Below are 49,201 nucleotides of genomic sequence, written 5' to 3'. Positions count from 1 at the left end.
GGACCGTCGCCCCAACCCGCACCATCCTGTCCCTGTCCCCACAACCAGAACGGTACCTGATCCGGCTCCTGTGAGGGCAGATGCTTAGTATGGGGCAGGGAGTTCTCAGACGGATAGGGAGCGCAAAATCCCAGCTCCGAAGATACCTGCGTAGGCAGGTATCCATCTCCTGAAGCTACCTCATGTGCATGGGTAGAAGTCCCGAGATGGACCCCTGCCTACGCAGGGGTCATCGGGGGGGGGAGGAGTGGTCTCTATCCCACAAACCGTATCCCCGGCGTATGCCGGGGTCTCCTGCTGTCAGGACACGGAGCCAGCCGGACGACACTCTGACATGCGCCGGAGAGGCGGGGGAGGGGACGAGCGAAGCGCGCAGCAGCTTCCGCTTCACATGAGTCCGAGCGTGGCATGGAAAGCACATACGCGGCAAGTTTGTGCGAGTGAATGTCAAATGCAGGTTGTTTTGGGGCGTGGCATCCTCTTAAAGACCCGCAACTCATTCTCAATATCAACAGGTATCCCTCATGCCGTTTTCCCGTCTTTCCGTCCTGCTGGCCTCCAGCGCGCTCGTATCCCTGTCATCTTATGCTGACAATGCCACCGCGCCGGGTGAGCAGAACCCGTACCGGATGTTGTCGACGATTGTCGTGACAGGCTCGACGGATGCGGTGGACGAAGTGGCCGGGTCGGTCTCCTTCCTGACGGATGCTGACCTGTCGGCGCAGGCCCAGAGCGATATCCAGCGCGTCTTGCGCGTCGTGCCGGGCGTGAACATCCAGGAAGAAGACGGCTATGGCCTGCGGCCGAATATCGGCCTGCGCGGGTCGGGTTCGGATCGCTCGTCCCGTATCGTGCTGATGGAAGATGGCGTGCCGATCTCGCCGGCGCCCTACGCCTCGCCGTCCGCCTATTATTTCCCGACCACAGCGCGAATGAGCGCCGTGGAAGTGACCAAGGGGCCCGCCGCGATCCTGTATGGTCCGCGCACGACGGGCGGCGCACTGAACCTGTTCTCGACGCCAGTGCCGGAAGAGACGTCCGGATTTGCGCAGGCATTCTTTGGCACCAATGATCGCCAGCGGGTCCATGCCTGGACGGGCGGACGTGCGGAGGTCGGCGCAGGCTGGAAACTGGGCGGCCTGATCGAAGTGTTCACCGACGAGACCGACGGGTTCAAGGAGCTGGACAATGGCGGGCCGACGGGCTTCGACGCTGATGATCTGATGCTGAAAGTCGGGGCCTACAAGGATGACGGCCCGATGCCGCAAAGCGTCGAGCTGAAATACCAGACGCGCGAAGAGACCTCCAACGAGACCTATTTCGGCCTGACGCTGGAAGATTTCGAGGCCAACCCCTATCGCCGCTATGATGCGAGCGCGGATGATGAATTCCGGGGCGAGAACGAGCTGTTCCAGCTGACCCACAAGATTGAATTCTCGCCAACGCTGAACCTGACGACAATTGCCTATCATCATGATTTTGCCCGCAACTGGTACAAGCTGCAGGGTATCAGCGCCGATGGTACGGGCGCGAGCGGCGATACGGGGATTTCCTCCGTGCTGGCCGACCCGGTGACCTATTCGGCCGAGTACAGCCTGGCGACTGGCGCTACCAGCCTCGACGATTCCATCGTCTACCGCGCCAACCGCCGCGCCTATTACAGCGAAGGCCTGCAAACCACGCTGAACTGGCAGACCGCGTTTGGCGGCCTCGATCATGATGTCACTGTCGGTATCCGCGTGCATGAGGACGAGGAAGACCGGTTCCAGGAAGAGGATGCGTACCGGCTTGAGGGCGAACGCCTGATCCTGACCAGCGCGGGCGCGGCGGGCAGCAATGCCAACCGCATCTCCAGCGGTGAAGCGGTTGCCCTGTTCCTGCAGGACCGGGTCAGCATCGGCAAGCTGACCGTGACCGGCGGCGCGCGCTTTGAGGATTATGAGCTGACGCGCGAGGACTATTCAACGGCAGACCCGACCCGTGCGGCGGGGCCGACGCGCGTGCGGACCCTGGATGACCAGGTCGTTGTGCCGGGTCTAAGTGCACTTTACGAACTCAACGAGGATGTGACCTTGCTGGCCGGTGTGCATCGCGGCTTTGCGATTGCCAGCCCCGGCGCAACCGAGGCCGATGCCGAAGAGAGCGTGAACTGGGAAGCCGGCGGACGCTTCTCGAAAGAGGGCGTCGATGTCGAGGCGATTGCCTTCTTCAATGACTATTCAAACCTGCTCGGCACCTGCACCGCCTCGTCCGGTGGCAATTGCACGATCGGCGACCAGTTCGATGGCGGCGATGTGGACGTGATGGGCCTTGAGCTGACGGCGAGCTGGGATGCGGCGGCGCTGTTCGACACCTCGCTCTCACTGCCGGTCGGCCTCGTCTATACGTGGACAGATGCCGAATTCCAGTCTGGCTTCGAGAGCAGTTATGAGCCGTGGGGCGATGTCGAGGCGGGCGACGAGCTGCCCTATGTCTCGGACCAGCAGATCACCCTGATGGCGGGCATCGAAGCCAGCCGCTGGGGCATGGATTTCTCTGCTAATCACGTCTCCGAAGCGCGTGCGCGGGCGGGGCAGGGCGCCATTCCGGCAGGCGAGCGGATCGATGCACGCTGGCTGGTCGATGCGGCGGCCTGGGTCGACCTGACCGAGACGCTGCGCCTGCGCGTGAAAGCGGAAAACCTGTTCGACGAAACCTATGTCGCCTCTATCGACCCCGCGGGCCTGCGCCCCGGCAAGCCGCAGGAGATTCTGGTCGGGCTTGAGGTGAGATTCTAAGCACCGGCGCTTTTGCGCCAAACCTCACCTGAGGGCCTTTCATTTCGGGGGAAAATGAGCCATAAGCCGCCCCTTGTGGTGGGATATCGGGTCCTGACCCGGCTGGACGACATCCCGGCCGTGGCCTGAGGCCTCAGATACTCACCCAAAACCCCCGCCAATTCAGGCGCTTAGACGAAACCCGCCGCAAGGCGATTACAAGAAAGATACACGATGTCGATTACCGCTGAGAAGAAGCAGGAACTGATCGAAAAATTCGCCACAAAGCCTGGCGATACCGGTTCCCCAGAAGTGCAGGTCGCGATCCTGACCGAACGGATCAACAACCTGACCGACCACTTCAAGACGAACAAGAAAGACAACCACTCCCGCCGGGGCCTGCTGGCCATGGTCGCAACCCGCCGGAAGCTGCTTGACTACACCAAGCGCAAGGATGAGGCGCGCTACGCCAAACTCATCGAAGCCCTCGGCATTCGCCGCTAGGCACAAAATCAAGCCCGCCGGGCAATAGGGCCGCGGCGGGCTTTTCGTATGTGAAAAAGAAAGACATTTTGATGTTTGACAAGAAATCTGTGTCGCTGGAATGGGCCGGCCGCACGCTGACGATCGAAACGGGCCAGGTGGCCCGCCAAGCCGATGGCGCCGTCATGGTGACCTATGGCGATACAAAAGTGCTCGCGACCGCATGTTTTGCGAAAAGCGCGAAGCCGGGCCAGGACTTCTTCCCCCTGACCGTCAACTACATGGAAAAATACTACGCATCGGGCCGCATCCCAGGTGGCTTCTTCAAGCGTGAAGGCCGCCCGACCGAGAAAGAGACGCTGACGTCTCGCCTGATCGACCGCCCGATCCGCCCGCTTTTCGTCAAAGGCTTCAAGAACGAAGTCCAGGTCGTGCTGACCGCGATGTCCTATGATCTCGAAAACGATCCGGACGTGATCGGCATGATCGGTGCCTCTGCGGCGCTTGTCCTGTCCGGCGCGCCCTTCATGGGCCCGATCGGCGCAGCGCGCGTTGGCTACAAGGATGGTGAGTACATCATCAACCCGACGATCGAAGAACTCGAAGAGTCCGAACTGGACCTCGTCATGGCCGGCACCGCCGACGCCGTGATGATGGTGGAATCGGAAGCTTATGAACTGTCCGAAGAAGTCATGCTCGGCGCTGTCATGGCGGGTCATGAATCGATCCAGCCTGTGATCGATGCGATCATCGACCTGGCCGAACAGGCCGCCAAGGAACCGTTCGACTTCGAAGCCGAAGATCACTCGGCCGAACTGGAAAAAATCCAGAAACTGGTCGGCGCAGATCTTTCCGCCGCCTACTCGATGACCGAGAAGCTGGAGCGTCAGGCCGCTGTGGGCGAAGCCCGCGAAAAGGCCAAGGCTGCGCTCGTCGGCACCGAAGAAGAGCCGGGCGAAATGTCTGGCGAGACGTTCAAGTCTGCCTTCAAGGAAGCCGAAGCAAGCGTTGTTCGCGGCGACATCCTGAAAACCGGCAAGCGCATCGATGGCCGTTCGCTGGATCAGGTTCGCCCGATCGAGGCAATCGCCAGCTTCCTGCCGCGCACGCACGGTTCCTCGCTGTTCACCCGTGGTGAAACGCAGGCGATCTGTGTGGCCACGCTCGGCACCAGCGATGATGAGCAGTTCATCGACGGCCTTGATGGCACGTCGAAGTCCAAATTCATGCTGCACTACAACTTCCCGCCATATTCGGTGGGCGAGACCGGTCGCATGGGCGGTACCAACCGCCGCGAGACCGGCCACGGCAAGCTCGCCTGGCGCGCGCTGCAGGCTGTCCTGCCAAAGCATGAAGAGTTTCCGTACACGATCCGCCTCGTCTCCGAGATCACCGAGTCCAACGGCTCGTCCTCGATGGCAACGGTTTGCGGTTGTTCCCTCGCCATGATGGATGCCGGCGTGCCGGTGACCCGTCCTGTGTCGGGCATCGCAATGGGCCTGATCAAGGAAGCTGACGGCGTGGCGGTTCTCTCCGACATTCTCGGCGACGAAGATCATCTCGGCGACATGGATTTCAAAGTGGCCGGTACCGAAAAAGGCCTGACGTCCCTGCAAATGGACATCAAGATCGCCGGTATCACCAAGGAAATCATGCACACGGCTCTGGAGCAGGCCAAGGGTGGGCGCATGCACATCCTGGGTGAGATGGGCAAAGCGCTGGATACGTCCCGCGACAGCCTGTCGGAAAACGCTCCACAGATGGAAATCGTCAAAGTGCCAACCGACAAGATCCGTGACGTGATCGGGTCTGGCGGCAAGGTCATCCGCGGCATCGTGGAAGAGTCCGGCGCCAAGGTGAACATTGATGATGATGGTACGGTGCAGGTCTCTGCGCTGGACAAGGAATCCATCAACAAGGCGCTGAAGATGATCAAGGAGATCGTCGCAGAGCCGGAAATCGGCGAGATCTACGAAGGCAAGGTCGTTGGCCTGAAAGACTTCGGTATCTTCGTGAACTTCTTTGGTCCGAAGGACGGCCTTGTGCACGTGTCGCAAATGGCGAACGAGCGCGTGAACCATCCGAAAGACCTCGTCAAAGAAGGCGACACGGTCTGGGTCAAGCTGATGGGCTTCGATGATCGCGGCAAAGTGCGCCTGTCCATGAAAGTGGTCGACCAGACCACCGGCAAGGAACTTGCCAAGGATGAGGGCGGCGAAGAGGAATAGGATTTCCTTTTCCTGCAACAGGATACGAAAGGCCGCTCTCCGGAGCGGCCTTTTTTATTTTTGATCATACTTGGATGTTCTGCGCAGGCCTTTCCAGAACAACAGTCCGATCATCCAGAATTCGCCAATTGTTGGTGGAATCGTGAGTAATCCGATCCATGCGCCTGCGTGCGGTGCGAGCACTGCGATAAACACGCTCGCGACATAGCCAATACCGCCAAGGATAAGTATCCAGCCTAGCGGGCGAGGGCCGAAGCGCCCCTTCAGGACGATCCAACCCATTGGGATCAACCAGAGCCCAAAGAAGATGGCGCCTGCGGCCCAGAAGTGGTGACTGGTCAGAACAAACAGATGGCTGATTGCCGGATCGGCGCTGCTGTGTCCCAAGGCTGTGTCGAGCGCCGCGCGTAACATCACCGAGCTGGCGAGCGTCGCGATCGCATTGACCATGCCGAAGAGTGCCACAACGCTCGCGGCATGCCGGTCGATGTGACTGAACAGTTTGGCGAACCATACCGCCGTCAACGCCTGGAAGATGGCGGACCCAAGCTCCAGCGCGATCCCGACGCGGGCAAGGCCTTCCTGCCCGGTCAGATTGGCGAGCGTTTGAACAGGATCATCTTCTGCAAAAAGCTGAGGGCGAACCGCCATGAAAACGGCGCCGCCGGTCAAACCGAGGCCCAGGTAAAACAGACCAGTGAGGCATGCATCGCGTCGAAGGGAGGGGGGCAAGGCGGACATATTTGTTTAAACCTTACAATGTAAGTCTACGCCATGTGCTACCATGCAGTGCAAGAGTCTTGCAAGTGCCATCGCCACAAAGGCAAATGGATCCCGAAAGGAGACATGGCTGGCAATGAGTACACGGAAGCCTTTGACGCACACGCGCGTGCTTGATGCCGCGATGACATTGGTTGATCGCGAAGGCCTGCAAAGTCTGAGCATGCGGCGCCTCGGCAAAGAGTTGGGCGTCGAAGCGATGTCCCTGTATCACCATCTTCCAGGCAAGGAAGGCCTGCTTGATGGACTCGCCGAGGCGCTGGCAAATGAGATCACGTCCGCCGTTGACGAGCGTCCGGCATCATGCATGGCAGACTGGAAATCGGACCTGCGCAGCAGATGTCTGGCCGCTCGCACGGTGGTGATGCGTCACCCATGGACGCCTGCGCTTTTTGCGGCGCGGCAGTCCATACCACCGTCCATGTACCTCTATGTGGATCAGGTGATTGCATTGTTTGTGGACAATGGCTTCAGCTATCAAACGGCCCATCGTGCATTGCACGCGCTCGGAAGTCTGTTGTTTGGCTTTGCGCAGGAATTGTTCAGTCCGCCGGTGTCGGGTGGAAACCTGGACACACAAAAGACGCAGGCGGAGTTTGAGGAGATGGCAGAAAATCTGCCCTACCTCTCGGCCATGGTAGCTTCCGAGATGCATCAATCCGACGAGCCGGCCATGGGGTGGTGCGACAGCCAGACAGAGTTCGAATTCACCCTTGATCTGTTGCTGGATGGACTTGAGCGACTCCGTGACTAGGGTCGCACAAACTACCCATCTTCCGTCAGCGCCTTGCGTACAGCCGCAATTGTTCGCGCGACGTCCCCTTCATTCGTCCGCCAGCTGACGACGCTAACGCGCATAACGCGTTGACCCTGCCATGTCGTGCCGGAGAAAAAAGCTTTACCTTTTTCGTTCACCCGGCGAATGATCTCGTCGGTGAACGCATCATTCTCTTCCGCACTCGCACCTTCGTGTTCAAACCGCACAAGGCCCTGATTGAGTATCGGGTCATTCAGGGCGCGAGCGTTCGGCAGGGCGCCGATCCCATTCACAATTTCGGCGCAATACGCACATGAGCGGTCAACAAGGTCGGCGACGCCCTGACGGCCAAGTTCCTGAAGTGCGGCGTAAACAGGCACGGAGCGTGCCCGGCGGGAGAGTTCGAGGTTCCAATCCGTTGGATCACGCACGTCCTGACTGGGGGAGAGATAAGCCGCACTGAGTGACAGGGCGGCGCGGTGCGCCTCAGAATCGCGGACAATGGCAAAGCCGCAATCATAAGGTACGTTCAGCCACTTGTGACCGTCGGTTGCCCAGCTGTCAGCGAAGTCGATGCCGTCTGTGAGGTGTTTGAGGCGGTCGCTCGTGCGGGCGAACAGGCCGAACGCGCCGTCGACATGCACCCATGCGCCAGCGGCCTGGGCCATCGGAATCAATGTACGGAAATCATCGAATGTACCGACATTCAGGTCTGCCGCGTTCAGGCATACAACTTTTGGCCCCTCCCATTCGGCAAGATGGCGGGCAAGGTCATCTGCGCGCATGTCGCCCATGGGGTTGATGGCGACATCTGTCATGGATGCCTGTCCAAGACCGAGGTGGCGAATAGCGCTGTCGAGGGAGCGGTGCCTGTTTTCACTGGTCAGGATGCGGATACGCGGTGCGCCGAACAAGCCGTCGTTTTCTGCATTCCATCCGGCCTTTTGCAACACGCCATGCCGTGCCGCTGCCAGCGCAGTGACGTGCGCCATCTGGCACCCGGTGGTGAACGCGAAGGAGGATGTCTGCGGCAGGTCGAACAGTTGCTTCAGCCACTCACCAGCAATCTCTTCAATCATGCTTGCAGCGGGTGCAACGGTGAACATACCCGCATTCTGGTCCCAGGCCGACACCAGCCAGTCGGCAGCAAGTGCCGAAGGAAGTGATCCTGCCATCACCCAACCAAAGAATCGTCCCCCGGCATTGGCATGCAGGCCGGGCTCGGCGTGCGTGGCAAGGTCGTCGATAATGGCGGCGGCGTCTCGCCCGGTTTCCGGTAGCGGGCCAGACAGGGCGGCGCGAAGGTCGCGCGCGGTGGCCGTGGCGCCTACGGGGCGATCAGGCAGGCTGTCCAGCCAGCGGCGGGCATGGAATGTGGCGCGGTCGAGTGGATCAGTCATGGCGAATTTCCCCAGCGTGCATCTAACGGGACTGTGCGTGGCAAAGGAAGTGCGGCGGCGGCCTTTTTTCGTTGAAGCCAGCCGGGGTTTGCCGTTACACCCAAAGCCATGATGACAAAGCGCAAGCAATTCCTCGTCGCCATGTCCGGTGGCTCCGGATCTGGCAAGTCAACGCTGGCCGAAGCCCTGCTGGAACATTTGCCTGAGGGGCAGGCGGTCCTGTTTGGTGAGGATGCGTATTACTATCCGATGAGCCATTATGGCGAGCCCGGGAACAAGGAAGAATGGACGGCACTTGTCGCGGGCATCAACTATGATGCACCTCGCTCGAAAGAAGCCGACCGGCTGGTCAAGGATTTGCGCGCGCTGAAAGCCGGCGAGACGATCCAGCAGCCAATCTATGATTATGAGCGCCATGACCGCAGCGAGAAGACACGCGAGATCAAGTCTGCACCGATCCTGATCCTGGAGGGCATCCATGCGCTGTCTTTCCCGAAAATCAGTTCCCTGATTGATCTGTCGGTCTATGTGGACACGCCAGACGACCTGCGCCTCGCACGGCGAATTCGCCGCGACGTGACCGAGCGCGGTCGCTCGCTGGAAAGTGTACTTCAGCAATATCTCGGTACGGTTCGCGCGGCGCATTACCAATGGACCTATCCGGCCAAATTCGAGGCCGACCTCGTGATTGCCGATGAAGGCCTGCCGGCCTATGGCAATGTGCGCCCGACCGAAGAAGCCATCGAACGCATGATCGCACCGGTGCTGGCGCGTCTGCAGAATTGCGGCGCGATCTGACCCGTTTCCGGTTCGGGGCCAGTCTGGTATGACCAGCCTGCATCGGAACAGGAGACCGTCATGACCCATAGGCTTTCATTTCTTGTTGCAGGGCTGGCGGCGCCATTTGTCCTGTCTGCCTGTATCTATGTTGATGAAGGCTCCGAACCTGTCCGCAAAGTGGTGGTCGAGCGCGAAGTCATTGTTGAAACGGGTCCGGCACAGGATGATCGGCTGAACGCAACGCTCTGGGCGCAGCAGGCGGTAGAGTACAAGGCCACGACTGACGGCATCTATGCGCTGGCGGCGATGCGATTGGACGAGGCGCTGGCTGATCCGGAATGGACCGCCGCGCCGGACCTGCAGGGCGAGGCCTATCAGGATCTTCCCCCGGCAATCATCCTTGATGCCGATGAGACCGTATTGGACAATACGCCCTATGCGGCGGCGGATGTGCTGGCGGGTGAGCCTTTCAGCCCCGACCGCTGGAATGCCTGGGCCAGCGCGGGTGTGGCAAAAGCCGTGCCGGGCGCGGTGGACTTCACCCGCGCGGCTGCGGCCAAGGGTGTGAAAGTATTCTACGTCACCAATCGCGACGCAGTGACGGAAGAGGGGACCGCACGGAATCTGCGGGCACTCGGTTTCCCAATGGGCGGCAATGTTGACACGTTGCTGACCAAGGGCGAGCAGGACGATTGGGGCTCGGCCAAGGCAACGCGCTGGGCCGTGGTGGCAAAGGATTATCGGATCCTGCTCATGCTGGGCGACAATCTGGGCGACTTCACCGATTCCTATAAAGGCAGCCCGGCAGAACGGCAGGCCGTATATGAGGCGAATGCAGACAAATGGGGCCGGGAATGGATTGCCCTGCCGAATCCGGGTTATGGCAGCTGGGAGAGCGCGCCATTCGGTCATGATTACAGTCTGCCTGAAGACCAGCGGTTGCAGATGAAACGCGACCAGCTGCAGCCATGGCCTGAACGGCCGTAACACTTCTGTTCATGTTGGCGCGGATATAGTGCGCAAGACATGATCCTGCGCACTCTTTTCGTCGGCCTTGCGGCGCTTGCCGCTGGCCTGCCCGCCTTTGCCTGTGACCTTGCCCTCACGGGGCGGGGCGTCGCAGTGGCCGATTATGTCGAGCAGGTGCGGCCCTGCTTCGGGAACGTGCCGGAGGGCTATGCCTTCGACGCGCGCATGGAAGGCGAGTTCCTGAGGCTGACCAATATCGCCCGCAAGGAGGCGGGATTGCCGCCGCTGGTCAATCGCGCGGCGCTGCGCAATACGGCGCGCTTTCACAGTCTCGACATGGCGTATAATGATTTCTTCGGCCATGTCGGACCGGACGGACGCAAACCGCAGGACCGCATCGCGGCCTTCGACCGGCGGGCAATCATTCAGTATTCAGCTGAAAATGTTGCCATGATCGAGATTGTCCGGGGGCGCTGGAATCTGGAACGGCAGGCCGTGAAACGTCTGCACCAGAACCTCATGGACAGCCCCGGCCATCGCGCAAACATTCTCAGCGAACAGGCCACGCATGTATCGATGGGCGTGGTGCGGACCGAGACGGGTGTCTGGGTGACGCAGAACTTCCTGAACCTTTCGGGCAGCCTTGCGCGGGACGTGCCCGTGCGGATGCGTACCGGGGACCGGTTGCGGCAGATGCCCGTGCTCAACGGCTGGAAGTTCCGCGAGTTCGCGGCCGAATTGCCAAGCGGCGACGTGTTGCCAATGGGGCAGGGTATTCCGGTGGGTATATCGGGCGATATCCACATTGCCGCCGAAGGCCGCAAACCGGGAGAGAAGCCGCGCAGCTATTACACAATCCACCTGCCCGGTCCCGCTGTGACCGTGGGCGGCTAGAACCCTACCGAATTCTGTAGGGTTGAATTATCGTTCTATTTCTGGATTCATGTCCGGAGGCAGGAGGGTTAACCATGGTTGATGTGTTTGTGAAAAAGGAATTCTCGTCGGATGTGGATACCGGCGATATGCAAACGGAGAAAAAGCAAGTCGTCCGCGATTACATCGCGAAAGGGCAGACATGTGACTGTCCACCGCATGATTTTGAGGAACTTCCAAAAAAAGGGGCTATTGCCCACGAACTCCGGGAGGGGCACTTCCTCCATCAGTTCGAGGCATCTAAATCGAAGCATCGCCGAAATGGCAGGAAGCTCGTGCAAACCAGCTTTATCTGTAAGCCCGGACAGCCACGAAAACGCATAGATGTGATTGACCACAGCAAGTAGTTGCATGAACCTCACGTCCGAGTATTTCGCAAGTCTGTTCCGGGATCTGACCAATCGCACCTACACATTTTCTGCGATCGTTTTTGTAGCGGAACTGTCAGGAAACCATTCCACGCCCGTATCCATATTCGATTTGGAAGTGGAGGGCCTAACGCTTGGGATTATTCAAGCGGGGGCATTTCTTGCAATCGCCCAAGCTGTTTTCAGCTTGATATTTGCGCTGTTCGTAATGGACAAGGCGGGGATGGAGAAGGCCTTTCAAGAGGCGACGTCATCTCAAGATGGTGAGGGTCTTTTCAAAAACCCGGTCTATGCGCGCCTCAGGGAAAGTGTGCAGCGCAAGGCGGCATCCGCAAAGTTGCTGTACAATATTTTCCACCTGCTCCTTCCCATGTGTGTAGGTATTCTTGCCATGCTGTGGAGCTTTCCGGATCTATGCAAGACTGTAGAAAGCTTTCCAGGCGCAGAATTCCGTTTGTGCGAAGATTAAACCGGTCCGGGATTCACAAAACTCCCAAATCGTGATTCTCTTCGATAGACATCGGAGTGATTCGAATGCCTGCCAAAACCGCAAGCCGCCGAACAGTTGTCTTTACCGAGAGCGACGGGCGCAAAATTGAAGCTGTCCGATACACCAACCCTGACGGAAGCGCTGGGGGATGGGTGGCTCCTGATTTTCAGGCCGTGAACGTTACACTGGGCCCAGACGTCATCGTGTATCCGGGCGTTTCGATTTCCAGCGGTGCCATCATCACCGGAAAATGCATGATCGTTCCACACTGAGCTGGCGTTCGCTCGCTAGAACACGCGCATGATCTGATCCAGTGGCTTTTTCACCAGAGCGTGTTTGGGCACCATGGCATCGTCGGCTGGATAGCCCGCAACCAGGATCAGGAAGGGTTTTTCCGTTTCCGGACGATCACAGATCCGGTTCAGGAACTTCATCGGGTTGGGCGTGTGGACAAGGGTGGCGAGGCCGGCCTGATGACAGGCGGTCATCAGCATACCCGTGGCGATGCCGACGCTTTCGTTGATGTAGTAGTTCTTGCGGGTTTCTCCCGCTTGCACGCCGCCGCGGCGCTGGGCGAAGATACAGATCAGCCAGGGGGCGATTTCCATATAGGGCTTGCCGGCATCGGTGCCGATCGGCGCGAGCGCATCGAGCCAGTCTTCCCCGGCGCGCCCTGAATAGAACTCACGCTCTTCAGCTTCGGCAGCCTGACGAATTTCGCGCTTTTTCTCCGCGCTGTTCACACAGGCAAAAAACCAGGGCTGGTGATTGGCGCCGGATGGGGCCGACCCGGCGGCGGCGACACAGGCCTCAATGATTTCGCGTGGGACGGGCTTGTCGGAGAAGGCGCGGACGGAACGGCGCGTCGCCAGAGAGTCGTGAAAGGCGCGGGCGCGGTTTCGCATCTCGTCTTCGGGATAAGACGGGAAGCCGCTGAGCGGGACATGGGTCTCGGTACTGGTTTTCATGATGCCCGTGTTAGCAGGATGACGGGCGGACGCAATTCACATCAGCGGGACCGGCGGGCGGCATCAGCGCCGCGCCTTTCGGCCCGCTTCATCCATTTTGAGAGCGTCGCCTCCTTGGCCGTCTTCACCGGTCCGACCTGCAGGATGCGTGCGGGATGTATGCCGACAAATTTCATGACGGGCTTCTGCACCTGTAACTTGGCGGCGCGACCATTGGATAGCCGGTCAAACCAGACCGGCGCGTCGGACGTCATCAGCACATCGCCCCGTCGTCCGGCCAGCAGGCGATCCCAGAAGGGGTCCTTCTCGTGATATTTCATGGCGAAGCCCGGCAGGAAACTGCGGTCGATCACGCCTTTCATCTTGGCGGGCATCCCGCCCCACCATTGCGGATAGGCCCAACAGACATGATTGGCCCAGAGCAAGTTCTCCCGCCACGCTTCAAGGCATGGCTCAAGGGTCTTGCGGGCGTGATAGCCTTCGGTGAGATCCGGGTCGAAGACCATGTCCGACAGGTTCATACGTCGGACTTCGGCACCGTTTGCTTCTGCGCCACGCTGGTAGGCGTCCGCCATGCCGTGGCTGAGCGATGTAGCGCGTGGATGGCCGACCCAGAGAAAGATGCGTGCTGGCATGAGAGCCCCCCAAATACGATTGAACAATACGTTTATTGTTCAATACGGATCTGATGGCAAGCCCAAACGGTGTGGGGTGCAATTCGCCAGCATGGGGTTCGCCCTGCGTGTCAGCCGCGTTTCAGACGGGCAACGGCATCGGAGACGGGTGTTTCGCCATTTGTGAGTTCGATGATCTCATTGGTGATTTCCGGCACGTCGATCAGTTCCGCGAGCGTGGCGGCGACATTGCCGCGCGCGACGTCTCCATAGGTGATCGCGCGGCCCGCCATCACTTTGCCATCGCCGTCATCATCTTTCAGCGTGCCAGGGCGCAGGATGACATAGTCGATCCCGCTCTGGGCGAGGGCCGCATCGGCGCGGCGCTTCATGGCCATATAGTGTTCGAAGTCGTCACTCGTGTCGCGGTCGCGGCCGCGGCCAGCATCCATGATGACTGAGACGAGATAGATGCGGTTCACGCCTGTGGCGCGCGCCGCCTCGATCAGCTTTTCCGGGCCCTCTCCATCAATCGCGGTTGTCTTGTCCCGGCCGCTGCCGGCGGCGCCTGCGGAGAAGACGGCCGTATCACAGCCCTTCATGGCGCTGGCGAGGTCGTCTGCGGTCATGTCGATGATATTGCCGAGAACGGGCTCGACGCCCTGCTTGTGCAGATCATCTGCCTGTTCAGGTTTGCGGTGCAGGCCTTTGACCGTGTGGCCGGCCTCGACGAGTTTCGGGCTCAGGCGGCTGCCGACGCCGCCCGTGGCGCCGATGAGGAAGATATTGGACATGGAAGTCTCCTGTCAGAATGGGTTCGCCAGACCAACAGGACAGACGGGCAGGAGTTCCGGGCGATCACAGCAAGGTGAGGACGCTTAGTCCTCCGGCAAATCCGGCACGCCGACGACGTGGAAACCAGCGTCGACATGGTGGACTTCACCGGCGACGGAGTGGCCGAGTTCGGAGAGCAGGTAGAGCGCCGCGCCGGCGACGCCTTCCATGCGCGTGTCTTCCTTCAGCAGAGACCAGTCGCGGCCCGTGCCCATAAGGCTCTTGCCGCCGCGAATACCGGCCAGGGAGAGCGTACGCATCGCGCCAGCGGAAATCGCGTTGACGCGGATGCCCTGCGGCCCGAGGTCGCGCGCCGCATAGCGGGTTGCGGCTTCGAGCGCGGCCTTGGCGACGCCCATGACATTGTAGGAGGGCACAGTGCGCTCAGCGCCGAGATAGGTCATGCAGATCATCGCGCCACCATCCGGCATGATTTCGCTGGCGCGGCGGGCACAGTCGATGAAGCTGTAGACCGAAATGTCCATCGCGCGGCGGAAGCCTTCGCGGGTCGTGTTGGCGACCATCGAGCCCTGCAACTCGTCCTTGCCGGCAAAGGCGATGGAGTGGACGAGGAAATCGATCTTGCCCCATTTGGCTTTGATGGTGTCGAACGCGGCATCCATGGACGCATCATCGGTGACGTCGGCCGGGATCATCGTGTCCATGCCGATGGATTCGACCAGCGGGCGCACGCGGCGCTCCAAACTGTCACCCTGATAGGTGAACGCGATCTCGGCGCCCTGGGCGGCCAGCTGGCGGGCAATGCCCCAGGCGATGGAGTTCTGGTTGGCGACGCCCATCACGATGCCGCGCTTGCCTTTCATCAGGTCGCCTGCCGGCGGGGTCCAGTCATCAGCCATCGCGGCATCTCCCTTGTTCAAATATCATCGTGTCATCAGGGCTAGGCAGCCCGCTTGCCCACGTCAAGCAGGCGCAGCGCTAGAGGACGTTCTTCAGGCCGACCTTCATGTCGAGCGCGGTGTAGACATGCTCATCATCGACATAGACGCGGCCATCGGCAATGCCGAGATTGAGCTTGCCGCGGCGCACGCGCTTGATGTCGATGACATAGCGGACGAGCTTCTTGTCGGGCGTGATCTCGCCGGTGAATTTCACTTCGCCGACGCCGAGCGCACGGCCCTTTCCGGGGCTGCCGGACCAGCCGAGCCAGTAGCCGACGGCCTGCCACATGGCGTCGAGGCCAAGACAGCCGGGCATGACCGGGTCACCGGGGAAGTGGCATTCGAAGAACCAGAGGTCTGGCGTGATGTCGAGTTCGCCGATCACGCTGCCCTTGCCGAACTGGCCGCCATCCATGGTGATCTCTGTGATCCGGTCCATCATCAGCATGGGCGGGATCGGCAATTGCGCATTGCCCGGGCCAAAATAGCCGCCCGCACCTGACTTCAGCAGGTCTTCCTTGGAGTAGGAGGATTGGGGCGTGTGGTAATCGTGCGGTCCGGACATGGCGGTTCCCTTGTTCAATCAGCGCAAGAGGCTTTACGAGCCTGTGCCGCGCGGCTTGTCAACAGGGAGAGGGTGTCCAGACTGCCCTTGCTTACAGGGTGGCTTCGCTGGTCGTTACGCCCCAGAGGGCGGCAGCCGGGACGAAGCCTTTATAGTTTCCGGCTTCGATGCGGCACCAATTGTCCGCGCATTTGCCGAGCTCCACCAAGACGGTCGCCTCTATGCGGGCGACCTCTGCGCTTTCCGGATCCGGCGCGTGATGCAGGATCGTGTCGGTCTGCACCATGGCCTTGGCTTCCGGTTCCAGCATGCGGGCATGGACCCAGACTTCTGAGCCGGACGGATCCCGTACACGGCGCCAGTTCTGGCTCTCCTTGATGATCAGCAGGGGCAAGCCCTGGCGTTCGTAGCGCCAGAGGATCGGATGATCGCGGCTGGGGCCGGCCCGACCATTCACGGCATTGTATTTCAGGGTCTCGAAGCGCGGGACTTCCTTTCCGGAAAATTTGCTCACGCGCACATAGGTCGGACCCTCAGCCAGTGCCGAAGCGCAAGCAAAGACGAGCCCGGTTAAAATAATGGCTGCCCACTTCATGTGCAGTCTTTTCCCATGTCTGCGAGGGGATAGAATTCCATAGCCGAATGAATCTTGTGTAAAATATGAAGCGTTGGCGTGGTCTAATCCCTCTGCTAAGGCCCGAATGAGAATATTTGCAAAAAGAGTTCCTATGTCCGCGAAGAAGTTGAAAGTCGTTGTCACCCGAAAACTCCCGGCGCCGGTCGAATTGCGCCTCAAGGAATTGTTCGATGCGAGGCTGAACAATGATGATCACCCCTTTACGCAGGAGGAACTGGTCGAGGCGATGCAGACCGCCGACGTGCTGGTACCCACGGTAACTGACAAACTGGACGGCCGGATCATGGCCCGGGCAGGGGACCAGTTGCGCCTGATTGCCCAGTTCGGCGCGGGTGTGGACAATATTGACGTGCAGAGTGCCGTACAGCGCGGCATCACCGTGACCAACACGCCCGGCGTGCTGACCGATGATACGGCGGATGTCGCCATGGCACTGATCCTGTCAGTGCCGCGCCGCCTGTTCGAAGGTGCGCAGATCATGAATACGGGCGGCTTTGACGGCTGGACGCCGACCTGGATGATGGGCCGCCGACTCGCCGGCAAACGGCTGGGCATCATCGGCATGGGGCGTATCGGTCAAGCGGTTGCTCGACGCGCGAAGGCCTTTGGCTTGCAGATCCATTATCACAACCGCAAACCGGTCAGCCCGCGCATCGAGGAATTGCTGGAGGCGACTTATTGGGACAGCCTCGACCAGATGCTCGCGCGCATGGATATCGTCTCGGTGAACTGCCCGCACACGCCCGCAACATTTCATCTGATGAATGCCCGCCGGATCGAGCTCATGAAGCCGGAATCCTATATCGTGAATACGGCCCGCGGCGAGGTGATCGACGAAGCCGCGCTGGCCCGCGCGCTGAAGGCGGGCAAGATTGCCGGGGCGGGGCTCGACGTGTTCGAGCGGGAGCCGACGGTGAATGAAGAATTGTTCGGCCTGCCGAATGTTGTTCTGCTGCCGCATATGGGCTCGGCCACGATCGAGGGCCGTACCGAGATGGGCGAGAAGGTCATCATCAACATCAAGACCTTCGCGGACGGCCACCGCCCACCAGACCGCGTAATCCCCGCAATTTTGTAGGGCGGGCTTCAGTCCAGCGCGCCGATATAGGGCAGGCCGCGATATTTGCCGGCATCGTCCATGCCATAGCCGACCAGGTAGCGGCCCGGCGCATCGATGGCGCAATAGTCGACGCCGTCTGCGCCGCGTGGGGCCCAGGGCTTTTGGGTCAGAGCGCAGGTGATGACTTCCCGCGCACCCTTGGACAGCAAATGAGCCTTGGCAAAGGCCAGCGTGCGGCCCGTATCGTAGACATCATCCAGAATGATGACGCCCTTGTCCTTCACGGACCGGGCAAGGTCTGCACGCACGACCACGCGACCCGAGCTTTCGCGCGCGTCGCGATAGGACTCCAGCCAGATCACGTCGAGGGTGGGGTGGATATCGCGCCGGGCGAGGGCCTTCATCAGATCCGCCGTGAAGGGTGTGGCCCCGATCAGGATCGAGACAATCGTCCACTCCCCCGTCAGGCGCGGGGCCAGCGTGTCCGCCAGCTTGTCGATCTGGGCCAACAGTTCGTCTTCAGGCACGATTACTTCGATTTTGGGCAGGTCGGTCATTCGGCAGGCGTTTCCGTTTCGGTGGCCATGAGGTCTTCAGTGGTAGGATCCGGGATATCGTCCCGCGGGGGCATATCGGAGAGATCGACGAATTTGAGTTCGATCTCGAAGCTTTCCATCGGCGCCTGTTCGACGACAACCTGAAACGTTCCCGATTCGCCTGCCGCCAGTTGGTCCGGCCGGATGCGGCCGTATTTGGTGGCAACCACGGCGCCGATTTCGTCTTTCAGGTCGACGCGCACCGCTGGCGTGTCGACGGTAGAGCGCGAAATGTTGAGGGCATTGCCTGCCACAGTGACGACTGGAACCGTGTCATTGAAGGTGCGGCTGCGCTGGATATCTTCGAAGTCGAGCCCGAACCGATTCACATTGAACCCGATCTGTTTGTAGATGCTGCCAGCCTGCGGCCAGAGCTTCACGACTTCATTGCGGTACATGATGGCCCCAACGCCGAGGGAGAAGAACAGGCCTGCGGTGACCAGCCAGGAGAGCAGGGCGGCCGTACGGCTCTTGCGACGGCGTTGTTCGCGGACTTTTTCGCGATAAATCTCGTGGGCCGCGGCGGGGGTACGCCGGACCGTTTCGTCCAGATGTTTCGGTTCAACAAACCAGGATCCGCCACAGGCCGCGCACTTAACAGTGCGACCGCTTTCACCGATTGTTGAGTCATCGGCGAAATACTGGGTTTCACAATTGGGACAGGTGAGGATCATGTCTTGGTGTTTCCCGCAATTCGCCCCAATAATCCATTCGCCCGCGCACAGGACAGGAGCCTATGACTCTTTCCCGCCACGACCTGTTTGACGATGTTGCCGTACGCCTCGATGGTGTTTCGCTGCGCTATGACTCGTCAGAGGATATCCTTAGCGGGATTGATCTGGTCCTGAAACCCGGATCATTCAGCTTTCTGACGGGTGCCTCCGGCGCAGGCAAGACCAGCTTGCTGAAGCTGCTTTATCTCGCACTGAAACCGACACGGGGCGAAGTCTCCTTGTTTGGCCGCCCGACGAGCCGTTTGACGCGAGATCAGCTGTCGGCATTGCGTCGCCGGGTTGGCGTTGTCTTCCAGGAGTTTCGCCTGCTGGACCATTTGACCGCATATGAGAATGTTGCGCTGCCGCTGCGGGTGTTGGGCCGGAAAGAGTCGACCTATCGCAGCGATGTCGAGGAATTGCTGGCCTGGGTCGGGCTTGGCGAGCGGATGCATGCGCGGCCAACCACACTTTCGGGCGGCGAACAGCAGCGCGTCGCCATCGCCCGCGCCGTGGTGACCCAGCCGGACATCCTGATTGCGGACGAGCCGACGGGCAATGTCGACCCGGAGATGGGCTCGCGCCTGATGCGGCTGTTCCTTGAGCTGAACAAGCGCCGGGCTACGACAGTGATTATCGCGACCCACGATCTGGAACTGGTGCGGCAGGTCGAGGCGCCGGTGTTTCGCCTGCAGCACGGCCTGCTGGTACAGGATGTGGAATATGGGCCGGCCGCACGACGGCGGACAGACCTTTCGAAGGCGGTGGAATAGGCATGGCGAAGGAAACTCCTCTCCTGCCGCTTGAGGACGCGCGCGAAATGGCCCTGTTCTTTGTGGTTGGGGCACTGTGTTTTCTTGCGGCGCTGGCGACGCTGTCAGCGAAGTCGACCTATGGCGCGGCGCGCAGCTGGACGGCAGAAGTCGAAGGCGAGCTGACCGTGTCGCTGCCGGATGCTGACCGGCGTGGCGCAGAAGCCGCGCGAAAGCTGATCGAGTCGACCGATGGCATTCGTGAAGCGCGCTTGTTGTCGAAAGCGGAAATTGATGCGCTGCTGGAGCCGAATTTTGGTAGCCGGGGCTTGCCGGAAAGCCTGCCCCTGCCACAGCTGATCGCGGTCACCGCCGAGCCGGATGTGGAGTTTATCGGGCCAACTCTGGAGCGCCGCCTCACCGAGGCGGGATTTGTAAACGCTGTGGACGAGCATGCCGATTGGGCCGGAGATGTTCGACGCATGCTGGCGATTGCCCGGCTGGTGGCGCTGACGGCTGTCGCGCTTCTGGCATCAACGGCGGTCGCCGTGATCGCCTTTGCAACACATGCCGCGTTGCTGGCGCGTCGGGATATTGTCGATGTGCTGCATCTGGCAGGCGCGCGGGATCGGTACATTGCCGGCCTGTTCGAGCGACGCTTCTGGTTGCTCGGCATTCGAGCAGGAGCAGTAGGAGCCTTGCTCGCCCTCGGCGCAGCAGCGGCGATGATATTTGCGGTCCATTCCAGCGGCGCGCGAACCGGCTTGCTGCCTGAGCTGAGCCTGGATTTCCTGGACCTGATCATTCTGATCATCACCCCGCTGATTGCGGGACTTGCTGCGCGCCTTGCAGCACGTGTAACTGTCATCCGTTCTCTGAAGAGTGTCATGTGAGCGGTGAAAAACGACTGAAGAAACGACGCATCGGCGTGGTGCCGGCGATCGGAGTGGCAGTGTTGCTGTTGGCGGCGCTGGACTTTGTGCTGTTTGCGAACCGCGCCGCGAAGGCTGACCATTCACCAGAAGTCACTGGCGATGCGATCGTGGCGCTGACAGGAGGGTCCGGTCTGCGCATTGCTGCGGGCGTGGAACTGGTAATGCAGGGGCGTGGCGCACGGTTGCTCATTTCCGGCGTGAACCCGGATGTGCCTGTGGAAGATTTGATCACTCTGGCGGGGGGCGCCGCTGATGTGTGGGCGTGCTGCGTGGATATTGGCTATGTTGCTGAATCTACGCGGGGCAATGCCGAGGAAACCGCTGCCTGGGCATATGAGCGCGATTACAAGAAGCTGATCATCGTGACATCTGATTATCACATGCCGCGCAGCCTGATCGTGCTGAAAAAGTCGATGCCCGATATCGAGTTGGTCGCGTGGCCTGTGCGCACGGTGAATGATCCCGCTTCAATTTGGAGCGATCCTGATTCCTTTCGGGGCGTATTCCTCGAATGGGCCAAGTGGCGCGTGACGACCTTCGAATGACCGGTTATCTGGTAGTCCAATGATGATGTTTCGTTCGATCCTGTTCGTAATCTGGATGTACGGGCTGATGGCCGTTCTGGGCCTGCTGACCCTTCCGGCATTGCTGTTGCCGAAAGCGGTGACGTTCTGGGCGATCAGCCTGTATGCGCGCGGCCTGATTTGGGGGCTGAAAGTGTTTTGCGGCATCAGCGTGGAAATACGCGGCCGCCAGAACATGCCGCGTGGTACGGTGCTTTATGCGGGCAAGCACAATTGCATGCTGGACGTGTTCATTCCTTTCCTCGTGATGTCTGCACCGGCGATCATCCTGAAGCAGGAATTGCTGTGGTATCCGTTCCTTGGCTGGTATGCGCTGAAGGCGGCGATGATCCCGATTGACCGAGCGGGGAATACGAGAACGCTGAAGAAGATGGTCGCAGCTGCAAGGGAGCGCGCCGACGATGGTCGCCAGATCGTGATCTTCCCGGAAGGGACACGCACGGTGCCAGGGGCCGAGCCTGCCTACCATGCGGCCGGTATTTCGGCGCTCGCCAAGGGTATTGAGGCGCCCATCCTGCCGGTGGCGACAAACGCTGGCCTGTGTTGGCCGGGTCGGGGAGTGAAGCGCAGCAAGGGGACGATCATCTACGAGATCCTGCCGCCCATTCCGGCGGGCCTGCCACGCAAGGAATTGATGAGCCGGCTGCAATCGGAACTCGAGACCGCATCAGACGCTCTTGTTGCCGAGGGCCGTACCGTGCAGGGTCGCCTCGCCCACTAACTCGCTTCAGGACACGTCAATGGTCGAGCCCTCCACCTCTCGGAAAAAATCTCGGTTCTGGCTCTATGCGCCATTTGTCCTGCTGCTGATCCTCGTCGGCGCATGGACAGCCTATTGGTTCATAGCGAAAGACCAACTCGACAAGGGCATTGATGAATGGATAGCGGCAGAACGTGCCAATGGCGCTGAGCTTGAATATTCCTCCAAGTCGTTGGGCGGGTTTCCCTATCGGTTCGAGCTGGTCGTGAACGATCCGGTCTACCAGCCGGCCGGTGCGCCCCGCTGGGAAGGTGAGCAATTGCGCCTCGTCATGCAGCCCTGGAACTGGCAGCATGTCATCGCCTATTCGCCGGGTCGGAACCTGCTAACGGAGGCAGGCGGGCTTCGTCAGACCGTGACACTGGACAAGACATCCGCCGCCAGCCTCTCTTGGAACAGCGACACGATTGAGCGCATCGGCCTGCAAATGGGCAATGCGACGGCGCTGATCGATGGCGAGACCTATGCGACAACCGGGTTTTCCCTGAACCTGAAACCGCGTGAAGGCGCAGAAGATGATTTGATGATCGCCCTGCAATGGGACCGGCTGACCATCAATGCAGCCCCGCAAGGCGCAGAGTTTCTTGGCGACACGATCGGACCTTCACGTCTGATCGGCGAAGTGCGCAGCTTCTTTCCGGCCTGGATTCGCAGCGGCGGCAATCCGGAACGCTTCCATCGCGCGCTCGTGCAGGAAGATGGCGCAGTCGAAATTGCGCAAGGTCTGCTTGATTGGGGCCCGCTGGATCTCGGCGTAAAGGGCGACATCAAGTTTGATGACGGCCTGGCGCATGGCTCTCTGGGCATGCGGATAGAAAGTGCGGACGAGTTGCGCGACGCGCTGGATGCCTCCGGCCAGTTGGGACAGCAGGAAAATGCCATGCTGACCATGCTGGAAACCTCATCTGCGGATGGTGGCTTCCTGACCTTCACCATCAAGGACAGTGAAGTGAGGATGGGTCTGATCCCGGTCGGCACACTGCCAGAGCCGGGCTATTGACGGCGCCCTCGCGGCGGGTGCTGAGCGCGGCCTGCGAGACACTGGCCGCTGCAGACCCCGCATTGGCGAGAGCCTATGACGAACTGGGTATTCCGGAATGGCGGGTGGGCGAACCCTGCTATGCGGCGCTCTGCCGGCTGATTTCCTATCAACAACTCTCTACTACGGCTGCCGGCAGAATCTGGGAACGCACCCAGGCGATGTTTGGCGAAGTGACGCCGGTGGCTGTTCTGGCTGCGGATCCCGAAGATATTCGGGCGTGTGGCATGTCCCGCCCCAAGGTTCAGCACATGATCTCGATTGCCGAGGCGATGACCACAGGCAGGCTCGACCTTGAGCGTGTTTGCACTTCTGATCTGGATGTTGCGCGCAAGGAATTGATCTCGGTGAAGGGAATCGGCCCGTGGACTGCGGAATTGTTCCTGCTCTATTCGGTCGGCGCGACGGACGCTTTCCCGGTGGGTGATGTTGGCTTGATGGAGGCGCACAAGCTGCTTCTGGAGGTCGAAACCCGTATGGAAATCAAGGAATTCACTGCGCATGCCGAGTGCTGGCGACCCTATCGCGGCGTGGCGGCACATCTGCTCTGGGGCTGGATCAACGACCGGCGCGCCAAGGCGGCCCAGCCGAGCCCTCAGGCCTGACCATCTGGACAGCGTTGCAAAACGCCGCAACTGTCATAATCTCATTATGTGAATCACCTAAAGCAGGGGCGAGACGAAAAGGAGCTACGCCTTCAGTCGGTTCAAACAGACATATCTTCTCAGTGTCATGGAGGTGACCCATGGCTGAGATCATTTCGGCCCCCCCGAGCGGCCGGCCCGCTCTCGTATTGAACGCTGATTTTCGGCCGCTCTCTTATTATCCCCTTTCTTTGTGGCCCTGGCAGGAAGTGGTGAAAGCCGTGTTCCTCGACCGTGTCGATATCATCGCGGAATATGATTATGTCGTCCGCAGCCCGAGCACGGAGTTCCGCCTGCCCAGCGTTATCGCGCTAAGGGATTTTGTCCGGCAGGATCGCCCGCCGGCTTTTACCCGCTTTAATGTCTTCCTGCGCGATGGTTTCGAGTGCGCCTATTGCGGCACGTCGGAGCATCTGACCTTCGACCATGTCATTCCGCGCTCCAAGGGCGGTCGGACAACATGGGAAAACATCGTCGCCGCCTGCAGCCCCTGCAATCTTCGCAAGGGCGGAAAACTGCTCAAGCATACCGACATGCAGCTGATGCGGCGCCCGGCGCGGCCGAATAATTACCAGCTACAGGAGATTGGCCGAAAATTCCCGCCGAACCACCTGCATGAGACCTGGATGGATTATCTCTATTGGGACATCGAACTGGAAGGCTGACCGAAGGGATCAGCGCCAGTCATAGGCAAGGCGCGCCTGTTCGATATGGTCGAGCTTTGCATGCAAGGCCGACCAGTCGTCCGACTCGGCAATGGGCGCCCAGACCGCCTCGACTTCATCGATCACCAGGCTGACCGGGGCAGGGGCCTGGAAGTAGGCATGCTGAAGGCGTTCGGGCCGGACCGGGCTACGAGCGACCAGCGCTGCCCGCACAGGCACAAACCGGTCTTCCTTATAGAGCGTTGCTTGGGGGGAGGCGACGGCCCGCGAGGTGCTTTCATGCCCACCAAACCAGTCAAAGAAGGTCTGCGGCCAGCTCGCGCCTGTCTCGGTCATCCACGCATAGAACGCCTGCAGGAACTCCGTATCCGTATCAGGAACACCTAACGGTTCAATGCCGAGCATGGCGTGAGTGTGAGAAATGAAGCTTTCCTGATAGGCGCGTTCATAAGGTTTGAGGCCGCCGGCGAGGTCTTCCGCCCCAGCGAGGGGCAAGAGGGCGGAGGCGAGTTGTTGGAGTGCCCATCCACCCTGCAAGGGTTGACGTCCGAAACGGTACAGACCCTGCTGGTCGAAGTAGGCGGCGGTGAAGTTCGGATCGGAAATCGGCAGGAACCGCCAGGGACCGAAATCGAATGTCTCGCCCGTAATATTGAAATTGTCCGTGTTCATCACGCCGTGCACGAAACCCGCGGTCATCCATTGCCCGATCATGTGACCGGTTGCGGAGGCTATGGCCGAGAGCATGTTTACCGTCTTGCGACTGACATCGTCATCCATCGCATGAGGATGGAAGTTGGTCACTACATAGTCGACGAGCCGCGCCAGATCGTCTGCCTGTTCAAGATAGGCAAGACGCTGGAAGCTGCCGAAACGGATGTGACTGTGTGACAGGCGAGTGAGTACGGCAGAGCGAGTCGGGGAGGGTTCGTCGTTCCGGGCCAGCTGTTCGCCGGTTTCTATGAGGGCGAACGGCTTGGACGTATTGACGCCAAGGGCTTCGAGGTAATTCGCTGCAAGAATTTCGCGCACGCCACCCTTCAGTGTCAGGCGTCCATCGCCTTGGCGACTCCATGGCGTCTGACCAGACCCCTTCGTGCCAAGATCGAGCAGGCGTGAGTCCGTGTCGCGGACCTGAGCAAAAAGGAAGCCGCGTCCATCGCCCAGCTGCGGATTGTAGGTGCCGAACTGGTGGCCGTGATAGCGCAGGGCGAGGGACCGTTTCAGATTTTGGGGCAGGGGCGCGAACCGGCCGAAATGGGTCGCCTGATCCGCTGTATCCAGATCGCCCAGACCGACCTCGTCGGCCCAGCGCGTGTTCCAGTACCGTATTGTATGCTTCGGGAAGTCTGCAGGATCGACGGGGTCGCTTATGAAATCGGCGATGGCGAGAATGGGGGGGGTCTGGGTCATGCGCTCTCACATAGGGCCTGAATGAAGAAAGGGCGACCCGCCGGGCCGCCCTTTCCGAAAAGATTGACAGGAACTGATCCTAGTATTCGTAGGTCAGCTCGAGGCCAACAAGACGGCCTTTCTTGAGCGGAGCGAACGTGCTGCCACCAGGGTCATTCTGGTAAGGTAGCTGCGTACCGGTCGACCGAGGGGCCGGGAAAGGCAGCTGGGTATCGTTACCCGTCTGAACTTCGTCTAGCAGGTTCTTGCCGTAGATCGACGCGGCGAGACCGTCTATTGGCGTTTCCCAAGTCAGGTTCGCATTCAGCATGTTGGCGGAACGAATCCAACCGAAGTTGCTGTCAGTATATGCGATACGGTCACGATATTGATAGTTCACCTGACCGACGAGGGCACCGGAGTTCCCGAGGTCGATGTCCTTGATGAGACCGACGCCCCAGGTTGCTTGTGGCACGCGGGGGAGGTCGAGTGCGAGATCGCTGTCACCCACGACACCGTCCGCATCCAGATCGAAGAACACGTCATCATAGGATGCATCGATCATGCCGACATTGAACGTGGCGAGCCAGGAGTCTGCGAAGGCGACCCGACCATCCACTTCGACGCCCGTGATGGTCGCATCGGCGGTGTTGATGATGTTCTGAACAACGCCCGATGAACCAGCGGTGTTGACCTCACGCTGCATGTTCTGGATTTCGGTGTGGAACACAGCACCATTGACCTGGATACGACCGTCTTCACTGCTGGTCTTGAATCCAACTTCGAAGGCGTCGACTTCTTCTTCATCAAATCCGAAATCGCCGGTTTGGTTCACGAAGTCGAAGAAGATCGGAATATCGGTGATGCGGAAATTGTAGCCACCGGAGCGGAAGCCTTTGGTGTAGTGACCATAGGTCTGCAAATTGTCGTTCCAGAAGTATTGCAGGCCAACTTTCGGCGTCCAGTTGGACCACTCATTGCCATCACTGAAACCATTAGGCTCCTGTGCCAAACCACCTGTGATCAGCGAGATCAGAGCGTTGGTGCCGTCTGGCGAACAGGTGCCGCCAACAACCGAACACTCATTGCGTGGACGGAGATAGATAACGTCGGCTTCTTTTTCTTCATTGGAATAACGCAGGCCGAGCGTACCGACCAGCTTGTCCGTGAGGGAATAGTCGACGTTGGCGAAGGCGCCCCAGACGGTATGGTCCTGACGGCCACCACCATAGAAGCCCCACGGAATTGTCGCTGGAAGCGTGGCTGGGCGGGTGGTCGGCAGGTTGCGCGTTTCAGTGTAGGCGATTTCTTGCTCGAAATAGTACACGCCAGTCGTCACGTCCGCTTTTCCGAACGTGCCAGCATAGCGCAGCTCGTTGGAGAACTGTTCCTGCGAGAGCTCAGCACCGGAATGAAAGAAGGTGATTGGCGAAGCATCAATGTCGCCGATCGAGTCGCCCGTATAATCACGATAGCCGAAGATGTTGGTGATACGGCCGTTGCCGAAATCAACGTCATAATCGGTACGCAGAGAGCCGAAGACAGTTTCGGATTCTGCCAAGCCTGGCTCGTCAATTGAGAAATCGAACGAGTCGCGGTCGAAATAGCCAGCGTTGGAGCCGGATGGGCCATCACCGCGGCTGTCGGTATACTCGACCTTGCCGAGGAAGGTGAGACGCTCGGTGGGCGTGAATTCCAGCGCGCCGCGATAGGTTGCGGTCTGGAGTTCACCGTGATTGTCGCCATTGTACTGGTTTTCGAAATAGCCGGCGTCGGTTGTGTAGGAGGCGCCGATCTTTCCGTTCAGCACGCCTTCGATCAGCGGGCCGGAGACGTAGCCTTGGACAGTAGCGCTGTTGCCACCACGGTCCTCGTCAACCGGGCCGTCAACTTTCGCACCGATCTTGTAGGTGAATTCATCCGACGGATTGCCCGTGTTCACGACCACAGCGCCGCCAGTGGTGTTGCGACCAAACAGGAGGCCTTGAGGGCCACGCAGAATTTCGATGCTGTCCACGTCGAACAGGTCGATGACCACGCCGCTGTTCACGCCCAGGTAGACACCGTCGATGAAGACGCCGACGGCCGGATCGATCGATGGGATGGACGAGTTCACGCCCAGACCACGAATGGCGAAGTTCGCAGTGCCGCGTGACGTGCCGACATCATCCAGCGAAACGTTTGGGGACGAGTAGGACAGGCTTTCCAGTGTCGTGACGTTCAGCGCGTCGAGCGTGTCGGAGTTGAAGGCCGTAACCGCGACGGGCACATCCTGAACATTCTCGACGTCCTTTTTCTTTGTGGCGGTCACAGTGACCGTTCCAAGTACGCGATCGATTGCAGATTCACGTTCGGTTTCAGCTTCCTGTGCCTGGGCATTGGTCGCAATTAGAAGGACGGCGGAAGCCGTCGCAAACAACGATTGTTTGAGATGCATAGCAGTTTCCTGATTGTAATATTATAGTTCCGGGAGGGTATTTCGGAGCCCGCTCTTGGCGGCGGGTACGATTAAAAATAATCGCTATTTCGCTAGATTCAGCCTCAAATAACGAGTCTGTCGGGGATTGTTTTTTACTGTAACATTTGCGCCACAATCGGGCCGTTTCCGACCAGATATGTTCAGAAATTGTGCAGGTCCGGATCAAGCTTCTAGATACGACAACGTTGTAATGATGGCGTCCCGTAAGGAAGCTGCGGCAATTTGTTGCGCCGCACAACAAAATTACCCTGTTTCCGTCCGGAAGCGAGCATATGCTGCCTGTGAGTGAGACATGAGCCGAACACTAGATTCGGCCGCTCACACCACGGGAGGAAGTATATGAAACACCAAATGAAAATGTGGATAAGTGCGTCTTGCGCTGCGCTGGCGGTCGGTATGCCGGCCGTCGCACAGGAGGAAGACGGGAGCGAGCTGCGCCAGTCGACCGTTACGGTTACTGGCTCGCTGATCGCGGGTACACCGGAAGATGCCGCGCTGCCAGTCGACGTGCTGACCGCCGCTGAATTGAAACTTGAGGGTTCGCCATCAATAACGGAACTGATCCGGAATCTCGGCGTATCGTCGGGGGTTGATGGACAAACCAATCAGTTCGCCTCGAACGGACTGGAGGGTACGTCCAACGTCAACCTACGCGGGCTTGGCCCAGCCAGGACACTGGTCCTGATCAATGGACGCCGCCAGACCTATCACCCTTATGCGATTGGCGAGCAGGCGCAGCTGTTCATTGACACGAACATGATCCCGAGTGCCGCAGTCGGCCGGATCGAGGTGCTGAAGGATGGCGCGGCCGCGATCTATGGTTCGGACGCCATTGCCGGCGTCGTGAACTTCATAACACGGTCAGACCTGGAAGGGTTCGAAATCAGCGCTGACTTCCAGCAATTCGACGGCACCGACGGCGAGTACAACATCAATGCCTCCTACGGCATGCAGGGCGGCAACTGGAACTGGGTCACTTCGGTAGGCTACAATTTCCGTCCGGAAGTGCCACTGCTGGAGAAGGACTGGGCGATCCTGCCTTATGCCGATAATCCGGTCGGCGGCTGGTCCACCCTGTCCAATCCCGGCTATTATGTGCCACTGGGACTTATTGGCGGCCAGGTCGGAGCAATCCAGGGTCCGACCGGCGACCTCGGCTGTGTTGATACGGGCGGCTTCGTCAATCCGGCTAGCGGCCTGTGCAACTTCAACTTCACCCAGTATGACAACCTGGTCGAGGAAGAGGAGCGCTACCAGGTCTTCTCCGAGTACAACCGGACCTTCGGCAATGGCATCGATTTCCACATCGAGGGCCTTTATGGCTACAGCGACGTGCCGTCTTGGAAGACGTCTCCGTCTTATCCGCCGCAGGAGCTTGCGACCCAAGTCGTTCTGGCCTCGCATCCTGGCTTCCAGCAATACATGGCCGACAATCCTGGTCAGTTCCCGGCCGGCACGCTGGCGGCGCTGTTTATCGGCCGTTCGTTTGGTTGGGGCGGTTACCCCGGATCGGATGGCGGACCGCAGGAAGGCTTCCGTACCTATGAGAGTTATCGCGTGGCCAGTGACCTGGCCGGGCAGTTCGACAATGGCATCAATTGGGATGCCGCGCTGAGCTGGTCGACCACGGAAGGCGAGCGGGTGACGAATGACACCTATATCGCTGGCTTCACCGCCGCTCTGAACGGATTTGGTGTCTGTACGGACCCGATCACGGGGAACGACCCGGCGACCGGAACCCAGCCCTATGCGGCCGGCTATGCCGGATCGCTGACGGCCGGTGCCGGCGGGTGTGAATATTACAACCCGTTCTCGAACGCGATTGCTGCCAACGGAATTACCGGTGTCGCGAACCCGAGCTATGTACCAGGCTTGGAAAACACCGAAACGCTGGCCGACTGGCTGACGGACGGTGTCGGCACCACGGTGACCACAGACCTTCTGGTATTTGATGCCTCCATGTCCGGCATGAGCGGCATCCAGGCCGCTGGTGGCGAAGTGGGCTGGGGCGTCGGCATGCAGGTGCGTCGGGAAGGTTATGAAGTCGTTCCAAACGACGTGACGAACCTGACCCTCAATCCGGGCCCGGGCGGCACGGGACCATTCTCCTTCTTGGCCGGTACGACGCCAGTGGATGAGGACCAGACCATCTATGCCGTCTTCGGTGAACTGCAGGTGCCGCTCTATGAGGACATAGATATGCAGGTGGCCATGCGCTACGAAGATTATGGTGGCGATGTTGGCTCGACCTTCGACCCAAAGGTTGCGATCAAGTGGCAGGCCAATGACAACCTCGCCCTGCGAGGTTCGGCCCAGACCTCGTTCCGCGGGCCAACCCTGAACCAGCTGTCCGGCCAGGTCACGACCCTGCAGTTCGTTGGTGCAGCCTCGGCGTTCAAGGCGGTCGACCAGTTCGGCGATGCGGCCCTGAGCCCGGAATCGGCTTTCAGCTTCAATGTCGGCGCCCTGTATGACAACCAGAACGGATTCACCGCGTCGATCGACTACTACAATTTCGACTTCTCGGATCCGATCATTGTCGAAGACCAGTCGTCGATCGTGGGTGCCGCCGTTGCGGCCCTGGCGGCTGGGGACCTGGAGAACCCGATCCTGTCGCGGATCACCTTCACCGACAACAATGGTGACGGCATCAATACAGCCGATGAAATTGCCCGTATCAGGACAAATGTCGTGAACGGCCCGGACATTCAGACGTCCGGCGTGGACGTCCGTGCCGAACAGGTCTGGGACATGAACACCTCAAGCTTCACCCTCGGCGGCGAAGCCAGTTATATCATAGAGTATGATGTGGACGATTTCGACATCGAAGGCGTGATGATTGCCGGCGGTGATCGGGTCGGCCAGTTCAACCGGTCGAATTTCTCCCGCTCGCTGCCGCAGCTCAAAGCCAATATCTTTGGGAACTATGAGCTCGGTGATCACAACTTCCGCGCTGTGATGCGCTACATGGATGCATATGATGATGAGCGTGGCGACCTGACTGGCAACAACACGACGGAGATCGATAGCCAGACCACGTTCGACCTGTTCTACACTTGGCAGTCGACCGCTTGGGACCTCGACCTCGGTCTGTCTGTGGTGAACGTGACGGATGAAGATCCACCATTTGCACAGTTCGATCTGAATTATGATCCCTACACACACAATCCGTTTGGCCGTACATTCAAGATAAGTGTGACCAAGCGTTTCGGCGGCAGCAACTGATTGCCATCGAATGCAGCACTGGGGACGGCCTTCGGGTCGTCCCCTTTTTTATGCCGGGATGTCAGAAGGCGCCAAGTGCCCGGCCAGCTTCAACGCCGGCATCGCGGATAGCAACGCGCACGGCATCTGACAGGGCGGTCATGTTCATGAAGCCATGTACCATGCCCGGATGTTCGCGCACGCTGACGCGCACGCCAAAACTCGCCATCTTGTCGGCATAGGCGAGGCCTTCATCCTTGAGCGGGTCCCATCCGCACAGTACGAAGTGCGCTGGCGGCAGGCCCTTGAAGGCATTCGGTTCTGCGAAGAGGGGCGAGACGCGAGGATCCATTCGTTCGGCATCATTCCCGATATAGGCATCGCGGAAATACTCGAACAGATTGGCTGATATGAAGAAGCCGCCTTCCTGGAAACTCATTTTCTTTGTGCGGATGTCCACAAATTGTACAAGCGGATAGAGCAATAGCTGGAAGGCAGGGCCCTTTTGGCCCGTCCGCAACAATTCCTGAGCCAGAAAGGCAGACAGGTTTCCGCCAGCACTGTCGCCGCTGACCGCCAACCGGTCCGGATCAACCCCGCACGCTTCGGCATGGGTGGTGATCCAGCTCCATGCGGCGAGGGCATCTTCATGGGCCGCGGGAAATTTGTGCTCCGGCGCGAGCCGGTAGTCGATCGCGATCACCCTGGAGCGTGCGCCTTCAGCCAGCCGCTTGCAGATCATGTCATGACTGTCCAGGTCGCCGAGCACAAAGCCGCCGCCATGGAAGAAAATGATTCCCGGACCGGGCGGAATGCCTGCGCCGAGGGGGGTGTAGATACGTGCCTTCATCGGCCCGCCGGGGCCGGGGATGGTGATCAGCGAGATATTTGCCATCTCCGGCGCATCACGCTCGATCGCGCGACTGGCGACATAGAATTGCTGGCGCAGACGATCGACCGAACCTTTCCAGTCTACAGCGGAAAAGTCCGGCATCTGGAATTTGTCCATGAATTGGCGGAAGGTATCATCGAAGCCCATGACAGGCTAAATGGGGGTAAATTCCGGCCTTGTGAAGACGGCAATACGCCGCCAAGATGACGATATGAAAACCATAGACGTCTTCTGGTCGTTTCGTTCGCCCTATTCCTATCTTGCGACCAAGCGCCTTCGCAGCATGAGCAATGCCTGGGATGTACGGGTGCGTCCGCGACCAGTCTATCCGATTGCCATTCGAACGCCGGAATTCTTCTCCGAAATACGGCCGCAATGGGTGCCCTATCTGATGAGGGATATTGTCCGTCTGTCGCAATATCTGGGGCTACCGCTCGGAGCGCTCAATCCGGATCCTGTCGTCATGAACATGATGACCCGCGAGATTTCACCGGACCAGCCGCATATTGGTCGGCTGACCCGAATGGGGATTCTTGCTTGTGAGATCGGCGACGCCGAGGGCTGGGCCTTCATGGATGAGGTCTCCAGCCTGATCTGGTCAGGAGGGGCTTGGACCGAAGGGACTGCTCTGGTTGAAGCTGCCGCGCGTGCAGGGTTTGACCTCGCCGAATTGGACTCTCGGCAGGAAGCAGAGAAGGACCGGCTCGAAGGCTTGATTGCCGAGAACCAGGCTGCTCAGGATCCGCATCATTGGGGTGTGCCGCTGATGGTGTTCGAAGGGGAGGCCTTCTTCGGCCAGGACCGGCTGGATGTGCTGGAATGGCGACTGGAACAGTCTGGCGTGCAGCGCCGGTCATTCAAAAGCTCGACAAGCTCTTTAACTGGCTGAGGTCTCCACCGCTGAAATCCGCAGAGCGAACCATCTCAGCAAATGCGCGGCCCTTGGTCCCCTGGGGCAGGGTTTTCAGCGCGGTTACGGCAGTCGCGCCCAATTGGCACATATCGAGAGAAGCCAGCGCTGACTTCGACGGACCTTCCGGTCCGGAGGCCATTAGGAGTGGCATGATTTGTGGATCCGACATCAGGGACATCGCGACGCCTTGAAGTGCCGCTTCATCGCGAGATGTCAAGTTGCCGTGCTTCACGGGACGCGTTTGGGCGTCTTCAATGGCCAAGAGCGCTATACTGATTGACGCAAACGAATAGTCAGTCAGTTCGGAGCCAAGATCTGCGAGGTCGGACGCAGCGGCCATCTGACCCGACAGGCCTGACGCTGTGTTGAAGTCCTGATATCGGCTGCCGGCACACCAGCGATGCCCGGAACGCGATGCGCTCTTGAGCTGTGAACGGGTCATATCCAGCCAGTCATCGACATGGCGCATATCAGCCTTTGCCAAGTCCGACTTGTGCCGAGCCAATACCTGGCCAGCCTCTTCGATGGCAATTTTCGTATGATCGTATGCGTCGGCTTTGGCGAGCCGCCGATCAAGATTTGCGCGTGCCGCGGGATCGACGCGGCTGAGCGCGGACAGGAATGACCTGGCCGATTTTCCAGAGAACTCCGGATATTCCATCTTTGTGGTGGTGGCGGCGTCTTGCATCCGAGCAAGCGTGTGAGCGCTTCCCGGCGCAGCGTGGTTTGCGGATTGAGGCAAGTTGAGCACAGCGAAGAATGCGCCTGCTACAACGGCCAGGGTGATCGCTCCGAAAACAAGCGTGTTTCCGCCTGCTGATTTTTCCCCGCCTCGCGCGTCAAACGTCATTATACGTCCCCCGATACAATATAGGTTATATGGGGAAAATACTGACAAAGACTTATCGGGACAGAAAAACCGTTTTGCTTCAGAGACTTCGCGCGCGGGTCGCGTCAAATATACTTCAGGCCTCGGCCTGAACTGCAGCGACCACTAGCGAAAGCGCACGGTGCATCAGTTCTTCATCCAGGGCCTCAGCCATGACTCGGATCAGGGGTTCTGTGCCAGATTTGCGTACAACCATACGGCCGCGTTCGCCCAACAGCTCGTCCGCTTGCGTCAGGGCATCGCCCACGCCTGAGCTTTCAAGGGGATTGGAGCCATTGAAGGGGATGTTGACCAATTCCTGGGGTGCAGGCTCAAACACCCGCATGATACTGGAAGCGGGCCGATCACTGGAGGCGAGCGTTTTCAGCACCTGGAGTGCCGCTAGCAGGCCGTCGCCTGTGGTCGAGACGTCGGACAGAATGATATGGCCGGACTGTTCGCCGCCCAGATTGAAACCATGTTGGCGCATATGTTCGCCGACATAGCGATCGCCCACTTTGGTACGGGCGAGGGTGAGATCCAGCCCCTTGAGATATTCGGCAAGCCCCATGTTCGACATGATCGTGGCGACCATGCCACCGCCCTTGAGACGGCCGGCGCGATGAAGTTCGCCCGCGATGAGCGCCATGACCTGATCGCCATCCACTTCTTCACCCAGCTCATCAATCACGATAACGCGGTCGGCATCGCCATCGAAGGCGATGCCAATGTCCGCCCCCGTTTCAGTGACGGTGGATTTCAGCAGGCCGGTGGCTGTGGATCCGACCCCCGCATTTATGTTCAGCCCATCGGGCGTGTCGCCAATGATCGTTATGTCGGCGCCCAGTTGACGCAATGCTGCCGGGCCAACTTCGAAAGCTGCGCCATGCGCGCAATCCAGAACGATCTTCAGGCCGGAGAAATCAATGTCCGTGCCCACCGTTTCAAGGCAGCGCTCCAGGTAGAGAGCGATTGCGCCGTTCATGTGATGCGGCGTTGCAATGGCGGGTGGCGGGGCGAAGTCGCCTTCAAAGGCTGATGCCATGGCGGCTTCCAGAGCCTCTTCTTCGGCGTCTGTGAGCTTGATCCCTGCGGGACTGAACAGTTTGATCCCGTTATCGTCTGATTTGTTATGTGAGGCCGAGACCATGAGTCCGAGGGCGGCCCCGGTCTCGCGGGTCATCAAGGCGACGGTGGGGGTGGGAACGACGCCCATCAGCACGGGTTTGAGCCCCATACTGGTCAGGCCTGCAATCAGGGCTGATTCAATCATCTGACCTGATCGGCGTGTGTCGCGACCAATGACGACTTCGCGGCCGCCATTCGGGGCGAAAGTGCGGGCTGCAGCAATCGCGAGCCGCAACGCGGATTCTGCGGTCATGGGCGGAGTATTCACGCGCCCGCGTATGCCATCGGTTCCAAAATACTGACGTGCCATAATCCGAATCCTTCGCCTGCGATTCTCGCAGGTTTGACGAGAAAAATCGAGATCGGGCCTCAGGTGGGGGTGACGTCGCCATACACGATGAAATGCGGATTGTCGTACCCTCGACCGGTCTTGCCATAGAGCAAGGGTGTCCCTTCTTCGGTCAGGACCCGGCCACCAGCAGCTTCCACAACAGCGTGGCCCGCTGCGGTGTCCCATTCCATGGTACGGCCCATGCGGGGATAGAGGTCAGCTTCTCCGGCAGCAATCAGGCAGAATTTCAGCGAAGAGCCTGCACCAACTGTCTCGGCCACATTGAACTTGCCGAGCCATTCGTCGGTTTCGGGCGAGCGGTGGGATTTGGACGCCACGGCGGTCAGGCCAGCCTCGGGCGCGGGCCGAATCTTCAGCGGTTCGCGGACCGTTGGCAGCTCGCCACCGGGTTCAGCCGTGGCTTGCCAGGCGGAATTGTGGCTTTCTGCAATAAACAGCCGGCTCTTGGCTGGCGCATACACAACACCCATGACCGGGCGGCCATGTTCGATGATCGCCACATTGACCGTGAATTCGCCATTCTTGTTCACGAATTCCTTGGTGCCATCGAGCGGGTCGACCAGCGCAAACCGATAACCATGTTCGGGCACCTTGCCTTCACTGAAGGATTCCTCGGCCACAACGGCGAGATCAGGCTCCGCCTCCGCAAGACCTTTCAGGATAAGTTCTTCCGCGCGTTGGTCGGCTTCAGTTACCGGTGACGCATCGCCTTTTCGTTCCACGCCGAAGTCGCTCGCATAGATATCCATTATGAGCTTGCCGGCATCGAGGGCAATCCGGCCGAGTTGGTCCGCAGTAATCGTCACTTTGTAGGGTCCCCTGATCAAATTCCGGCCCTTCCTGTCAGTCGCTCCGGGTTGAAGCAACCCAAAAATGCCCGCGGCGTTGACGCAGCAGGTTCGCGTCGGCAGACTTGGTGCTCGGTCGTCAAAGAGGGTGAAGATGATCTCACGTCGACACATGATGCTTCTTGGAGGCGCTGCTGCCATGCCGTGGCCCGGGCAAGCCCAGGAATCGCCTGCAAAGCCTCGGATTGCCCTGGTCATCGGGAATGCGGCCTATTCCAGTGGAATTGGTACATTGGCAAATCCGATCAATGATGCAGAGCTCGTGGCGCAGGGGATTGCAAATTGCGGCTTTCGACTCGTGTCAGGTGACATTGTCCGCGATGCGGACCGCTCGATCATGATGGCCGCGATCCGGGAGTATGTAGACGTGCTGAATCACGCAGGCCCTGATGCGATGGGCTTTTTCTATTATTCCGGCCATGGCGCGGCCAGAGAGAGTGATGGAAACTACCTGATCCCGGTGGAAGAGGCGGATGTGCTTGATGATGCACTGTGGGATGATTCGGTTTCGCTCGACTGGCTGATGCAGAAACTCGACGCGCTGGACGCCCCAAGCGTCGTGGCAATCGATGCCTGTCGAAATGTTCTGCAGCTTCCAGAGGCGCAGCGTTCGCTTGGCGGCGGCGAATCCTTCCGGGGACTTCGTCGCACTGCCGGGGGAGCGGGGGAGCGCAACATGTTCCTGTCCTTTGCAACCTGGGAAGGCGAAACGGCCAGCGATGGTCGCGCAGATGACGGGAATGGACCTTATGCCAGCGCGCTCAGTACGCGCCTGAGCAAACCGGCAACTACCGTTCGGGACATGTTCGAACAGGTGCGCCTTGATGTATTGGAAAAGACTTTGCAGCGTCAGGAGCCCATGAATCTTTCGCGGCTGCAACGGCGGTCTTCTGACATCAAGATTGGCTCCTGGGAGTTGGATCGGGTCGAGATGACGCCGGGGGGAGCACGCTGGCCGCTCCGACAAGCCCTGGTGATTGCGAATTCGTATTCAGAATCACAGGCCTTCTCGCTGTCTGGTACACATGCTGACGGCGAGAAAGTCCGCGCGGCGCTGGAAGCCAGCGGGTATAGTACGGTGTACATTCCGGACACTGAGTATCCGGAATTTTTCAGTCATGTGGATGCTTTCATTGATCGCTTGAGAGTTGCCGGGCCGGCTGCCGTGGGGCTTGTCTACTTTGCGGGATACGGCACCGATATTTCGGGGGACAATTATCTCATGATGGAAGGCGAGCTGCCGGGTAATGAGATCGAGGCGGTAAAGTCATCGGTTCGACTTGGTGACCTGGTTGCGCGTCTGGAAGGTTCATCCGCCCAGGCGATTATGGTTTTGGCGGATTGCGGGCGTCCATTTAATGGAATGGGTCACAGGGGCGGCGACCCTAGCTTCAACGAAGATTTTGGTCGGGACAATGTGGTTGTCGCATATGCGGTTGCACCGGGCAACCATCGTTTGAACCCGCAGACGGATTCGGAATTCGCCGGCTCCTTCTCCCGGATAATCCAGTCTGAGGACCGAATTGACATCGAAACGGTCATGCGTCGCGTCGCATTGGATGTTCAAGCGCGCACGGACGGGGCGGAACGGCCCTGGTTCCAGACGTCTCTGGACCTGCCGATATTCTTTCGGGCGGATATCCGTCCAGAGGACGAGACAACACGGACGGGGCCGGAGAACACGTATGCTCCGCCGTCAGACCCGTACCCTTAGTTGCTCTTTATGACGTCCAGCAGTTCGACTTCGAACATCAGGTCGGCATTTGGCGGGATTGGGCCGCCCGGTGTGCCTTGCGCGCCATAGGCGATATCTGAGGGGATATACATCAACCAGCGATCACCCGGCTTCATCATGGCGAGCGCTTCTACCCAGCCGGGGATCAGGCGATTGGAAGGGAATGTTTCCGGTTGCCCGCGCTGAAAGGCGCTGTCGAACATTTCGCCGGTCTCCACAAGGCGGCCTTCATAATAAACGGCGACCATCTCGCCATTTACCGGGCTCTCGCCAGCGGTATCCCCGCTTTCCAGCACGACGTATTGCAGACCGGACTCCGTTTTCAGCACTTCCGGCAGCTCTGGATTCCACGGTGTGTGCTTTTCCCACGCTTCGGTATCGGCGGATTTAGGTTCCATCACTTCGACCAGTTCAACCTGGAAGACGAGATCGTCACCAGCCTTGATCACGTCACCGCGATTGCGATTGCCATAGGCCAGAGCGTTCGGAATGTAGAACAGGTAGACGTCGCCTTCAGTCATCTGTTGCAGGCCCTGCGTCCAGCCCGGGATGACCTGATTCAAGCGGAACATGGAGGGTGAGCCGCGATCATAGGAGGAATCGAATTTGTCTCCTCCCGCTGTGCGGCCCTCATAATGCACGCGCACCATGTCTGTCGGAACAGGACTGGCACCGCCATCGGGGCCTTCTTTCAACACGATATACTCCAGACCACCCAGGCCGGTTTCCACGTCAGAACGCTCGGCGTCCCAAGGTAGATAGGTTTCAAACATTGTATCCAGGTCAGCGGTGTCGGGAGTGCCGCCGCAGGCAACAAGCAGCGTGGCCGCGAAGGCTGCGATTATGGTCCGGATCATGTGACTCTCCAGTTGGCTGGGATGTTGAATCGGGTTTAGTCAGGTCTCGCCTCCAAGTCACCTTGGCTGCTGATATATCGATCAAAGTGAGCGCGGAGGATAGCCTGCCTGCGCCAATGCATCGATCACTTCCTGCGTATGCTGTGCGTCGCGCGTCTCGATCAGAATATCGAACTCCGCCCCCTTGGCGGGCACATCCAGCGCGATCCGATTGTGCGCAACTTCCATGATGTTGGCACCCTGGTCGCCAATAATCTTGGAGACGAGTGCGAGCAGGCCGGGCCGGTCGTCGCCGATAATCCGGATGGAGGTCAACCGGTGTTCCCGGACGAGGGCGCGTGTCAGCACTGAGGACAGCAAGCGCGTGTCGATGTTGCCGCCGCAGAGCACCAGACCGACCTTGCGGCCTTGAAAGCGGGCGGGATGAGCGATCAGGGCTGCGAGGCCTGCCGCGCCTGCGCCTTCGGCAATGGTCTTCTCGACTTCCGCGTACAGCGTGATGGCGCGCTCAAGATGTTCTTCTTCAACGAGGACGATGTCGTCGACCAGTTCGGCGCAGATCTGACGGGTCAGTTCGCCCGCTTCCTTCACGGCGATGCCTTCTGCGATGGTCGCGCCTCCGGTTTTTGGCGTCTCACCACGAAGAGCGGCATGCATGCAAGGATACATGGCCGCCTCTACGCCGATGATCTGGATGTCCGGCTTCAGGGCTTTTGCCGCAATGGCGATACCGCTGATCAGTCCGCCCCCGCCAATCGGAACAACCAGCGTGTCGAGATCAGGTTGAGCTGCCAGCATTTCCAGTGCGATCGTGCCCTGGCCCGCGATGATGTCCGGATCATCAAATGGATGCAGGAAGGTAAGATTGTCGCGCTCGCAAACCTCCATGGCATACTGTTTGGCTTCATCGAAGATCAGCCCCTCCAGCAGGACGCGTGCGCCGTGGCTACGCGTATGCTCGACCTTGCTGAACGGGGTGGTCTTGGCCATCACGATGGTTGCCGGAATGCCCAAGCGTCGCGCATGATAGGCCACGCCCTGAGAGTGGTTGCCAGCAGACGCCGCGATCACGCCGCGTTGCTTCTGGTCGTCGGTCAGTTTCGAGAGCTTGTTGAGCGCGCCGCGCTCCTTGAAGGCCGCGGTGAATTGCTGGTTCTCGAACTTCACCCACACTTCTGCGCCGGTAATATGAGACAGGGTCCGAGACAGGTTCAGCGGTGTGTGAACGATCTGGCCTTCGAGCAGGCCGGCGGCCGCTTCGATATCGGACAGGGTCACGGGAAGGTCTGTTGTCTGGGTGTCGGGCATGATGAGCCATTCTTTAGGGTGCAAAACGCGCGCACCCTATGCTCGCGCTCCGGCAAGGGCAAGGCTGGAACTACTCCTGCCCGTCAAGGCTTTCAATCCACTCCCTGACCAGCGAGAGGCCGTCTTCATCAATCACGCTGCGGCCGAGTTCCGGCATGGCGATACCCGTTTCGTCAGAGGCCATGCGGAAGACCAGGATCGACTGGTCGGGCTGCCCCGGTTCGACGACCATGCTTCGTCCGCCTGAGCCGCGCCCGGCGGCAGTCGGATGTTTGCCGAGACCAAGCTTTACAGGCTCGGTTTCGGTCCAGCCGAGCCAGAGGCCGGAATTGGAAGCTGATCCATCGGCCTTGTGGCAGTGGGCGCAGTTTATATCCAGATATGCGCGTGCGCGGGGCTCGACAGGAAGGCTCGCATCCCAGACGGGAGGGACCACGGGTGGATGAGCCGGGACACCATCGATTATGCTGCGGGCCTGCCAGTTGGAGAGTTGGCTGAAACCTGTCGGCCCGTCATGATTCAGGTTTCGCGCTTTTGGCCCGATCGGTAGAACCGAATCTCCGCTTTGGTGGCAGGTCTTGCACTGGTTCTTGTTCGGTACAGCGTAGCGAATGCCCAGAGGCGTTCCGGAAGGATCGATCATGTCGATATTTACTGTTTTGCCCGCAGGCGCGTAGGTCGCCTCGGTGCCAGACTCGTTCCAGATGTAAGGAAACGCGGCCCAACCACCTTTCTTGTGAATCAGGAGCCTTGTCTCCACCTTGTACCGATCTGCGTCGGGCGTCCGCATGTCCGGCGCGAATGAAAAGGTTTTTACCAGTACGGTACCGACAGGAAAGCTGAAGACATCCTTGTCCGAGTAGACTGCCTGTTCGCCACCGGGCACAAAAACAAAGCGATGTTTTACAGCGTGGTCGGAGAAGAGGGGATTTACGAGGTCATATGCCAAAACCTCTTTTGCGGGCGTCGCAGCGGTACTGTCTGTAAACAATCCGTATTCTGATAGCGTTTTGGCGGGTGTGTCGCTCAGTATTGTTTCGAGTGATGGCGCGACCGTGTGATCATGACCGCCACAGGCTGATACCAGCAGGCAGGCAAGCAGAGAAAGGCGCGCAATCATCGTAGCGCCCGCTAGTTTTCATCCTGTGGCAGTACGACTGCCGATGGCTGCTCCACCGGGGTAGCGCCGGGACGCTGGTTGGATGGGGCGATGCTGGCTGGATCGGCTGGATATTTGCCAATGCCCAGATCGATGAAGCCGACAGACTCATCTTCCTGAATTGCGATATTGGTTGTCGGAACACTGCCGCCTTCCCATGCGACCACGCCATCGCTGACGATTTCCGGCAGAATGCCTCCCATGGCTTCGGCTATGGGTTGCAGCATGCCTTGGGGGTCGTCGCCGCCGCCAGAATAGGAGTTGCCAACCAGGACGACATCACGAGGAACAGGGTTGTATGTTTTGTCACTGAAGGGTTCAGGATAGGCTGTCATCAGAATATGCGCCGAGCGATTGTTTGAAAAACTGTTCGAAAACACGTGCACGTTTCGGTTGGCCATGATGATGACGCCCGTTCCGGATGGCACGCCTGCCACGATGTTGCCGGCAGGGGAAAAATTACGGGTGTTGTTGTTGATGATCTGATTATCGAAGATGCGCGTCGAGTGTCCGCCCGTTTGCGGCAGGTCAGGCAGATCGAAAACAAGAATGCCGCCAGTATTGTGCTGAGCAATATTTCCGTAAACGTCCGCATTCATCGAATTTTCTATTTCGATGCCGGCAACATTGTACTCGGCGACCGAATTGCGAACGATGATGTTCTTGGACTGGCCGACATAGATACCCGCATCGGATGCACCGCGTACAACAACCCGTTCGACAAGCACGTCTCGTGATTCGACCGGGTATACGCCGTATGCGCCATTGGTTTCATCGGGATCTCCAGACCATTCCACGATCAGGTCACGATAAGTGATCCGGTCCGCTCCTTTGGATTTGATGCCGTCGCCCTTGGTATCTCGAATCGAGAATTCAGCCAGCGTGACATTGTCCGAAGTAACCAGAAGGCCCTCGCCAGCGCCGGTTTGACGGGAAAAATCGAGTATCGTCTTGTCCGATCCCGCGCCAATGACGGTGATGCCGTCCACGTCGAGGGAAAGGCCGGTTTCAAGTTGGAAATGGCCTTCAGGAAGTTCGACAGTGCTGCCAGGGACAGCCTCAATGAGGGCTGTCTGCAAATTCCTGGCAAAGTCGCCTTCGGTCGAGACAGTGCCAGCGGCGGGGGCGGCATCATCTTTCGGTGCGGCCTCGCTGCACGAGGCCAGTGCGGCAATACTCAAACACACAGAGCCCAGAATAATGCGTTTCACGGTCCAACCCTCCCCTTGGTTTGAATCGAATTTCATTCCAAGGAGAGGGAAAGGCAAGTATTAGTTTGAAATCGTATCCTAGTGCACGCTCAAGGGTTTGAGGTCGTGCGACCGGGCGGCAGCAAAGGCGGCTTCGCGCCCCTGAACTACGGCTAGGCGGACTCCGTCGGCAGATGCCACGACGAACAAGTCTTCAGGTTCGTCGATCTGGTCGATGGCGTTCGCGGGAAGGATCCCCGAAAGCTCTCCGGCATCAAGATGGCGGATATATACGAAGGCATCGTTTTCAAACGGGTTCGTTTTCAGTTCTGTTGTCATCGCTCCAATCCTTTCCGTCGCAAGAGACAGACATGCCGAACGTCGGAACGATCTGTTCCACTGTTCACAATAAAGGTGGGGGATAAAGGTTCCCGTTCAAGGCCGACATTGGGGCATCTTGAAGGCATCGCATCACGATGATGTGCTGCTGCGCAGCCGGAATATTCATGAGAGGTTCAGGAAATCGACTTCCGCGCGAGCCAGATTTGCACAACAAGGAAAATGGTGGAGCCAGACGGAATCGAACCGACGACCTCTTGCATGCCATGCAAGCGCTCTCCCAACTGAGCTATGGCCCCGAACCGGAAACGACGCAGTTACATCCGCCGCTTCCGTGATTCAAGTTTATTTTTCATCATCCTCGTCATCGAGTGGCAGATCGTCGTCATCTTCATCATCGCCATCGGCGTCGATTTCGAAGTCGGTATCGTCGTCGTCATCCAGCAGGACGTCATCGTCATCATCGTCGACACCCTCCTCGTTGAAGCCGGCAGGAACCTTGGCTGGTGTGTCGCCGTCCTCGTCGTCTTCGGATGCGCCCTCCAGGATCACTTCTTCTTCGTCGCCGCCAAGCTCTTTGGCAGCTTCCTCGTCGACTTCATCATCCTCGTCGTCATCATCATTTGCACGGGCGGCTGAATCGTCCTCGTCCTCATCATCCTCGTCATCATCTTCGGTCTTGACTGCGGCCTTGGCGGCCTTGGCCTTCACCTTTGTGATCGTGGTGCGGATGACTTCGTCTTCCGGGTCGAACTCCTCGCCGCATTTTGGGCAGACGCACGGACGTTTGTTGAGGTCGTAGAAGCGTGCCTCGCAGGACGGGCAGACCTGTTTGGTTCCAAGTTTGTCTTTCGACATGGGAGACAGCCTCCTTTAAGTCTTCTCTGAATTTGATATGGCCGGGCGCTTGCCATGAACGCCTCACGCTGTCAAAGCCCCATTTCACGTCGTCAATCAACCACGGAATGTACCTGAAATGGTCTGGACCAGCCGACCCGTAAAAAGTCTCAAGGGCGTTATACGTGCGCCGGGTGATAAATCCTGCTCTCACAGGGCACTTATCTTCGGGGGGCTCGCGGCAGGAAAGAGCCGGTTTACCGGGCTTCTGGAGGGCGAAGATGTGCTCCGCACGGGCTGGGCAATGGAGGCCCTGGGTGCAACGGTAAAACAGACGGGGCCGGGCGCCTGGGACGTTACCGGTGTCGGAAAAAAAGGACTGACTCAGCCGACCAGAGTACTGGATTTTGGCAATTCGGGCACGGGTTCGCGCTTGATGATGGGGTTGGTGTCCGGCTATCCGATCAATGTGGAGATGACCGGGGATGAGAGCCTGCGCTCACGCCCCATGAATCGTATCCTGAAACCCTTGCGCCTGATGCGGGGCCTCGACACGGCCGGGCCGGATGGTCAGTTGCCCTTCGCGATTGTCGGGACCGAAAGTCTCAAGGCGATCACTTATGTGCCGCCTGTTGCGTCGGCTCAAGTGAAGTCGGCCGTAATGCTGGCGGGACTGAACGCAGAAGGCACCACCATTGTCGAAGAAGCGCGCCAGACGCGCGACCATACCGAACGCATGCTGCGCGGCTTCGGTGTCGAGGTTGGCACTGAGCGGATTGGAAGCGAAGGCGTCCGTGTTTCACTGGCGGGTGGACAGGTGTTGTCAGCTATTGATGCGGCCATTCCAGGAGATCCGTCTTCCGCCGCCTTCCTGGTCGCGGCCGGTATCCTCTCGTCACAGGGCGATGTGATGGTTGAGGGTGTCATGTCCAACCCTACGCGTTCTGGCTTCTATGATGTTGCAAACCTGATGGGCGCGCATTTGGGCGCGGAAGAATTGGGCGATGCTGCTGGCGAGCGGCTGATCAACTTACATGCAGGGTCGGCGCATCTCTCGGGCAAGGCGGTGCCGGAACGTCTTGTGCCTTCGATGATTGATGAATTCCCGATCCTTGGTGTCATGGCGGCCTTTGCTGATGGCGAGACGATTGTAACCGGTGCCGAAGAACTTCGCGTCAAGGAGTCGGACCGGATAGGTGCTGTTGTTGCCATGCTGCGTGCCAATGGGGTTGAAGCCGAGGAGCGCCCGGACGGGTTCTCGGTCCAGGGCTGTGGCGGTCCGCCTCCGGGAGGTGGTCTGGTCGAGACACGTCATGATCACCGGATTGCAATGAGTGCGCTGGTCATGGGAACGGCGTCTCAGGAGCCTGTGCGTGTTGACGACATCTCGATGATCGCGACGAGCTATCCGGACTTCCTGAGCCATATGGCGGAGTTGGGCGCGGAAATCTCGGAAGGCTGATTTCCGCAGGGTGAAAATTGACCAGACCCGATAAGCGGGCATCTTGATCGTATGACAGACCTCAATTCCCCCCTGATTCTCGCGCACGGCCCAGCCCTGAAAAACCGGTTCATGCTGGCCCCTCTCACCAATCAACAGAGCCATGCTGATGGCATGCTGAGCGCCGACGAGATCCGTTGGCTTTCGATGCGCGCCGAAGGCGGCTTTGGCCTGACCATGACGGCGGCGGCGCAGATCGATCCTCACGGTATCGGCTTTCCGGGCCAGTTGGGTTGCTATGATGACGCCCAGTTGCCGGGACTTCGCGAACTTGCCGCGAATATCAATGCCGCAGGCAGCCATTCAGTGGTGCAGTTGCATCATGCAGGCATGCGCACGCCGCACGAATTGATCGAGGGGCAGCAACCAGTCTGTCCGTCTGACAATGAGGAATTCGGCGCGCGGGCGATGACGCTTGCTGAAGTGGAGCAGGCGCGCGATGATTTCATCGCAGCGGCGGTCCGGTGCGAAGCAGCAGGTTTTCATGGCGTGGAAGTGCATGGGGCGCATGGATACCTGCTCTGCCAATTCCTCAGCGCCGAGATTAACAAACGTGATGATCACTACGGGGGCAATCTGGAAAACCGGGCCCGTTTGACTTTCGAAATCACAGACGGCATCCGCGCAGCCTGCGGGGACGATTTTTCGGTCGGCCTGCGACTTTCGCCGGAAAGGTTCGGCATGGACCTTATGGAGGTTCGTGAAGTTGCACGGCGGGTCATGGCCGAGGGTCAGATAGACTATGTTGATCTCTCACTGTGGGACGTGTTCAAGACGCCTGTTGATGAGGCCTACCAGGACCGGCGGCTCGTCGACTGGTTCACCGATTTGGAACGGGGCGAGGTTCGGTTGGGCGCGGCCGGAAAGCTGACCACAGCTGCGAAATGCCGTGAAGCGGTTGGGGCTGGTCTTGATTTCGTTGTGGTCGGTCGGGGGGCGATCTTGCACCATGATTTCCCAGAACAGGTATTCGCCAGTCCGGATTTCGAGCCGACGACGCTACCGGTTTCGCGTGCGCATCTGCGCCAGGAGGGGCTGGGCGAGAGCTTCATCGACTATATGAGCGGGTGGAAAGGGTTTGTGGAAGCCACGGCAGCCCCGGCTTGACTTGCCCCTTGAGATCGCTCACTTCCCGCCCCGATGATTATCGCCATTGATGGAACTACCGCGTCGGGCAAAGGCACGATCGCAAAGCGGCTATCAGCCCATTACGGCCTGCCGCACATGGATACAGGGCGACTGTACCGCGCAACCGGTGTTGCCGCGATGCGTGCCGGGGTGGCGCTGGATGATGCAGACGGCGTCGCAATGGTTGCCCGCAGCCTGGATCTTGCCGATTTCGACGAGGCCGACCTCCGCACAGCTGAGGCAGGCAAGGCAGCGAGCGTGGTGGCGGCGATCCCGGAAGTGCGCCGGGCTCTTTTTGACCTGCAAAGGGCTTTTGCAACCCAGCCTATAGGTGCCCTGCTCGACGGCCGGGATATCGGGACGATCATTGCACCGGAAGCGGATGCGAAGCTCTGGGTAGATGCCAGTGTGGAAGTGCGCGGTGCGCGGCGCTGGAAGGAGCTTTGCGGGCAGGGAAGCGATATCGCCCTCGAAACGGTGATCGAGCAATTGCGCGTTCGCGATCAACGGGACCAGTCTCGTATAGACGCCCCGGCTGAAATGGCGGCAGATGCTGTCTTGATAGATACGACCGACCTGACTATAGAAGCCGCAGTGGAAAAGGCGATTGCGGCTGTTGAGGCAGCGATGGCCCGTGGAAACCGCGCCTGAAGGGGCTGCTCTCACATTTGAGAGACCTCAAATCCAAACAGGCCGCACCACTTCAAATGAAAGAGACCACGCTCTCGGGTCGTTCTGAGCAGGCTGCAATAGTGCACGCCTGCCTCGAGCCGTTCGACCCGCCCGAAGGAACCCAAATGTCAGATAACTTCAATCCCTCGACCGACGATTTCGCAGCAATGTTTGAATCGTCCACGGCCGCCAGCGCAATGCAGGAAGGCCAGGTCATTCCGGCCACCGTCATTCGTATCGACAATGACGCCGTGCTGGTGGATATCGGTCTGAAGACCGAAGGCCGCATTCCGGTCAAAGAATTCTCGATGGAAGACAAGGAGCCGGAAGCCGGCGACATCGTTGATGTCTACCTTGATCGCATTGAAAACGCCCTTGGTGACGCCGTCCTGTCCCGTGACAAGGCTCGCCGCGAAGAGCGCTGGATCAAGCTTGAAAAATGCTTCAACGCCGAAGAGCCCGTCAAAGGTGCTATTTCCGGCCGCGTCAAAGGTGGCTTCACGGTCGACCTCGGCGGTGTGAACGCCTTCCTTCCAGGCAGCCAGGTGGACATCCGCCCGGTTCGCGACGTTGGCCCACTGATGGGCGAAATCCAGCCATTCCAGATCCTCAAGCTGGACCGTGCTCGCGGCAACATTGTTGTCTCGCGTCGCGCAATCCTCGAAGAGAGCCGTGCCGAACAGCGCGCAGAGATCGTTTCCGACATGGCAGAGGGCGACGTCCGCAAGGGTATCGTCAAGAACATCACCGATTATGGTGCGTTCGTTGATCTGGGTGGTATCGACGGCCTCCTGCACGTCACCGACATGAGCTGGAAGCGGATCAATCATCCGTCGCAGGTTGTGGAAGTTGGTCAGGAAGTCGAAATCCAGATCATCAAGATCAACCCTGACACCCAGCGTATCTCGCTCGGCATGAAGCAGCTTGGTTCCGACCCGTGGGATGGCATCGACATCCGTTATCCGGTTGGTGCACGCCTCAAGGGCCAGGTTACCAACATCACCGATTACGGCGCCTTCGTGGAGCTGGAAGATGGTGTCGAAGGCCTGATCCACGTCTCCGAAATGAGCTGGACAAAGAAAAACGTCCATCCGGGCAAAATCCTCTCGACCTCTCAGGAAGTCGACGTGGAAGTTCTGGACGTCGATTCCGAGAAGCGCCGCATCTCGCTCGGCCTGAAGCAGACCATGGACAACCCATGGACCGCATTCCTCGCAGAGCATCCGATCGGTACGGAAATCGAAGGCGAAGTTCGTGGCATCACGGAATTCGGTCTGTTCGTTGGCCTCGGCCCGGACCTCGACGGTATGGTGCACATCAACGACATCGCCTGGGACAAGTCCGGCGAGCAAGCCATTGAAGCCTTCAACAAGGGTGACATGGTCAAGGCGAAAGTCCTGGACGTTGATGTTGATAAAGAGCGCATCTCGCTCGGCATCAAACAACTGTCCGGCGATCCGATCGAAGCACCTGCAGATGGCGGTTCCGGCGTGAAGCGCGGCACGATTGTCACCTGTACTGTCACCGAGATCACCTCGGGCGGTATCGAAATCGAGTTCGGCTCCCCGGCGATGAAATCCTTCATCCGTCGCTCCGATCTGTCTCGTGATCGTGCAGACCAGCGTCCTGAACGCTTTGCTGTTGGCGACAAGATCGACGCAAAAGTGATGTCGGTGGACCGTTCGTCCCGCCGTGTTTCCCTGTCCATCAAGGCCCTCGAAATCGCCGAAGAGGCAGAAGCCGTTGCACAGTACGGATCGGCAGATGCCGGTGCGTCGCTCGGCGATATCCTCGGTGCAGCGCTGGCTTCGTCCGGAACGTCCAAGGAAACCTCGGAAAAGGTCACCCCGACCCCGCCGAGCACGGACGGCGTGGCCACGGCTGACGCGTCTGCGCTGGACGAGAGCGGCCGCCTGTCCGGTCCTCAGGGCGATGCTGACGATCTGAAGCAGATCAAGGGCGTCGGTCCGGCGTTCGAGAAGAAGCTGAACGAAGCTGGTATCTACCACTTCTGGCAGATTGCTGCGCTGACGGATGCTCAACTGGCTACCCTCGAAGAGGAAGTTGGTACGTCCGGCAAAGGCGCTGAGTGGAAGGCCCAGTCGGAAGAACTGGCCAACGCCTGAGGCGGCTGATCCGGTCTCCGGATCAGTATTCTAAAATTGATGAAATGTTTGCGGCGGGGGC

Annotated in this window: 46 protein-coding genes, 1 tRNA gene and 1 pseudogene; 25 read left to right on the top strand and 23 right to left on the bottom strand. The window is 59.3% G+C overall.

What is annotated here, in order from left to right; translation table 11 throughout:
- Nucleotides 1-524 precede the first annotated feature (524 nt).
- The 3 genes from B2344_RS11755 to pnp all read left to right on the top strand — a co-directional run bounded on the left by B2344_RS11755 (nucleotide 525) and on the right by pnp (nucleotide 5,467).
- Nucleotides 525-2,777 (top strand): TonB-dependent receptor family protein, encoded by a 2,253-nt coding sequence (locus B2344_RS11755; protein ID WP_290482262.1) that lies wholly within the window; start codon nucleotides 525-527, stop codon nucleotides 2,775-2,777.
- Nucleotides 2,778-2,990: 213 nt separating this feature from the next.
- Nucleotides 2,991-3,260, top strand: a complete 270-nt coding sequence (rpsO, locus tag B2344_RS11750) for a 30S ribosomal protein S15 (protein WP_034814480.1) — start codon at nucleotides 2,991-2,993, stop codon at nucleotides 3,258-3,260.
- 71 nt (nucleotides 3,261-3,331) lie between these two features.
- Nucleotides 3,332-5,467 carry a polyribonucleotide nucleotidyltransferase gene (gene pnp / locus B2344_RS11745; protein ID WP_034814482.1) on the top strand — a complete coding sequence of 712 codons (2,136 nt, stop codon included), beginning with the start codon at nucleotides 3,332-3,334 and terminating at the stop codon, nucleotides 5,465-5,467.
- A gap of 54 nt (nucleotides 5,468-5,521) precedes the next feature.
- On the opposite strand, the gene B2344_RS11740 is transcribed toward pnp, so the two are convergent.
- Nucleotides 5,522-6,208 (bottom strand): DUF4386 domain-containing protein, encoded by a 687-nt coding sequence (locus B2344_RS11740; protein ID WP_034814485.1) that lies wholly within the window; start codon nucleotides 6,206-6,208, stop codon nucleotides 5,522-5,524.
- 115 nt (nucleotides 6,209-6,323) lie between these two features.
- Here B2344_RS11740 and B2344_RS11735 point away from each other — a divergent pair, with 115 nt between their 5' ends.
- Entirely contained in the window at nucleotides 6,324-7,001 is a 678-nt protein-coding gene (locus B2344_RS11735) for a TetR/AcrR family transcriptional regulator (protein WP_290482263.1), read from the top strand.
- Nucleotides 7,002-7,012: 11 nt separating this feature from the next.
- Here B2344_RS11735 and B2344_RS11730 read toward each other — a convergent pair whose 3' ends face one another.
- Nucleotides 7,013-8,404, bottom strand: coding sequence for a pyridoxal phosphate-dependent decarboxylase family protein (locus B2344_RS11730; RefSeq protein ID WP_290482264.1), 1,392 nt, complete (start codon nucleotides 8,402-8,404; stop codon nucleotides 7,013-7,015).
- Between the two features lie 108 nt (nucleotides 8,405-8,512).
- Here B2344_RS11730 and udk point away from each other — a divergent pair, with 108 nt between their 5' ends.
- The 6 genes from udk to B2344_RS11700 all read left to right on the top strand — a co-directional run bounded on the left by udk (nucleotide 8,513) and on the right by B2344_RS11700 (nucleotide 12,216).
- Nucleotides 8,513-9,202: a uridine kinase gene (gene udk / locus B2344_RS11725; RefSeq protein WP_290480250.1), complete on the top strand. Its 690-nt coding sequence runs from the start codon at nucleotides 8,513-8,515 to the stop codon at nucleotides 9,200-9,202.
- 60 nt (nucleotides 9,203-9,262) lie between these two features.
- Nucleotides 9,263-10,171 (top strand): 5'-nucleotidase, lipoprotein e(P4) family, encoded by a 909-nt coding sequence (locus B2344_RS11720; RefSeq protein ID WP_206991698.1) that lies wholly within the window; start codon nucleotides 9,263-9,265, stop codon nucleotides 10,169-10,171.
- Nucleotides 10,172-10,210: 39 nt separating this feature from the next.
- A complete protein-coding gene (locus B2344_RS11715) occupies nucleotides 10,211-11,047 on the top strand; it encodes a CAP domain-containing protein (RefSeq protein WP_290485275.1) in 837 nt (278 codons plus the stop codon).
- A gap of 74 nt (nucleotides 11,048-11,121) precedes the next feature.
- A complete protein-coding gene (locus B2344_RS11710) occupies nucleotides 11,122-11,433 on the top strand; it encodes a hypothetical protein (protein ID WP_206991696.1) in 312 nt (103 codons plus the stop codon).
- A gap of 4 nt (nucleotides 11,434-11,437) precedes the next feature.
- On the top strand, nucleotides 11,438-11,923 hold the full coding sequence (locus tag B2344_RS11705; RefSeq protein ID WP_290485274.1) for a hypothetical protein: 486 nt from the start codon (nucleotides 11,438-11,440) through the stop codon (nucleotides 11,921-11,923).
- A gap of 65 nt (nucleotides 11,924-11,988) precedes the next feature.
- On the top strand, nucleotides 11,989-12,216 hold the full coding sequence (locus B2344_RS11700) for a hypothetical protein (protein ID WP_206991694.1): 228 nt from the start codon (nucleotides 11,989-11,991) through the stop codon (nucleotides 12,214-12,216).
- Nucleotides 12,217-12,231: 15 nt separating this feature from the next.
- Here B2344_RS11700 and B2344_RS11695 read toward each other — a convergent pair whose 3' ends face one another.
- The 6 genes from B2344_RS11695 to B2344_RS11670 all read right to left on the bottom strand — a co-directional run bounded on the left by B2344_RS11695 (nucleotide 12,232) and on the right by B2344_RS11670 (nucleotide 16,422).
- Nucleotides 12,232-12,912 carry a nitroreductase family protein gene (locus B2344_RS11695; protein ID WP_290485273.1) on the bottom strand — a complete coding sequence of 227 codons (681 nt, stop codon included), beginning with the start codon at nucleotides 12,910-12,912 and terminating at the stop codon, nucleotides 12,232-12,234.
- A gap of 41 nt (nucleotides 12,913-12,953) precedes the next feature.
- Nucleotides 12,954-13,547, bottom strand: a complete 594-nt coding sequence (locus B2344_RS11690) for an NAD(P)H-dependent oxidoreductase (protein WP_290482266.1) — start codon at nucleotides 13,545-13,547, stop codon at nucleotides 12,954-12,956.
- A gap of 110 nt (nucleotides 13,548-13,657) precedes the next feature.
- Nucleotides 13,658-14,320, bottom strand: coding sequence for an SDR family oxidoreductase (locus B2344_RS11685; RefSeq protein WP_290485272.1), 663 nt, complete (start codon nucleotides 14,318-14,320; stop codon nucleotides 13,658-13,660).
- Between the two features lie 84 nt (nucleotides 14,321-14,404).
- Complete coding sequence (locus tag B2344_RS11680) at nucleotides 14,405-15,220, bottom strand: enoyl-ACP reductase FabI (protein ID WP_290485271.1); 816 nt, start codon at nucleotides 15,218-15,220, stop codon at nucleotides 14,405-14,407.
- 79 nt (nucleotides 15,221-15,299) lie between these two features.
- Nucleotides 15,300-15,827: a bifunctional 3-hydroxydecanoyl-ACP dehydratase/trans-2-decenoyl-ACP isomerase gene (gene fabA, locus B2344_RS11675; protein WP_206991689.1), complete on the bottom strand. Its 528-nt coding sequence runs from the start codon at nucleotides 15,825-15,827 to the stop codon at nucleotides 15,300-15,302.
- Between the two features lie 91 nt (nucleotides 15,828-15,918).
- Nucleotides 15,919-16,422 carry an SH3 domain-containing protein gene (locus B2344_RS11670; RefSeq protein ID WP_206991688.1) on the bottom strand — a complete coding sequence of 168 codons (504 nt, stop codon included), beginning with the start codon at nucleotides 16,420-16,422 and terminating at the stop codon, nucleotides 15,919-15,921.
- Nucleotides 16,423-16,555: 133 nt separating this feature from the next.
- Here B2344_RS11670 and B2344_RS11665 point away from each other — a divergent pair, with 133 nt between their 5' ends.
- Nucleotides 16,556-17,542 (top strand): 2-hydroxyacid dehydrogenase, encoded by a 987-nt coding sequence (locus tag B2344_RS11665; protein WP_034814504.1) that lies wholly within the window; start codon nucleotides 16,556-16,558, stop codon nucleotides 17,540-17,542.
- An 8-nt stretch (nucleotides 17,543-17,550) separates the two neighbouring features.
- On the opposite strand, the gene B2344_RS11660 is transcribed toward B2344_RS11665, so the two are convergent.
- Both B2344_RS11660 and B2344_RS11655 read right to left on the bottom strand, forming a co-directional pair.
- Nucleotides 17,551-18,081, bottom strand: coding sequence for a phosphoribosyltransferase (locus tag B2344_RS11660; RefSeq protein ID WP_290483542.1), 531 nt, complete (start codon nucleotides 18,079-18,081; stop codon nucleotides 17,551-17,553).
- Nucleotides 18,078-18,794: an MJ0042-type zinc finger domain-containing protein gene (locus B2344_RS11655; RefSeq protein WP_290483543.1), complete on the bottom strand. Its 717-nt coding sequence runs from the start codon at nucleotides 18,792-18,794 to the stop codon at nucleotides 18,078-18,080. The genes B2344_RS11660 and B2344_RS11655 overlap by 4 nt, the downstream gene beginning before the upstream one ends.
- 62 nt (nucleotides 18,795-18,856) lie before the next feature.
- On the opposite strand from B2344_RS11655, the gene ftsE reads away from it, so the two are divergent.
- The 7 genes from ftsE to B2344_RS11620 all read left to right on the top strand — a co-directional run bounded on the left by ftsE (nucleotide 18,857) and on the right by B2344_RS11620 (nucleotide 24,212).
- Complete coding sequence (gene ftsE, locus B2344_RS11650; protein WP_290483544.1) at nucleotides 18,857-19,606, top strand: cell division ATP-binding protein FtsE; 750 nt, start codon at nucleotides 18,857-18,859, stop codon at nucleotides 19,604-19,606.
- Nucleotides 19,607-19,608: 2 nt separating this feature from the next.
- Entirely contained in the window at nucleotides 19,609-20,478 is an 870-nt protein-coding gene (locus tag B2344_RS11645) for a cell division protein FtsX (RefSeq protein ID WP_206991683.1), read from the top strand.
- Entirely contained in the window at nucleotides 20,475-21,065 is a 591-nt protein-coding gene (locus B2344_RS11640; RefSeq protein ID WP_206991682.1) for a YdcF family protein, read from the top strand. Before B2344_RS11645 ends, B2344_RS11640 begins: the two co-directional genes overlap by 4 nt.
- A 19-nt stretch (nucleotides 21,066-21,084) precedes the next feature.
- The gene (locus B2344_RS11635) at nucleotides 21,085-21,825 is read left to right on the top strand and encodes a lysophospholipid acyltransferase family protein (protein WP_290485270.1); all 741 of its coding nucleotides are present in this window, start codon (nucleotides 21,085-21,087) and stop codon (nucleotides 21,823-21,825) included.
- A gap of 19 nt (nucleotides 21,826-21,844) precedes the next feature.
- Nucleotides 21,845-22,864: a DUF2125 domain-containing protein gene (locus B2344_RS11630; RefSeq protein ID WP_206991680.1), complete on the top strand. Its 1,020-nt coding sequence runs from the start codon at nucleotides 21,845-21,847 to the stop codon at nucleotides 22,862-22,864.
- On the top strand, nucleotides 22,861-23,508 hold the full coding sequence (locus B2344_RS11625; RefSeq protein ID WP_206991679.1) for a DNA-3-methyladenine glycosylase family protein: 648 nt from the start codon (nucleotides 22,861-22,863) through the stop codon (nucleotides 23,506-23,508). Before B2344_RS11630 ends, B2344_RS11625 begins: the two co-directional genes overlap by 4 nt.
- Nucleotides 23,509-23,648: 140 nt before the next feature.
- Entirely contained in the window at nucleotides 23,649-24,212 is a 564-nt protein-coding gene (locus B2344_RS11620; protein ID WP_206991678.1) for an HNH endonuclease, read from the top strand.
- A 9-nt stretch (nucleotides 24,213-24,221) separates the two neighbouring features.
- Here B2344_RS11620 and B2344_RS11615 read toward each other — a convergent pair whose 3' ends face one another.
- Nucleotides 24,222-25,625, bottom strand: a complete 1,404-nt coding sequence (locus B2344_RS11615; protein ID WP_290485269.1) for a protein adenylyltransferase SelO family protein — start codon at nucleotides 25,623-25,625, stop codon at nucleotides 24,222-24,224.
- 79 nt (nucleotides 25,626-25,704) lie between these two features.
- Nucleotides 25,705-28,041, bottom strand: a complete 2,337-nt coding sequence (locus B2344_RS11610; RefSeq protein WP_290480237.1) for a TonB-dependent receptor — start codon at nucleotides 28,039-28,041, stop codon at nucleotides 25,705-25,707.
- A 381-nt stretch (nucleotides 28,042-28,422) separates the two neighbouring features.
- Here B2344_RS11610 and B2344_RS11605 point away from each other — a divergent pair, with 381 nt between their 5' ends.
- Nucleotides 28,423-31,308, top strand: coding sequence for a TonB-dependent receptor domain-containing protein (locus tag B2344_RS11605; protein WP_290480236.1), 2,886 nt, complete (start codon nucleotides 28,423-28,425; stop codon nucleotides 31,306-31,308).
- 61 nt (nucleotides 31,309-31,369) lie between these two features.
- Here the strand turns inward: B2344_RS11605 and B2344_RS11600 are convergent, their stop codons facing one another.
- Complete coding sequence (locus B2344_RS11600; RefSeq protein ID WP_290480235.1) at nucleotides 31,370-32,326, bottom strand: alpha/beta hydrolase; 957 nt, start codon at nucleotides 32,324-32,326, stop codon at nucleotides 31,370-31,372.
- A gap of 64 nt (nucleotides 32,327-32,390) precedes the next feature.
- Here B2344_RS11600 and B2344_RS11595 point away from each other — a divergent pair, with 64 nt between their 5' ends.
- Nucleotides 32,391-33,068, top strand: a complete 678-nt coding sequence (locus B2344_RS11595; protein WP_290481139.1) for a 2-hydroxychromene-2-carboxylate isomerase — start codon at nucleotides 32,391-32,393, stop codon at nucleotides 33,066-33,068.
- Here the strand turns inward: B2344_RS11595 and B2344_RS11590 are convergent.
- The 3 genes from B2344_RS11590 to cysQ all read right to left on the bottom strand — a co-directional run bounded on the left by B2344_RS11590 (nucleotide 33,037) and on the right by cysQ (nucleotide 36,246).
- On the bottom strand, nucleotides 33,037-33,942 hold the full coding sequence (locus tag B2344_RS11590; protein ID WP_290480233.1) for a hypothetical protein: 906 nt from the start codon (nucleotides 33,940-33,942) through the stop codon (nucleotides 33,037-33,039). The two genes, B2344_RS11595 and B2344_RS11590, sit on opposite strands and share 32 nt — an antisense overlap.
- Before the next feature lie 115 nt (nucleotides 33,943-34,057).
- Nucleotides 34,058-35,398 carry a phosphoglucosamine mutase gene (glmM, locus tag B2344_RS11585; protein ID WP_290485268.1) on the bottom strand — a complete coding sequence of 447 codons (1,341 nt, stop codon included), beginning with the start codon at nucleotides 35,396-35,398 and terminating at the stop codon, nucleotides 34,058-34,060.
- Between the two features lie 59 nt (nucleotides 35,399-35,457).
- Nucleotides 35,458-36,246 (bottom strand): 3'(2'),5'-bisphosphate nucleotidase CysQ, encoded by a 789-nt coding sequence (gene cysQ / locus B2344_RS11580; RefSeq protein WP_290485267.1) that lies wholly within the window; start codon nucleotides 36,244-36,246, stop codon nucleotides 35,458-35,460.
- 136 nt (nucleotides 36,247-36,382) lie between these two features.
- On the opposite strand from cysQ, the gene B2344_RS11575 reads away from it, so the two are divergent.
- The gene (locus B2344_RS11575; protein WP_290485266.1) at nucleotides 36,383-38,002 is read left to right on the top strand and encodes a caspase family protein; all 1,620 of its coding nucleotides are present in this window, start codon (nucleotides 36,383-36,385) and stop codon (nucleotides 38,000-38,002) included.
- Here the strand turns inward: B2344_RS11575 and B2344_RS11570 are convergent.
- From B2344_RS11570 to B2344_RS11540, 7 genes are all read right to left on the bottom strand, one after another.
- The gene (locus B2344_RS11570) at nucleotides 37,999-38,880 is read right to left on the bottom strand and encodes an FKBP-type peptidyl-prolyl cis-trans isomerase (protein WP_290485265.1); all 882 of its coding nucleotides are present in this window, start codon (nucleotides 38,878-38,880) and stop codon (nucleotides 37,999-38,001) included. The genes B2344_RS11575 and B2344_RS11570 overlap by 4 nt on opposite strands.
- An 81-nt stretch (nucleotides 38,881-38,961) precedes the next feature.
- On the bottom strand, nucleotides 38,962-40,188 hold the full coding sequence (locus B2344_RS11565) for a threonine ammonia-lyase (RefSeq protein ID WP_290485264.1): 1,227 nt from the start codon (nucleotides 40,186-40,188) through the stop codon (nucleotides 38,962-38,964).
- 70 nt (nucleotides 40,189-40,258) lie between these two features.
- Nucleotides 40,259-41,308, bottom strand: a complete 1,050-nt coding sequence (locus tag B2344_RS11560; RefSeq protein WP_290485263.1) for an SO2930 family diheme c-type cytochrome — start codon at nucleotides 41,306-41,308, stop codon at nucleotides 40,259-40,261.
- 11 nt (nucleotides 41,309-41,319) lie between these two features.
- On the bottom strand, nucleotides 41,320-42,558 hold the full coding sequence (locus B2344_RS11555; RefSeq protein ID WP_290485262.1) for a parallel beta-helix domain-containing protein: 1,239 nt from the start codon (nucleotides 42,556-42,558) through the stop codon (nucleotides 41,320-41,322).
- A gap of 78 nt (nucleotides 42,559-42,636) precedes the next feature.
- Nucleotides 42,637-42,876, bottom strand: a complete 240-nt coding sequence (locus tag B2344_RS11550) for a DUF1150 family protein (RefSeq protein WP_034814538.1) — start codon at nucleotides 42,874-42,876, stop codon at nucleotides 42,637-42,639.
- A gap of 223 nt (nucleotides 42,877-43,099) precedes the next feature.
- Nucleotides 43,100-43,175, bottom strand: a tRNA-Ala gene (locus B2344_RS11545).
- Between the two features lie 46 nt (nucleotides 43,176-43,221).
- Complete coding sequence (locus B2344_RS11540; RefSeq protein WP_290481365.1) at nucleotides 43,222-43,734, bottom strand: TIGR02300 family protein; 513 nt, start codon at nucleotides 43,732-43,734, stop codon at nucleotides 43,222-43,224.
- 118 nt (nucleotides 43,735-43,852) lie between these two features.
- On the opposite strand from B2344_RS11540, the gene aroA reads away from it, so the two are divergent.
- From aroA to rpsA, 4 genes and pseudogenes are all read left to right on the top strand, one after another.
- Nucleotides 43,853-45,175: a 3-phosphoshikimate 1-carboxyvinyltransferase gene (gene aroA, locus B2344_RS11535; protein WP_290485261.1), complete on the top strand. Its 1,323-nt coding sequence runs from the start codon at nucleotides 43,853-43,855 to the stop codon at nucleotides 45,173-45,175.
- A gap of 51 nt (nucleotides 45,176-45,226) precedes the next feature.
- The gene (locus tag B2344_RS11530; RefSeq protein WP_290485260.1) at nucleotides 45,227-46,321 is read left to right on the top strand and encodes an NADH:flavin oxidoreductase; all 1,095 of its coding nucleotides are present in this window, start codon (nucleotides 45,227-45,229) and stop codon (nucleotides 46,319-46,321) included.
- Nucleotides 46,322-46,354: 33 nt separating this feature from the next.
- Entirely contained in the window at nucleotides 46,355-46,993 is a 639-nt protein-coding gene (gene cmk, locus B2344_RS11525) for a (d)CMP kinase (RefSeq protein WP_290485259.1), read from the top strand.
- A 146-nt stretch (nucleotides 46,994-47,139) separates the two neighbouring features.
- Nucleotides 47,140-48,819 (top strand): annotated as a pseudogene (gene rpsA, locus B2344_RS11520) (30S ribosomal protein S1); the annotation flags it as partial.
- Nucleotides 48,820-49,201: the final 382 nt, after the last annotated feature.

The sequence above is a fragment of the Hyphomonas sp. UBA3195 genome (assembly GCF_002366485.1).
Lineage (GTDB): Bacteria > Pseudomonadota > Alphaproteobacteria > Caulobacterales > Hyphomonadaceae > Hyphomonas.
The sequence above is the reverse complement of the archived record's forward strand: the minus strand, read 5'-3'. Positions and strand labels throughout refer to the sequence as shown.

Coding starts and splice junctions, on each gene's coding strand:
- B2344_RS11755 (WP_290482262.1), top strand. CDS start 525: ATGCCGTTTTCCCGTCTTTCCGTCCTGCTGGCCTCCAGCGCGCTCGTA.
- rpsO (WP_034814480.1), top strand. CDS start 2,991: ATGTCGATTACCGCTGAGAAGAAGCAGGAACTGATCGAAAAATTCGCC.
- pnp (WP_034814482.1), top strand. CDS start 3,332: ATGTTTGACAAGAAATCTGTGTCGCTGGAATGGGCCGGCCGCACGCTG.
- B2344_RS11740 (WP_034814485.1), bottom strand. CDS start 6,208: ATGTCCGCCTTGCCCCCCTCCCTTCGACGCGATGCATGCCTCACTGGT.
- B2344_RS11735 (WP_290482263.1), top strand. CDS start 6,324: ATGAGTACACGGAAGCCTTTGACGCACACGCGCGTGCTTGATGCCGCG.
- B2344_RS11730 (WP_290482264.1), bottom strand. CDS start 8,404: ATGACTGATCCACTCGACCGCGCCACATTCCATGCCCGCCGCTGGCTG.
- udk (WP_290480250.1), top strand. CDS start 8,513: ATGATGACAAAGCGCAAGCAATTCCTCGTCGCCATGTCCGGTGGCTCC.
- B2344_RS11720 (WP_206991698.1), top strand. CDS start 9,263: ATGACCCATAGGCTTTCATTTCTTGTTGCAGGGCTGGCGGCGCCATTT.
- B2344_RS11715 (WP_290485275.1), top strand. CDS start 10,211: ATGATCCTGCGCACTCTTTTCGTCGGCCTTGCGGCGCTTGCCGCTGGC.
- B2344_RS11710 (WP_206991696.1), top strand. CDS start 11,122: ATGGTTGATGTGTTTGTGAAAAAGGAATTCTCGTCGGATGTGGATACC.
- B2344_RS11705 (WP_290485274.1), top strand. CDS start 11,438: ATGAACCTCACGTCCGAGTATTTCGCAAGTCTGTTCCGGGATCTGACC.
- B2344_RS11700 (WP_206991694.1), top strand. CDS start 11,989: ATGCCTGCCAAAACCGCAAGCCGCCGAACAGTTGTCTTTACCGAGAGC.
- B2344_RS11695 (WP_290485273.1), bottom strand. CDS start 12,912: ATGAAAACCAGTACCGAGACCCATGTCCCGCTCAGCGGCTTCCCGTCT.
- B2344_RS11690 (WP_290482266.1), bottom strand. CDS start 13,547: ATGCCAGCACGCATCTTTCTCTGGGTCGGCCATCCACGCGCTACATCG.
- B2344_RS11685 (WP_290485272.1), bottom strand. CDS start 14,320: ATGTCCAATATCTTCCTCATCGGCGCCACGGGCGGCGTCGGCAGCCGC.
- B2344_RS11680 (WP_290485271.1), bottom strand. CDS start 15,220: ATGGCTGATGACTGGACCCCGCCGGCAGGCGACCTGATGAAAGGCAAG.
- fabA (WP_206991689.1), bottom strand. CDS start 15,827: ATGTCCGGACCGCACGATTACCACACGCCCCAATCCTCCTACTCCAAG.
- B2344_RS11670 (WP_206991688.1), bottom strand. CDS start 16,422: ATGAAGTGGGCAGCCATTATTTTAACCGGGCTCGTCTTTGCTTGCGCT.
- B2344_RS11665 (WP_034814504.1), top strand. CDS start 16,556: ATGTCCGCGAAGAAGTTGAAAGTCGTTGTCACCCGAAAACTCCCGGCG.
- B2344_RS11660 (WP_290483542.1), bottom strand. CDS start 18,081: ATGACCGACCTGCCCAAAATCGAAGTAATCGTGCCTGAAGACGAACTG.
- B2344_RS11655 (WP_290483543.1), bottom strand. CDS start 18,794: ATGATCCTCACCTGTCCCAATTGTGAAACCCAGTATTTCGCCGATGAC.
- ftsE (WP_290483544.1), top strand. CDS start 18,857: ATGACTCTTTCCCGCCACGACCTGTTTGACGATGTTGCCGTACGCCTC.
- B2344_RS11645 (WP_206991683.1), top strand. CDS start 19,609: ATGGCGAAGGAAACTCCTCTCCTGCCGCTTGAGGACGCGCGCGAAATG.
- B2344_RS11635 (WP_290485270.1), top strand. CDS start 21,085: ATGATGATGTTTCGTTCGATCCTGTTCGTAATCTGGATGTACGGGCTG.
- B2344_RS11630 (WP_206991680.1), top strand. CDS start 21,845: ATGGTCGAGCCCTCCACCTCTCGGAAAAAATCTCGGTTCTGGCTCTAT.
- B2344_RS11620 (WP_206991678.1), top strand. CDS start 23,649: ATGGCTGAGATCATTTCGGCCCCCCCGAGCGGCCGGCCCGCTCTCGTA.
- B2344_RS11615 (WP_290485269.1), bottom strand. CDS start 25,625: ATGACCCAGACCCCCCCCATTCTCGCCATCGCCGATTTCATAAGCGAC.
- B2344_RS11610 (WP_290480237.1), bottom strand. CDS start 28,041: ATGCATCTCAAACAATCGTTGTTTGCGACGGCTTCCGCCGTCCTTCTA.
- B2344_RS11605 (WP_290480236.1), top strand. CDS start 28,423: ATGAAACACCAAATGAAAATGTGGATAAGTGCGTCTTGCGCTGCGCTG.
- B2344_RS11600 (WP_290480235.1), bottom strand. CDS start 32,326: ATGGGCTTCGATGATACCTTCCGCCAATTCATGGACAAATTCCAGATG.
- B2344_RS11595 (WP_290481139.1), top strand. CDS start 32,391: ATGAAAACCATAGACGTCTTCTGGTCGTTTCGTTCGCCCTATTCCTAT.
- B2344_RS11590 (WP_290480233.1), bottom strand. CDS start 33,942: ATGACGTTTGACGCGCGAGGCGGGGAAAAATCAGCAGGCGGAAACACG.
- glmM (WP_290485268.1), bottom strand. CDS start 35,398: ATGGCACGTCAGTATTTTGGAACCGATGGCATACGCGGGCGCGTGAAT.
- B2344_RS11575 (WP_290485266.1), top strand. CDS start 36,383: ATGATCTCACGTCGACACATGATGCTTCTTGGAGGCGCTGCTGCCATG.
- B2344_RS11570 (WP_290485265.1), bottom strand. CDS start 38,880: ATGATCCGGACCATAATCGCAGCCTTCGCGGCCACGCTGCTTGTTGCC.
- B2344_RS11565 (WP_290485264.1), bottom strand. CDS start 40,188: ATGCCCGACACCCAGACAACAGACCTTCCCGTGACCCTGTCCGATATC.
- B2344_RS11560 (WP_290485263.1), bottom strand. CDS start 41,308: ATGATTGCGCGCCTTTCTCTGCTTGCCTGCCTGCTGGTATCAGCCTGT.
- B2344_RS11550 (WP_034814538.1), bottom strand. CDS start 42,876: ATGACAACAGAACTGAAAACGAACCCGTTTGAAAACGATGCCTTCGTA.
- B2344_RS11540 (WP_290481365.1), bottom strand. CDS start 43,734: ATGTCGAAAGACAAACTTGGAACCAAACAGGTCTGCCCGTCCTGCGAG.
- aroA (WP_290485261.1), top strand. CDS start 43,853: ATGGTCTGGACCAGCCGACCCGTAAAAAGTCTCAAGGGCGTTATACGT.
- B2344_RS11530 (WP_290485260.1), top strand. CDS start 45,227: ATGACAGACCTCAATTCCCCCCTGATTCTCGCGCACGGCCCAGCCCTG.
- cmk (WP_290485259.1), top strand. CDS start 46,355: ATGATTATCGCCATTGATGGAACTACCGCGTCGGGCAAAGGCACGATC.